Here is a 43,419-nt window from a genome sequence, read left to right as displayed (position 1 = left end):
CCTTTTTCAGGACGAGACATACATAGAATATCCCGGCAAGGATCGCTCCAACTGCATTGGTAATGAAAAGTAATTCGTATGATACCGAAGATAAGATTCCTCCTAAAGCCGGACCTATAGAAAAACCAAGATTAATCGCCATTCTGTTTAGGGAAAAAGCTCTTGTCAGATTCTCAGGTCTGGCATATTTTGTAATTGCCACAGAGTTTGCCGGACGGAAAGTCTCACTAATAATACTTTGCAAAAGAATAATTAGAGCCATTCCTTCTACTGAAGTAAAAATTGGGATCAGTAAAAAGAGCGGCGCACTAAGGAATAAACTGGTAGACTGTACCCGATATTCTCCAAACTTATCGGTAAAATATCCCCCAAGCCAGGAACCAATAACTGACCCTACACCATAAAAGCTCAGTACAATACCTGATTCTTTAATACTAAATTCTAACTGATCCGTCATATACACACCCAAGAAAGGCAGTACCATTGATCCGGATCTGTTGATTAGCATTACGATAGAAAGCATCCAGGCTTCCTTTGACAATCCCTTGAAAGAATCGGCATAAATACGGAGTAAACCCACTGTAATATGATTTTAGTGTTATCGGAAAAATTTAGGAATACTCAAATGTACGAATTAAAGGGCATTTGCAGGGAATGTTAATCATTAATAATATCAATTAACCAATCGACAGAATCTTCTGGTTTTTACCATTGAGTTCAAACTCCTCTCCAGCTTTCTTCTTAAGCATAGATTGCACCAGCGGAGCATTCGCAGAGACAGTTATAACAGGCTTCCCATTAACATTCAGTTTACCAAGGCTTTCTGATATATAAAAATTCCCCATAGAAGTCTCAACATAGGATCCTAAGCCTACAACAGCAGAAGCTTTTGTATTAATATTCTGTAAAACCTCTAACTGATTATTTACTTCCGATCGCTGGGATAAAAGTCTGTTGATTTCCTGCTGCAACATTTCACGGGAGGTTTCATATTTATCTCCCATACTGCTTTTTGTATCGTTATTAGATGCTCTGGTAGATACAATCAGTTCTTCAAGATGCTTTACTTTTTCCTGTGCCAGGGCTCTTACCTGCTCCAATAAATGTTCCTTATCCATAATCATTATTCACTCTTTTATTTTATTCCGAAAATATTTTTTTCGGGCATTTGTTGTTTTTCTTCTGTTATTTCAGCAAAAATATAATCAAAATGTGATTTAATATAATTAAAATGTTATTTTTAAGCCTGAAAAATAATAATAAACTTGTAAAAAATTAAACGTTGGAGAATTCAGACAAGAAAGAATTAAAACGCGGTTTACAAAATCGTCACATTCAGCTTATTGCTTTAGGTGGAGCAATAGGCACCGGGTTGTTCCTGGGGATAGGTCCTGCAGCAGTATTGGCAGGTCCTTCTGTAATTTTAGGTTATGCAATGGCTGGTTTCATTGCTTTTTTTATAATGCGTCAACTGGGAGAAATGGTTGTTCAGGAGCCTGTTTCGGGTAGCTTTAGCCATTTCGCATACAAATATTGGGGCCCTTTTGCCGGATTTGCTTCCGGTTGGAATTATTGGATGCTTTATATTTTAGTAAGTATGTCTGAGCTTACTGCTATAGGTGTTTATGTACAGTTCTGGTGGCCTGAAATTCCATTATGGGTATCCAGTTTATTTTTCTTCTTTGTTATTAATGCACTAAACCTGGCTTCTGTAAAAGTATACGGAGAGGCCGAGTTCTGGTTCTCTATTATAAAAGTTGTAGCTATTATTGCTATGATTTTATTCGGTAGTTATCTGCTTATTAGTGGTACTGGCGGAGAAAATGCAACGATAAGCAATCTGTGGAATAACGGCGGTTTCTTTCCTAAAGGCTGGATCAGTACTTCTTCGGGCGGTAGTTTCCAAGGATTATTAGCCGCTATGGCGCTTATTATGTTCTCTTTTGGTGGATTAGAACTTGTAGGGATAACAGCTGCTGAAGCTGAAAATCCGGAAAAGAATATACCTAAGGCAACCAATCAGGTAATCTACAGAATCCTTATTTTCTATGTGGGAGCATTAATTATTCTGTTTTCACTATCTCCATGGGCCAATATTACGGAAGGAAGTAGTCCTTTTGTAATGGTTTTTGAGAGGCTAAAAGGCTTTCAGTTTAATCTATTCGGGCATACTGTATATTTCACAAGTTTCATTGCAAATGTGCTGAATATTATTGTACTAACTGCTGCCTTGTCTGTATACAACAGTAGTGTATATAGTAACAGCCGTATGTTATTCGGACTTGCCGAGCAAGGTAACGCTCCTAAATTCTTATCCAAACTGAATAAAAACCACGTCCCGGTAATGGCAATATTAGTTTCTGCAATATTTGCAGCAGTTTGTATTATTATCAATAAGATTATTCCGGAAAAGGCACTTAGTATACTGATGTCCCTTGTCGTATCGTCACTGGTTATTAATTGGATTATGATCAGTTTTACGCATTTTAAATTCAAGCAGGCTCATAAAGGTGAAAAGACTAAGTTCCCTTCGTTCCTATATCCAATAACCAATTATATATGCTTATTATTTCTTTTCGGAATTTTAGTCATTATGTGGTTTACAGGGTTGAAAATTTCTGTAGAGCTTATCCCGATATGGGTAGCATTTTTATACATCTGCTACCTTCTGGTAAAGAAGAGTAAAAAATAAAATAGATCTTAAAGATATATATAAATCCGGAAGAATTTCTTTCGGATTTTTTTATGCTCAATATCCTTGTAACATTGATGAAATAATATTTTTAGTTGTAAATCTTATCTTGTACTATATAATAGTTGCAATGAGCCTATATCTGTCATCACAAATACGCATATAATTTCTTTGATACTTTTAATTGTTTTTAAAACATGGCATATTTTTTGAAAACTAACGATAAATTGAAAATTAAAACAATATATGCTTGAAATGATTTATTAATTTATTACACAGCATTGTTTAATTAAAATATTTTACAAAACAATAAATCGAATATAATTATATACAAGTATCATTTTACTAAATATATACTATAAAAACAATTAAAAAACACATTATGAAAAAACAATTTGCCTTAATTGCTGCAGGAATTTTATTGGTAGCGAACTCTTGTACTACTGCTACAAAAACGAATACTGATAACTCTTCTGCACAAACGACTACCGAAAATACTATTATTGGTAAAAAATGGAAATTGGTAGAACTATTTGGAAAGCCTGTAGCTGACCAAGTAAACGGTAAAGAAGCTTTCCTAAAATTATTGCAACAAGATAAAGCTTATTTATATCAAGCTTCTGGCGGATGCAACGGAATCAGAGGTACTTTTACAACAAACGCAACTTCTGTAATTCATTTTTCTCCGGGAGCATCAACAAAAATGGCATGCCCTGATATGAGTATTGAAACAGGAATAAGCAAAGTCTTAGAAACTGTTGATAATTACTCTCTCAATAAAGAAGGTAATATCCTTTCTCTTAATAAAGCACGTATGGCGCCATTAGCAAAATTTCAGGCTGTAGCAGAATAAGCATTTTAGAAAAATCTTTAATAAGTTATCCTTGTCAGAGTTCAAAATCACTGACAAGGATTTTTCTTTTATAATACAATTCTGGTCTCAATATTTATCTCTTCAGAAAAGACATCATCATGTGAAATTACCAATAGCGTTCCTTTGTAATCTCTAATAGCATTGGTTAGAATCTCGATATTCTGAATATCAAGATTGTTGGTAGGCTCATCCAGAATAATAATATCCGGAGCTTTTCCTGCAATTGACAAACATGCAAGCAATAGCCTCATCCTTTCACCACCACTTAATACACTACAGGATTTATCCCATGTTTCTTTCCTAAACAAAAAGCGATTGAGTATTGTTTTTACTTCGTGTTCGGGTAAAGGAAGCAGGTTAAATGATTCTGCTTGTTGAATTACATTCAATGAATGATCAATCATAGAATAATCCTGATCGATATATACAGAATAATAATCTGCCCTTTCTATAATACCTTCAGAAATTTGTAATCCTCCCAGAAGCAGTTTAATCAGCGTTGTTTTTCCCGACCCGTTTTCTCCGCTTATCAGAATCCTTTCTCCACTGGTAATAACAATATCCAAAGGCTTTTTCCAAATATTCTTATCATCGTAAGCAAAGTTAATCTGTTCTGCTTTTATCAGTGTCTTACCACGATGCAGGTTGGTTTGATCAAATCCTAATTTCATCTGGTCTGTAAGCGGGACGCCTCTTCGCAGTTGTTGAAGCTCCTGACTAAGATTGTCTATTTTATCCGAATGGGTATCTTTTATTTTCGCAGTACTATTTTCGGCATTATTTCGCAGGGTATTCATCATTATTTTGGCTACACCTGCTTTTTCCTGTTTCTTTTTCCCTTTTGCATCGAGTTTTTGCTGACGTTCCAAAATTTCCCGTTCAGTAGCTTTAGCTTTTTTCAGTGCATTTTCAGTATTCTTAATACTATTTTGCAATGCATTTTGCTGTATCTGTTTTTGCTCTTTGTAAAAATCGTAGTTACCACCATAAAGCATAATTTCCTTATGGCTTAGTTCTGCTGTTTTGGACAATAAGTTTAATAAGGTTCTGTCATGACTAACTACTAGAAGAGTTTTATTTGTATTCTCAATAAATTCATACAACTGTTCTCTGCTTTTTCTGTCCAGATGATTAGTAGGTTCATCCATCAGTATAATATCTGGCTGATGAACTTCTATGCCAGCAATTAAAACTTTTGTTTTCTGGCCTCCACTTAGCCTGCTCATAAGATCAGATGCTGTAAAATCAGACAAACCCCAATTTTCCATGGCCTGCCTGATTCTTTCTTCCAAATCCCAGTCATCATTCAGAACAGCCATATTTTCTTCGGTAACAGTACCATCCAAAATTTCTTTTAAAGCTGTAAGCTTTTCCTCAACTCCTAAAGCTGCTGCAATACTCTTCGTATCGAACTGCTCCAAAATTTGTGGAAGATAATAAACAGAACCTTCCGTTCTTATATCTCCTGCAATAGGAATTAATAATCCGGAGATTAGTTTCAACAAGGTAGATTTTCCGGAACCATTGTTTCCGACAATCGCAATTTGTTCGCCTTTATTAAGTATAAAATTAAGGTTCTCAAAAAGAATTTCCTTATCAGGATGCTGATAAGTAATATTTTGTAACGTAAGCATTATTTCTTTCTTAAAAAATGAATAAATAGAAATTAACCCTGACATCAGGATCAAAAAATTATGGAAAGAAATTTAATTCTACATGCTTACTATCTGAATTTTGAATTATAAAACAAATGTAGTAAAATATTTATAATCAGATCAATAATTATTTGGATAAAATAAATTATAAAGAAAGCCGATTCTTTTCCAACCTATTTATAAAAAAAGGTATCTTAGTAAATAATAAACATAAAGTTTTTTAAAAATAGATTATGAAAAAACATCTTACACTTCTAGCGGCAGGAATTTTATTATTTGCAAATTCTTGTAATACTGTTCAGAATACGAACAACAATAATACATCACAACAAAGTACAATGCCTGAAAATACAATTCTTGGAAAAAAATGGAAGTTAATTGAGCTAAATGGTAAACCTGTAGCGGATAAAGTTAACGGAAAAGAACCTTACCTGAAACTTATAAAACAGGAAAAAGACTATACTTATGAAGCTTCCGGCGGCTGTAATGGTATCGGTGGAAATCTTAAATTATCGGGCTTCAAAGTTCAGTTTGCTCAGGGAATGTCTACTATGATGGCTTGTGAAGATATGAGTATAGAACACGGGCTAAGCAAGGCTTTGGTAACTGCTGACAATTACACGGTAAGCAAGGAAGGCGATGTATTATCCATCAACAAAGGACGTATGGCTCCTTTAGCAAGATTTCGTGCTGTAGCAGAATAAGCAATTTTGATATATAAAATAAAAAACTCCCTTTCGGGAGTTTTTATTTACTTATTTTTTAAGCATTTTTCCAGGAAGATATCTTGTTCATATAACAAATGAAGAATATTTTCTTTTGCTACATAACCATGCGCTTCTTTAGGCAGTAATACCATTTTTACTGGAGCTCCCAGATTCTTTAGTGCCTGGAAATAACGTTCCGTCTGCACTGTAAATGTTCCCTGGTTGTTATCTGCTTCACCATGTACTAATAATAATGGCGTTTTCATTTTATCAGCATTCATGAAAGGTGACATTTTGGTATACACATCCGGTACATCCCAGTAGTTTCTTTGCTCACTCTGGAAACCAAACGGAGTAAGAGTTCTGTTATATGCACCACTTCTTGCAATACCACACGCAAAAAGATTAGAATGTGTTAAAAGATTAGCTGTCATAAATGCACCATAAGAGTGTCCGCCTACAGCTACTTTTTTACGGTCTATATAACCCAACTTGTCTACGGCATCAATCGCTGCCTGAGCATCTGCTACCAACTGTGGAATAAATGTATCATTAGGCTCTGTTTTCCCTTCACCAATAATAGGGAAAGATGCATCATCCAATACTGCATATCCTTTAGAAACCCAATAGATGAAAGACCCATAACTAGGGAAAGTGAAAGTATTTGCATTTTTAGTACTCATCCCTGCTGTTGCTTTGTCTTTATATTCGGCAGGATAAGCCCAGATCAGTAACGGAAGTTTTTCTTTTTTAGATTTCATATCGTAACCTGCCGGAAGATATAAATTCCCTGTAAGAGTAACGCCGTCATTACGTTTGTATGTAATAACTTCTTTGTGCACACCTTTCAGGCCTTCAAAAGGATTCTGAAAATTTGTTACAGGAGTGCTTTTATTGGTTTTGAAGTTTTTAATAAAGTAATTTGGATAATCTGTACTGGATTCATCCATTACCAGAATATCACCTTTTTTAGCATCTAGAACATCAAGAATTCTCTCTTTTACAGTTGTGGATTTAGAAGTATAAAGCCTGTTTGTTTTAAATGTTTTCAGATCCATTTCATTGATGAAAGGAAACTGTCCTTCTTTGGTAAAGCCATCTCCTATCCAATATGTTTTTCCGTCTTTAATTTCAACAACATTTCTGCCATATTGATTTCGTTCGGAAACAAGATTCCCCGGATTGCTGTATACATCCTGGAAATTTCTGTCTATAATAAGCTTAGAATCTCCCGTTTTTGGATTAATCCAGCTGGTTTTAGTACTTCTTGTATCATACCATCCTTCGGTAACAAAGGCATTATCAGCATTCCCCCAATCTATATCAGAAAATCTTTCTTTTGTTTTATATAATGCTTTAGGTTCTGCATTAAAAGGAGCATCCCATGTATAGATCTGGTCTCTGTATTCTGCTTTCTTCGACTGATCTCCGCCATCCAATGCTTCAACATAATATAAAGTAGCTGGCATGTCGCTTCTCCATGCTATATTTCTCTTACCTGTTCTTACAGAAGAGAACCCTTTAGGCATAATCTCATTTAAAGGCATTTCATTTACAACCTTTACCTGCTGACCATTCTTATCAAAAACAACAGTTTCGGAAGGAAAACGATTTAATGGAACAATATATGAAAACGGTTTTTTAATCGAAGAAATCATAATGTAGTTACCATCCGGCGAAAATGTCTTTGAAGCATACATTCCACTTTTTGCAAATCCGGATACATTACCATTCAGATCTACTTTGGCTAATTCCGAAGTTGCAAGATTTTCAAAATTAGTTTCATCTTTTGGCGTTTTTAACAAATCCTGGAATGTTGCATTCTGTGATACTTTTCCGGTACTGGTTGCTACAGTTGGTCCTGTTGGAATATCATTTTTATCACTCAATAGCGCAGGTCTGTTTGCCGGCAAAACATTAATTAAAAATGATTTTGAATCTTTGAACCAGATAAAAGGAGAACCTAAATTTGCATTCAGATTGTCAGATGTGATTTTTTTGGCTGTTGCAGTTGCCAGGTCTACTATCCAAAGTTCAACACCTTTTGATGTTGTATTTGTAAATGCCAGAGACTTTTCGTCTGGTGAAAATGAAAAATAAGCAAGGTTTGCATTCTGCGGAAGTCCCTTAACCTGAACTTCAGATTTTCCTTTCAGATTCTTTATTTTCAGATTATCAATATATGTTATCGTACTAGAGATATTAGTCAACGGATTTATTCTCAATCCTGCCAGCTTCACATCTTCCTCATAAAGATCCTTTAGGTTCTTATAAGTTGGACGATAGGTAAATACCATCCATTCTTTTTTGCTGTCCATCAATACAGATGGTGGTCTTGTGTAATCTGCCAGCTTAAGAATTTCGGCAGAAGGTTTTTGATAGCTGGTACTTTCCTGAGCATAGCTAAAACTCATTGCTGCTATTAAAAGCATTGTAAACTTTCTCTTCATATTAACATATTAACTTATAATTACGAAATTATGAATTAATAATTAGTTTACCTAAATTAAAAAGGCCCTTTATCAGGCCTTTTTATTACATCTTTTGTATATCTATTTTCATTTTACATCTTTCGATACCTTCTTTTGCTTTCTCAATGTATGAATTTTCATAAAGCGATAGTGCATATTCTTTGTACTTGTCAATCGCTTTTTCATATTGCCTGGTATCTTCATAATAATATGCCCACTCCCTTGCAAGATTACTTTTGTTAACGTCTTCAACAGATTCTGCTTTTGTCAGAATGTCCCGAAGATCATCATAGCGTTTTGCTTCTGATAAAAGGTAAGAATAGTTAAGATAAGAAGCTCCATATTCAGGAGTAAAATCTATAGCTAATTTATAATGCTTTTCGGCTTCTAAAGCATCATTTTCTTTATTTTTTAAAAGCCAGGCTATATGGTTATGGGCTTTACCATACTTAGGATCTTCCAGTAAAATATTATTGAGTACCGCTTTAGCCTCTTCGTTTAGATCCTGACTGATCAGGTCATCTGCACGGTCAAATTCTGAATCTAAATATTCGTTCATCTTTAAAATTCTTTATTTAAAGATAAATGAAATTCCTGACTTTATCTAGCGATAACCAAAATTTTTCAGGTCTCTGTCGTTTTTACGCCAGTCTTTTTTAACTTTTACGAAAAGATTAAGGTGAAGCTTCTTTCCAAAGAATTTTTCCAAATCCATTCTGGCTTCAGTCCCTACTTTCTTTATAGATTCTCCTTTATGTCCGATAAGAATTCCTTTTTGGGTATCTCTTTCTACGTAGATAATACTATCGATAAAAATCATTTCCCCTTTGTCTTTGAACAATTCTGTAACAACTTCTACAGAATACGGGATCTCTTTTTCGTAATTCAAAAGGATTTTCTCACGGATAGTCTCATTTACAAAAAATCTCTCGGACTTATCTGTAAACTGATCTTTATCGTAGTAAGCAGGACTTTCCGGTAATAAAGATTTTAATTTAGGAAGAATATACTCCGTATTATAAGCATTTAGTGCAGATATTGGCAATATCTCAGCTTTCGGAATTCTTTCGTGCCATAAGGCAACTGTTTCTTCAAGAACTTTCTGATCTGCCTTATCTACTTTATTGATAAGGATAAGTACCGGAACCGGTATTTTATTCAGCTTTTCGATAAGGAATTCTGAAGGTTGCGCTTTATCTGTAATATCTACGATGAAAAGGAAAACATCAGCATCCTGTAAACTCTCTTTGACAAATTCCATCATCTTTTCCTGTAATCCATATTTAGGGTCTAGTACCCCCGGAGTATCAGAAAAAACAATCTGTACATCGTCCTCGTTATAAATACCAAAAATACGATGTCTGGTTGTCTGTGCCTTTTGGGTAACAATAGCCAACTTCTCCCCCATTAACTGGTTAAGAAGCGTAGACTTGCCTGCATTGGGTTTCCCCACTATATTAACAAAACCTGCTCTGTGCATTATTTAATTTAAAATTGAAATATTAAAAGATTTAAGTTTTTAAATCTTTTGCAAAGTTAACAATAAATAAAAGAATGACTAGCTTATTCTTTAATAGCTTATAATGATTGATTGCTCAACAGCTATAAAGAAAAGGCTTACAATGAGATATAAATTTACTAATGTTTAAAAACTACCGGAAGAATTTCATTAACCAGCAAACCGTAGCGTTTCTGGTCTTCTACTGAGAATTTTTGAGAATATAGATTGATGTCAACATCAAACCCGGCTTTTTTAAGACGATCAAAATAATCCATTCCATACCAACGGACATGATCATACTGACCAAAATGCTTCTGGCGCTCTTTAGGATCTGTTATGCTAAAGTCTTCATAAGTATGCTCCAGACTGGTTCTCATAGGAACCTGTAAAATTCCCCAGCCACCTTTTCGCATTACACGGTATAATTCGGACATTGCTTTGGAATCTTCTATTATATGTTCTAAAACATGATTGCAAATAACAATATCATAAGATTCATCTTCAAAAGGGAGATCCAATACATCAGCCTTTACATCTACAATTGGAGAGAAAAGATCTGCAGAAGTATATTCCAGATTCTTTTGTTTTTTGAATTTTCTTAAAAACTCCTGTTCAGGAGCAATATGAAGTACTTTGTAATTTTTGGTAAAAAAATCGGTTTCACGTTCCAGATAAAGCCACATTTGGCGATGCCTTTCCAATGAAAGTGTACCGGGAGAGAGTGCATTTTCCCGTTGTTTCCCGTAACCATACGGAAGAAATTTACGATAAGATCTACCGTCTATAGGATCAGTAAATTTATCTCCCTTAAAAAAGGATATAATTAAAGGACGCGCCACAATGCTTAATCGAATAAGCATAGGGCGCGGTAATTTATTTAAAAGAAATTTTGCTACTTTCTTCATTTGTTAGAAATCCATCTGGAAAGCTTTTTCCTCATCGGATTTGATACCTAATGCATCGTAGATATACTGGAATGTAGATAATAAAACCGGTTTCCCATTTACTACAGCTACATCGTGCTCAAAGTGTGCAGAAGGCTTATTGTCCTGAGTTGTTACAGTCCAGCCATCGGAATGGAACTTTACTTTTTCCGTTCCCATATTGATCATAGGCTCGATAGCAATAACTAATCCGTCTTTAATTACTTTTCCGGAACCTTTTCTTCCATAGTTAGGCACCTGTGGTTCTTCGTGCATTTGTCTTCCAACACCATGTCCTACTAACTCGCGTACTACTCCATAACCGTGTTTTTCTGCATGTTCCTGAACTGCATAAGAAATATCTCCGATTCTCTTTCCACGGATACACTGAGCAATACCTTTATAAAGACTTTCTTTAGTGACCTGCAAAAGCTTTTTTGTTTCAGGAGAAACTTCTCCAACTTCAAAAGTATATGCATGATCTCCAACAAAGCCATTCATGTATGTTCCACAGTCTACAGAAATAATATCACCATCTCTCAATGGTTCATCTGTAGGGAAACCATGAACAACCTGCTCATTCGGAGACATACATAAAGAGTTTGGAAAGCCTCCATACCCAAGGAATGCAGGTTCTGCACCATGATCTTTAATATACTCGAATGCAAGTTTATCTAAATGTTTAGTTGTTACGCCAGGTTTAATTTCCTTGGCCAACATACCTAAAGTTTTTGAAACCAACTGAGCGCTTTCACGCATTAATTTGATTTCGTCTATTGTTTTTAACTGAATCATTTTTATTTAAATGTAGCAATCTACCCATGTAAAAATGTAACAATAATTGGTACATTGGTAAATCGTTATATTAGTACATTATATATGTTACCAGAAAAGACCTTTTTTCTTTTCTTTTTTCAGCTTTGAGTAAGCCAAAACTTCACCGCCAGCCACACGGAATTCAATTTTCTCTTTAATGATGTTATAAATTTCACCCCATCCCGGGAATCCGCCAAGGTTTCTGTCATCAATAAACAAATCCGCATCGATTTTACGACTATGAGTCTCTGAATCAAAAACTTCACCTTCAAAGCTGGAATTTACAGCATAAAATTCTAATCCGTTTTTTTTACAGAAATCCACAGCTTCCTGTAATGCTTTTCCGCTTCTGTATGTCCATAAAATCAAACGATAACCTTCTGATTGTAATTTCAGCAATGTTTCGAATGCAAAAATTTTAGCTGCCCCTATTCCAGGGTATGCATCGTCTACAATTGTTCCGTCAAAGTCTATCGCTAGTTTTTTATTTATCATCTGTATTAAAAATTTGAGTGCAAAGATACGAAAATATAGAACTTAATCCCGTCCCTTTATTAAACGAATTATCGCAAAATAAATAACATAAAGCCATCCTAATACACCATGGATAATTGCCCACAATATAGATTTATTTCTATCCCATGATATTACTACTGCTATAATAGCTCCTAAACCTAATCCGGAATTTGTTACAGTATCTCTGATATCAGAATTACTATCTGTAGTACCAGACTGCGCCAATAACAAATTGGAAAAAATTAACAATAGTACAACTACCTGTATATTCTTTTTCATATCAGTTTATCTATACAATTTTTTTCAGCATCCAGATATCGCATCCTGTATGTCCTGAGTTTCCTAATGGGGCAGACAACTGCTCGAATCCTTGCTTTTCGTAAATACTGATTGCTTTACCAAAAGCTGGCAAACTTTCAAGATAAATATGACTATACCCGAATTTTTCTGCCTGCTCATAGCATTTCTCCATAAACAATCTTCCGATTCCAGTTCCTCTGGCTTCTCCGGATATATAAAATTTCACCAATTCTACATGACCTTCCGGTAATCCTTCTGTAGGATAAAGCCCGCAGCTGCCTACAACTTTATCACCATCTTTAGCAACAAATAGTACAGAACCACTGGTATCAAACACTTTAGACAAATGATCTGTTGTAGGATCTACATACACAGTTCCTTCTGTGGGTGCTCCGTATTCATCAAAAACACCGCGGATCATAGATGCCAAAGCGCTATCATCCGCAGCTTGTATAGTTGTAATTATTATTTCTCTATTCATTTCTGAAATTAAGAAACAAGAATATCTCCAGTCATTTCTTCAGGAACATTTACGCCCATTACTTTAAGGATTGTAGGCGCTACATCACCCAATTTTCCATCTTTCACATTCCATGTATGATCTTTATCCATTACAATGAAAGGAACAAGATTGGTTGAATGCTGTGTATTAGGAGATCCATCCGGATTCACCATTACATCGGAGTTACCATGGTCTGCTAAAATAAATACTGCATATCCGTGGTTATAAGCTGTAGTAGCTACTTTTTCAATACATTTATCTACTGTTTCAGCAGCCTGAACAGCAGCCTGGAAAACACCTGTATGCCCTACCATATCGGTATTAGCAAAATTCAGGCAGATAAAATCAGCGCTTCCTTTTTCCAGTTCCGGAACGATAGCATTGGTAATATCATACGCCGACATTTCCGGTTTGAAGTCATAAGTAGGAACATCTTTAGGGCTTGGACACAAAATTCTTCTTTCACCTTTAAATTCCTCTTCACGCCCTCCTGAAAAGAAGAATGTAACATGTGGGTATTTTTCGGTTTCAGCAATACGAATCTGTGTTTTGTTGTTTTCTTCCAAGATTTGTCCCATAGTGTGCGTAATGATATTTTCATCATAAACTACTTTTACATTATGGAAAGTTTTATCGTAGTTGGTTAAAGTCACATAGTATAAAGGAAGCTTGTGCATTTCGTAGTCAGGGAAATCTTCCTGAGAAAGCGCCATTGTAATCTCACGGCCTCTATCTGTTCTGAAGTTGAAACAGAATACAACATCATTAGCTTCTATTTTAGCAACCTGCATTCCGTCCTGAGTACAGATAATCGGTTTCAGGAATTCATCTGTTATATCTTCTTCGTAAGATTTCTGAATAGCTCCTACCGGATTATTGGTTGCTAATCCAATACCATTTACCATAGCATCGTAAGCAATACGAACACGCTCCCAACGCTTATCACGGTCCATCGCATAATAACGGCCAACAATAGTTGCCAGTTTTCCGGTTTTAGCATCCATAAACTCTATAAGGTCCTGAATAAATCCTTTTCCGGAATGTGGATCGCAGTCGCGTCCATCTGTAAAAGCATGAACAAAAACATTTTCTAATCCATAATCATCTGCAGCTTCCAAAAGCCCTTTCAGGTGATTAACATGTGAATGTACTCCACCATCGGAAACTAATCCTATAAAGTGAATCTTCTTATGGTTATCTTTTGCATATTTAAAGGCAGCAAGAATTTCCGGTTCGTTCCCCAGTGTTTTGTTTTCCACTGCCATATTTAGCTTTACAAGATTCTGAAAAATTACACGTCCGGCTCCAAGATTCATGTGCCCTACTTCAGAATTCCCCATCTGTCCTGCCGGTAAGCCTACAGCCAAGCCACTAGCTTCTAGTTTGCTGTGAGGGTATTTTTGCAGACATGAATCAATAAATGGTGTATTGGCCTGCGCAATGGCAGAAACTTTGGGATCTAAACCTAACCCCCAGCCATCCAGGATGGCTAATATTGCTTTTTTAGACATTTCAGAATTATATTTAACTTAACAAATATACGAAACAATGCACTAAATAGTAAGGAATTTCACAGGTTTTATGTGGTAAATACTCTGAAAAATTGTAACTTTTCTTACTTTTGTTTATTAGTACTATAAAATAAAATGGATTTAAGAGATCAGTTAAAAAATCTTTTCCCTGAACATGAGGAGAAGGATTTCGAAATGCCTGAAGAAAAGTTTGAGCAAAAAGGTGCCCTTGTATGCAAATTTGAAAAGAAAGGACGCAATGGTAAACCTGTAACTTTAATTGAAGGCTTTGAAGGTGGTGATGCAGAACTGAAAGAAATTTCTAAAAAGATCAAAACGTCTCTTGGGATTGGAGGCTCCGAAAAAGACGGCGTTATCATTATCCAGGGAGACAACAGAGATAAGATTATGAAACTTCTACAGGAGATGGGCTACAAAACCAAACGTGTAGGCGGATAATATTTTTGAATACGAAGTTAGAAGTACGAAATTAGAAACACGGGGTAAGAAAATATAAAGTGCAGAAGTAAAAGACTGGAAATACAAAAAGTATTTTTTTATCTCCGAAATTCTTTTTAACTTCAATTCCTTTTTAAAATTGGAAATTATGATGAATAAACTAGCAGCATCCGAGCTGGTGCTGAATGAGGACGGAAGTGTATACCACCTGAATCTTCTTCCTGAAGATATCGCTGAAAAAATTATACTGGTTGGAGATCCTGACAGGGTTCCTAAAGTATCTCAATATTTTGACAAAATTGAAATCAAAAAAAATAAGCGTGAGTTTTATACCCACACCGGAACGCTGAGAGGTGAAAGAATTACGGTAATGTCTACAGGTATTGGTACCGAGAATATAGATATTGTAATGAATGAACTGGATGCTCTGGTAAATATAGACCTAAAGGAGAAGGAATTCAAAAAAGAACACAGTTCTTTAGAATTATTCCGTCTGGGGACTTGTGGTAGTGTAAATCCTGATGTAGAAGTAGACAACATGTTGGTAACAGAGAATGTTGTAGGATTAGATGGTCTTCTTCATTTTTATCAGGACTATCAGTTTGAAAACGAATTTTCTAAAAACTTTTTAGAGAAATTCCCTTATCAAAACATCAAGCCTCTACTTTATTTCTCTGATTGGGCTAAAAAAAGTGCACATTATTATCAGGATGCTAAATATATTGGTAATACAGCTACATTCCCGGGATTCTATGCACCTCAGGGAAGACAGCTAAGATTAAAAGCTTTGGATGACCAGTTCCTGGAAACACTTAATGATCTTGGTGTAACCAATTTTGAGATGGAAACATCTGCTATTTATGGATTATCCAAGCTATTAGGCCATAAGGCTATTACTGTTAACTGTGTTATTGCAAACAGACGTCGTGGAGAATTCTCCGCAGACCACAATGCATCTGAAAAGATGACAATTCAGTGGGTATTAGACAGAATTATTAAGTAATATTTTATTTATACAATATTATATGAAGCCTCTTACACGAACCATTACAGGATTAGTATTTTTAATTATTTTCCTTACGCTCTATTTTCAGGGCAGTGATAATACTTTATATAGTTTTCTGGAGGGCTTGTCCGTAGCCATAGGAATTATTTTTATGACACGCGGTTTATATGAGTTGTATAAAGCTAAAAATGTAAAATAAAAAAATCCCCGATTTGGGGATTTTTTTATTATCTTAGATTCACCTAAAACAGTGAATATGAAAACCTTTATCAAAGCATTGCCTGTATTCCTTATATTCTTTTCTATAGGAAGATTTATAAAATATGATTTCACATTTGATAGTATTGTAATTGCGACTGCAACAATCGGAGTTTTAGGAACTGTATTTTTGTTTTTTAGTGAAAGAAAAGATTCAAAAACAGAATAAACAAATGAATACTCCAATAAAGATTAGTCAGTTTTTCAAACTCCTTTTTTCCATTATCATTATGTATCTTGTTATAAGTGCAATACAATATCCTGATATTTTGGTCAACAGCTTTTTAAAAGGCTTCTAGCTATTTAACATAAAGCTTATTTTTTTAATAAATTTTCTGGAATTTTGTTCTCAACAAAATGGCCCTGATATTTTATTGATATCAGGACCAGGATTCTCTCAATACGAAAAATATATTCGTGAACTATCGTATTGCTCCTACTAAGTTACGTAGTCAAACTGAAAATAACTAAAGAAGCATAGTGATATATATTTCTGAAATATATCATAAGTAGTTTTTTTGTAATGCCTGTTTTTCAGGCTATCTTTAAGAAGGATTAATAAAAGGGCCCTTTATTATCTGTCAATTTATCGAAATTAAATTAAAGAAATAATTATGAAACAAAGAGTTCCCGTATCCCAAATTATGTCCAAAGAGCTCATCACTCTTAATCCGAATCAGTCGCTATATGAAGCTGAAAAGCTATTCAAAAAGAATAATATCAGGCATATTCCCGTTGTTGAAAACCTGAAACTATTAGGTATGCTCAGTTATTCTGACTTATTAAAGATAAGTTATGCAGATGTGGATGATTCGGATGAAGCAGAAGACACTTCTGTTTCCACAGTTGTTTACGATACGTTTAGCATTCCGCAGATTATGACCAAAGCTCCTTTAACGGTAAACACAGAGACTACAATTAAAGAGGTGGTTGAAATTTTAGCCCAGCAAAGCTTTCATTCAATTCCTGTGGTAGATCATGATGAAATAAAAGGAATTGTAACCACCACTGATATTTTAAATTACTTATTAGAGCAATACTAATACACCTGTAATAACTAAGAGGTTGTCCCAAATATAATATCGAGCCATATCGAAATACCTTTAATCTTTTAGGACAGCCTCTTATTAATAGTTTATTTTAATTATTCCTTACAAAACAGCTTTCTATATGGTCATCTATAACCCCGGTCGCCTGCAAATGGGAATAAACTACTGTGGAACCCAGAAATTTGAATCCTCTCTTTTTCAAATCTTTGCTGATAGCATCCGATAAAGGCGTTGTAGCAGGTGCTTCTGTGTGATGTTTCCAGGTGTTTATAATTCTTTCACCATTGGTATAAGTGGAGATATAATTATAGAAACTTCCAAATTCTTTCTGAAGTTCCATAAATAGTTTTGCGTTGCTTATAGCAGCTAATACTTTTAGTCTGTTTCTTACAATTCCTGTATCCTGAAGTAATTCATCAATTTTTTTCTCATCATACTTAGCGATCTTCTTATAGTCGAAATTGTCAAATGCTTTTCTAAAGCTTTCTCTTTTACGGAGAATGGTAATCCAACTCAACCCTGCCTGAAAGCTCTCAAGTATCAGAAATTCGAACATAGTAGCATCATCCGTTGCCAGCCGTCCCCATTCTTCATCATGATATTTCTGGTACAACTCGTCGGTTCCGCACCATGCACATCTTGTTTTTTCCATATTAAATTTATTTACCCAAAAATAAACATTTAGTATATCATTAGGAAAGTTTTAACGTTCGCTAACATCCTTTCGGAATGCTTATTGAAAGGATAGTAAGCATTAACCCCAAAATTCACTAACAATGAGTACTAATGAACAAAATGAAAATCTGGACAAAGCAAAACAGTTTGTAAATGATGCTGAAAATAATTTGAAAGATTTCACAAAACAAACACAAGACGCCATTGGCAATTTGTCGGATAAAGTAAAAAGCTACATCGATCAGAAAAAAAATGAAAATGAAGAACCAACGAAGGAAGGTTTCTTTGCTCATCTGAAACAACAGGTATCAGACGCTTGGGAAGACACCAAAGATGCAGCAGAAAATGCATGGGAAAGCACTAAAAACTTTGCAGATGATGCCTGGGACAAAACAAAGGATGCTGCCAATGATATCCAAGATAATATAAAAGGAAAATAGGCCCTAAACTGCCAATCATTTTTAATTATAATTTTACGGAGAAATGGCCTCAATATCTTGAGGCCATTTTTTTATGCTAAACGCTTTAATGATGCTATAAAGCTGTCAACTTCTGCTTCCGGTGTTGCCCATGAAGTAATGAGCCTTATTGCTGATTTTTCTTCATCTATTTTCTTCCAGACATAAAAATCAAATTCTTCAGCAAGCTTTTCAATCCAGGAATTTGGAATAATCGGAAATAGCTGATTGCTATAAGAATCTGTAAGAAAACTACAATGACAGGCTTCAAATGCCGCTTTTATTTTCATTGCTTTCTGATTCGCGGATTTTGCAAGATCAAAATAAAGATTATCTTTCATCAGTTCCATAAACTGAATACCAATCAGTCTTCCTTTGGCCAATAAAGCTCCTTTTTGCTTTACATGAAACCCAAAATCTTCCTTTAATTCCGGATTAGCAATAACAATAGCCTCTCCTATCAATGCTCCGTTTTTGGTTCCACCCAGATAAAATACATCTGCCAAACGTGCTATATCTTCCGGAGTTACATCAGTATCTACTACAGTCAGTGCATGACCAAGACGAGCTCCGTCTACAAATAAGTATAGGTTATTCTCTTTACAAAATCCAGACAAAGCTTCCAGTTCTTCAAGAGTATAATGTGTTCCTAATTCTGTTGTATTCGAAATATATAACATTTTAGGCTTTACAACATGTGGCTGATTGGTTACCGTATCCAGAACTTCTCTACAGGCCTCCGGAGAAAGTTTCCCATCTTCGGATCTTGCTGCATGAACTTTGTGTCCCGTAGCCTCTATAGCTCCTGCTTCGTTGGTAAATATATGTCCGGACTCTGCAGAGATAACAGACTGATGTGGCCGTAGCATTGAAGAAATCGTAAGAAGGTTTGCCTGTGTACCTCCGGAAACAAAATAAATATCTGCTTCCGGACTATTAAACCTTTCTTTAATCATATCTTTTGCCATGGCAGAATACTGATCGCCACCATAACCAATTTGTTGTTCTCTATTCGTCTCAACCAATGCCTTCAGAATATTTGCATGACATCCTTCTGCATAATCATTTTTAAAACTAAACCTATTCATTATCATTTATACCGTTTCAGTTATATCTTTTACGTTTCCTGTTCTCTTCAATACTCCCCAGCTTTGCAGCTCTCCTTTCAGTGCTTTTCTCAGTGATTTGAATAATACAATAAGCATTAACCAACGATAAATAATACGCTGTGGAATTAGCCATATAATCTTCATAAAGCTTGCTTTCTCCATAACAAGGGCAAAGCCCAGAGCCAGGGCATCAATAATAAGGAATAATAAGTAATAAATCCCTATTTTTTCTGCACTTCCTGTGAACAATCCTATCACCATCAACAGATCTGCCAAAGGAGAAAAGAAAGGTATAATATATTTGAAGACTAACATATCCGGTAAAGCTATCATTCCTAAGCCTTTAAACTTCGGATTAAAGAAAGCATCTTTATTCTTCCAGAAGGTTTGTAATACCCCGAATGTCCAACGGAAACGCTGTTTCATAAACTGTTTCAGTTTTTCAGGAGCTTCAGTATAGGCAATAGCTTCCGTTTCATTACTTACGAAATATCCTTTACGCAAAATCTTTATAGTAAGATCACAATCTTCAGCTAGTGTATCAGTACTGAATCCACCAACTTCTTCAATTGCTTGTTTCTTGAACAATCCTATTGCCCCCGGGACTACAGTAATTGCATTGAAAGCTTCGAATGCTCTTCTGTCAAAATTCTGACTGCCTATATATTCCGTAGATTGCCATTGAGTAATCAGATTGATCTCGTTTCCAACTTTTACATTACCCGCAACAGCGCCTACATTTTTATCGGCATTACGGTACATGTTTTCCATCATCAGACGTACTGCATTAGGCATAAGCTGGGTATCTGCATCTATACATACTACATAGTCCGATGTCGAACGGTCGATACCATAGTTAAGTGCAGAAGCTTTACCTCCGTTTGTTTTACTCAATAAAGTGATATTGGCATGCCCGTTAAAGGCTTCAAATGCTTTATTGAAGGTTTCATCCTTACTTCCGTCATCTATAAAAATAATATGGAAATTAGGATAATCACATTTCAATAAGTTTTTAAGTGATTTTACAATATTGACTTCCTCATTATATGCCGGTACAATAATATCGACCTGCGGAAATTCGGTTAATGCAATTTTAACCTGATGCTTTTCCTTTTGGTATGATCTGTAAGAATATACCATCAGCCATATAAAGCGAAGTGCACCCAACACCATAAAAACAATAAACATGGCAAAGAAAAGGTATCCCAAATAATATCCACCAATAGCAATAGCACTTGTAACCTGGAAAATATAATACCCTTTAGTTTTTGGCACTGGTGGCATTACCTGATCTTTCTTCATCCCTAGAAGGTTGGCTACTGTAGTAAACTTATAACCTTTTTTCTGAAAATATTCTATTATTCTTGGCAAAGCCTGTATTGTAGCTTCTCTTGGGCCACCGGCATCATGTAACAAAATAATATTACCATTCCCCTGACTTCTGATTACTCTGTTCACAATAGTATCTGCATTGAAGCCTTTTATTTCGCCTGCCTGCCAGTCTTCCGGGTCTATACTTTCCCCTACAGTAAGATAATTTCGCTCTCTGCTGTCTGCCACAGGAATTATTTCCTGTAATGTTTCGGGTTCACTATCTGCATTGAAAGGAGCCCGGAACAAAATTGTACTATGCCCGGTAATACTTTCTATCAGCAAACGGGTGGCATCCATTTCCATTTTACTCCGTTGCGGGCTTACTTCCGCCATATTCGGGTGTGTGAAAGTATGGTTGCCTATTTCATGTCCTTCACGATAAATACGTTTTACCAAAGGAATATTCTGTTCCGCCTGAATACCCAATATAAAAAATGTTGCCGGAATCTTATATTTAGACAGGATATCCAAAATCTTCGGTGTATATTCTGGATCTGGACCATCATCGAAAGTAAGAACCATTACCTTTTCATTATCTTTCGGTTTACCCCATTTTTTCACTACAAACATAGATGGCAGCTTCACATATTCCTCATCTGTGATCAGCATATGCTCTTTATCTACAACTGGTCTTATAAGTCCTGTATCCGGACGGGAAGCCACATCCAGAATTTCTCCTTCCCCCATATAATCTACATCGGAGCTGCTGGCAACATGTTGAAGTTTGTTAAAATCGAAATCCTGCATTCCTTTTTTGCTGACATCTTTCTTATAAAAACTCCACAATCTGTTATCTTCACTTCCCAATCTCCACAAAGCTGTTCCTCCAAGTCCATACTCGGCAGCAAATCTTAGTGTATTGAAATTGGTTACAGCATCGGTAAATTCCACATGGTGTAAAGTCCCCTGCTGGTCTTTATAATCATAACGCAGGTTGTAAGTATCCTTATCGAATACAACTTTTGAGTTTGTTTCCCGTGCTGTGGACAAAGCTTCCTGATAAGTAACGTCTGTTGCTGCTTTAGCTCCGGCTTTCCAGTCGTAACCGTAGCCAGCCAGTCCTAATACAATTTTTTCGGAAGGAATATTTTTAGCCACCTGATCTACTGCAGCTTCTATCCATTTTTGACTGGAAACCGGGCCTGGTTTGGTATCATTACTAAACTCGTCATAGGCCATCAGAAAAATATAATCATTGTAGCGGTTAAGCTGGTCATAATTATAATCTTCGTTGAATGGCATTACATCCTGAGTTACCAATAAACCTTCTTTATGAAACGCGTTATATAAATTTTTCTGAAAATTAATCAGTGGTTCATTCGTAGGTTCTGATAAATTCTCCAGGTCTATATTGATACCGCTAAAATCATTGACTTTTACATAATGCAAAAGATCTTTAATGAATTGATCCTGTTTCTTCTGATCAGTCAGAATAATATGAATTCCTCTCGGATCAAAATTACCTTTATAATTATTCGAAAGCATCGGTAAAACCTTAACTTTAGATGCCTTTATAAGGTTAAATCCCCGTTTGTCTATATCCAACTGAAGCTTTCCGTCGGGATGAATAAAAAACCATTCCGGAATAATCATGTTTAGCTTGTTGATACTTCTTCTGAGGGAAAAATAAGACTGTGCATCCCATGCAACATAATAAGCAGCACGAATAGGCGCAGCCATATTATAATTTATGGTTGCTGCTTTTAGTTTAGAATTATGAACTTTTAGTCCTTTTTTCTGGTGCTTTTTAATATATTCTCTGAATCCCTGATATTTACGAATGCTTTTGCTTTCATTCGCTGTTGTTTTACTCAGAAGTACATCCTGAGAGATCTTACCAGAAGTATTCAGATTCGGAATGCTAGGGATGAAGGCTTTTCTAAAAGCGATAAACAATATAATCCCTGAAAGGACTAAGATAAACACGAGAATACGGGAAGCCCATTTGAACCGTTTCCATCGTGTAGGACTGTTGGTCTGAAAAATTTGCATTTAATTAATAAGTAGTGTTACAAAGATACTTCACGAATAAATAAATATTATACCATTTTTTATAATACACGGAAAATTGTTACATAATTAACACTGCTTAAAAATAGATTAAAGCAAAGTCTGCAGCCGGCAGAATTGGTCTAATTATTTTTTTGGTTTAAATTTGGGGTATGAATTCTCTGACTAAAGAAAATTACTTGAAAGCCCTATTCCATTTAGCCAACAGCGAAAATGAAATATCGGTAAAAGACCTTAGCGACAATCTGGGGATACGTATGCCCAGTGTAAATAGTATGATGAAGAAATTTTCAACGGAAGGCTGGGTCATCTACGAAAGCTACAAACCTCTTATTCTCACGGAGAAAGGAAGGCGGAAAGCTGCTTTAATTGTAAGAAAGCATCGTCTTACAGAAATGTTTCTGGTAGAAAAGATGGGGTTCGGGTGGGAAGAAGTACACGATATTGCAGAAGAAATAGAACATATACAATCACCTGTTTTCTTCGATAAGATTGATGAAATTCTGAACTTTCCAAAAACAGATCCTCATGGCTCTCCTATTCCGGATAAGGAAGGAAATATCATTAAAAACAATTATTTCAAACTTAGTGAATGTAAAATTGGTGAATCTGTAGAATTTGTAGGACTAACAGCTTCTTCGGATGATTTTTTACGATTCCTGAATAACAAAAAATTGCCTTTGGGTACCTCTATCACAATTTTGGAAAATGAACCTTTCGATGGTAGTAAGCGTGTAAAATACGATGATCAGGAAGAAAGCTTCAGCCAGGTTGTTCTGGAAAAAATACTGGTGAAAAAGCAGTAAAAAATATTCACTATTTTTAAATGAACCTTGTCAAGGTTCATATTCAATATCGTATTAACCTTGACAAGGTTTTTATCAAAATAAAAAAAACTCCCAAAAGGGAGTTTTTTTTATTTTATAGCTCAAAAAATTGGTTATTTACCACCTTTTAGTTCTTTGGCTTTATCTTGCTTTCCTAAGCTGTTATAAACAGTTCTAAGAGTATCTACAACATCCGCTTCGTTAGGCGTTAAAGTATTTAGCTTCTCCAAGTATGGTAAAGCTTTTGTGAATCTTACTTTTCTTTCAGCAATGATTTTGTTAGCTTCATCAATTTTACCAGCTTTTCTCGCAACATTGTAAGCGTCTACAATTTTAGCATCAGCTTTACCGTTTAAGTAAAGGTTGAATACTAATCCTTGTAATGCAGGCACATAGTTAGGATCAATTTCTAAAGCTTTTTTAAATGAAGCTTCAGCATCAGCAACAGTTGCAGGATTGTTGGACTGGATAACGCCAAGATTAGACCAGTTTAATTTATCGCCCGGGTTCTTAGCTACCGCTTCTTTAATTGTTTGTTCAAGCTTAGAGCTATCACCTGTTCTTGAATAAGCAGATAATTTAAGATCATTCATCTTTGCATTATTCGGGAACTTAGCAAGACCTTTCTCAATAAGAGCTACAGCTTCGCTGTTCTTGTTGTCATCCAACATTAAAGCAACTGCAGTTTCATATAATTCTTCTTCTACACTTTTAGATGTTTCAGTTTTAAAATCTGCATAATCAGGAGATTTTTTCACTAATTCAAAAGAAGACTTATCCAGGTTTTCTCTCTGGTTAGTTTTCTTGTTAAGTGCCGAATAAGTTGTTTTGATACCTGTATATCCAGAATTGATAAGATCTTGATAAAGAGCAATAGATTCTGATTTTTTGTTTCCTAAAGCATAGCTGATTGCTGCATAATATTTGTAAATATCATCAGGCTGACCAGCTGCCTTTAAAAGGTCGTTTACCTGAAGGAATTTTTCAGCTGCGACCGCATAGTTTTTAGCATCATATTCTTTCTGGGCTTCACCACTTACTTTTTGTAATAAAGGGTTAACAGCTGCACCAACATTTCCTGCTAATGTAGGAGAATAAGTTTCTTCTTTCAATTGTAGTCCAGCTCCGTCTTTATCAGCTTCTGCTTTACCTACGAAATAAACTTTATTTTTATTGTTGTCTTTACCAGCAAATATTTTATTTGTCTTAAGATCAGAAATTTTAGCTAAAACTGCTGCCCCTTCAGATGTTTTGCCAGACTTTATTAAAGCTATACCTTTTGCATAATAGTATTGCTCTTGTACAGAAGGCTCCAACAAATACATTTTTCCCTGTAAAGCACTATCTGCAGCCGAAATCTGAGACAAAGCTTCAGCAGCATTACCTCCGTCTGCTGCTTTTACAGCGTTCTGAATTTCTTTTTTCTGTGCAAAAGCCAGTGAAACTGATACTAATGCTGCACTCAAAAGGATTTTTTTCATATTTCTATTATTAAACTTTTATTCTTCAATATTTTCTGTTCCGTCTTCCTTAAATAATTCTCCGGTAGTGGCATCATCAGAAGTATTCGGGATTACAGCGCTTTCATCACCTTCTTCCAATTCTTCTTCGTCCTCCACAGATTTATCTACTTCGATTTTAGCAATCGCAGCGATTGCATCATTACCTTTAAGGTTGATCAGACGAACCCCCTGAGTATTTCTACCCATTACACGCATTTCTTCAACGCTCATTCTAATAGCAACCCCGGATTTGTTAATAATCATAAGGTCATGTTCATTAGTAACGTTATTTATTGCAATTAATTGTCCTGTCTTATCAGTAATATTTAATGTAATAACACCTTTGCCACCTCTGTTAGTGATTCTGTAGTCTTCTACAGCTGTACGCTTACCATATCCGTTTTCAGAAACAACCAATACAGTTTCGTTTTCTTTATCACTAATAGCGATCATTCCGATTACTTCATCACTGTCTTCCATAGTAATACCTTTCACACCAATAGAAGTACGACCTACTGATCTTACTTTTTCTTCAGGGAAACGAATACACTTACCATTCTTAGTAGCAATCATAATTTCGGATGTCCCGTCAGTTAATCTTGCTCCTAGTAATTGATCGTCTTCACGGATTTCAATGGCATTAATACCATTTACACGAGGTCTGGAATATGCTTCTAATGAAGTTTTCTTGATGGTTCCGTTTTTAGTAATCATCACAACACTCATCTTCTCTACATACTCAGTATTTTTAAGATCATCCGTTCTTAGATAAGCTTTAATCTTATCATCCGGTTCTATATTGATAAGGTTCTGAATTGCTCTTCCCTTAGCTGTTTTAGATCCTTCCGGAATTTCGAATACTCTTAACCAGTAACATTTACCTTTTTCAGTAAAGAATAACATATACTGGTGGTTTGTAGCTGCTACAATATATTCAAGGAAGTCAGCATCTCTGGTAGTTGCACCACGATTACCAACACCTCCTCTGGACTGAACTTTATATTCGTTTACAGGCGTTCTCTTAATATAGCCAGCATGAGAAATAGTAAGAACAACTTGCTCATTCGGGATGAAGTCTTCAATATTCATTTCTCCCCCAGCATAGTCGATCTCTGTTCTTCTTTCGTCACCGTATTTATCTCTGATCTCGATTAATTCATTTTTAATGATCTCATATTGTAAAGCCGGAGTTGCAAGAATGTCTTCCAAACGCTTGATTAAGTTCATAATCTCTTCATATTCTTCACGGATCTTATCCAGCTCCATACCGGTTAGTCTTGCCAACCTTAAATCAAGTATCGCTTGCGCCTGAATATCAGAGAGTTCAAACTCTTCAATTAAACCTGTTTTTGCTTCCTGAGGATTTGCAGAATGACGGATGATTGAAATAGCTTTATCTAAAGCATCCTGAGTTCCGATAACCTTCATGAAACCTTCAAGGATGTGCGCTCTTTCTTTTGCTTTCTTCAATTCGTACTCCGTTCTGCGTATAATTACCTCATGACGGTGCTCTACGAAATGGTGAATAATCTCCTTCAGGTTAAGCTGTTGCGGACGGCCTGCCACCAATGCAATATTATTAACGCTGAAAGAAGTCTGAAGCGAGGTATATTTGTAAAGAAGGTTTAGTACAACATTCGGGATTGCATCCATTTTCAGTTCGTATACAATACGAAGACCTTTTCTGTCGGATTCATCACGAATCTCATAGATTCCCGGAATTTTCTCTTCTTTCACCAATTCTGCGGTTCTGGCAATCATTTCAGCTTTGTTTACCTGATACGGAATTTCGGATACAATAATTGCATCACGGTTACCGATTTGTTCAAAGCTTACTTTAGCACGAAGAACAATTCTTCCTCTTCCTGTATGGAAAGCATCTCTTACACCATCATAACCATAGATAATACCTCCGGTTGGGAAGTCTGGTGCAATAATATGCTGCATCAGATCATCTATCGTTATTTCGTTATTATCAATATAAGCGCAGATTGCGTTTATAGATTCTGTAAGATTGTGTGGTGCCATATTGGTAGCCATACCTACCGCAATACCGGAAGTACCATTCACTAAAAGAGCTGGTACTCTTGTAGGAAGCACCTTTGGCTCCTGTAAAGAGTCATCAAAGTTATTCTGAAAGTCAACTGTTTCCTTATCAAGATCAGAAAGTATCTCATCCGAAATCTTTTTAAGTCTTGCTTCAGTATAACGCATTGCTGCAGGCGGATCACCGTCCATGGAACCGTAGTTACCCTGTCCGTCTACCAATGGATAGCGCAGAGACCATGGCTGTGCCATACGCACCATAGCATCGTAAACCGAGCTATCACCATGCGGGTGGTACTTACCTAATACATCTCCAACAATTCTGGCAGACTTTAAGTATTTTCTGTTAGAAAAAACGCCTAAACCGTACATACCGTAAAGTACTCTTCTGTGTACAGGTTTCAGACCATCTCTTACATCCGGTAACGCTCTGGATACGATAACCGACATCGAATAATCGATGTAAGAGGATTTCATTTCATCAACAATGTTGATAGGAATTAGCTTTTCTCCTTCTGTATTCATTCTTTATATTTAAAATAAATCGGGAAAATCATACAAAAAACTGATTTTCACACTCCTGAAGTTCAGGATTTAAACAACGGGCTAATTTACGTTTTTTTTACCTAATATTGCCCCTGAAATAAAGCATATTTAATTTTAAAAATCATAAAATTTCTTAAAAATGAGTGTTCTTAGCGTTACTTTTCATGTTGAAAGTGCAGCCCAGTCGCAGTGGTATGATTTTCTGGAGCAGGAATTTCCGGCATTAGTAGAAAATCTGTATGATGTAGAAAAGTATATTTTCTCAGAAGTAGACAGCAATTATATCCAGGAGGGTAAAAATTACAATCTATTATTAATCTTTAATGATCATGAAATCAGAGGCGGATTCCTGTTGAATGAAATGCAAAATTTGAGTGAGATTATTCACCAAAAGTTCTCTCAGGAACAGGTGATCATCTTCATTACGGAACTTAATCCTATTACCAGAAGATTATAAATAAAAAAGAGCCGAAAGTTATCGAATTACTTCCGGCTCTTTTCAGTTTATTTTAAAGAATATTTTTCAGAATCTTTGAAAATAATTCTGATAGTATATATTTTTCGATTATGCTTCTATTTTAATACCTTTTATACAACACTAAGAAAAGCCATTGTATCTACATTATCTGCATAAACATCCAGTCCTGGTTTCTGAGCTTCACCAAAAGAAACTGATTCTAATCCTAATGCATCTTTAGCAACAATACACTGTATTTCCTCCTGATGCTCGCTAATAAAGTTCTTTACATCATCAAGACTTTTATACCGGCTAAAGTTGATTACTGAAAGCGGACTAAATAAATCTTCACCTTCACGAAGCATTACAAAATTATTATCCCAGAAAAGCTCCTGATTTAATAGATATACAGCTCTGTTATAATCATAATTATTGGCATATTTATTATGGTTAATAACATCTTTAAAATTCAGGAAATTTTCAAAAAGGCGCTCTAATTTAAAGTCTTCAGGAATAAAGAGTCGTGTAACGTTACGACATCCCAACCCGAAATAACGGAAAATATCCTCCGCCAATAACTGCAATTCTTCATCGGTCTCATCTCCATTTAAAACAGCTACTGATGTACGGTTCTTACGAATGATATTCTGATAATCTTTGAAATAAAATTCCAGATATCTTGCCGTATTATTACTTCCTGTAGCAATTACAGCCTCAAAATTTTCAAGTCTTTCTACAAATTCATATTCAACTCCTCCTTCTGTAGAATCATTCCATATTTTCATTAAAAACGGAATTAATAATCTGTCTTTGGAAGAAAGCTTTATCACCGGAATATGTCCGGATAATACAACACACATTACATCGTGAAACCCTACTAAGGGCAGGTTACCAGCTAAGATAAGCCCTACTCTTTTTGAAGTATCCGAAAATAGGTATTTATCTGTCCAACTGCTGATTGCGGTTTCATTAAGAACTTCTGCTAAACTTTCCAAAGCATATCTCAGACTATCCTGAGTAAACCATGGATTTTCTATTTCTGATCTTAACAATAATCCCTGAAATTCCTCTTCCAAAGATGTATAATTGTCATTATTTTTTATTAAGAACTCTTTCAAAAAACTTCCTAAACCTCCTAACCCCCGAATTTTAGCTTCCTTATTCATAATCTGGTGAAAAATTTTTATCTTTGTGCAAATTTAACAAAAATTAAAGAGCAATGGCCATTAAAATAACGGATGAATGTATTAACTGTGGAGCTTGTGAGCCTGAATGCCCTAACACTGCGATATATGAAGGAGCTGTAGACTGGAAAGCTGCAGACGGAACCAACCTGAAAGGAACCGTAACGATGACATCGGGTCTGACTATAGACGCTAATGCCCCACAAGAACCTGTTAGTGATGATGTATACTTCATTGTAACAGATAAATGTACTGAATGTAAAGGTTTTCATGAAGAGCCTCAATGTGCTGCTGTATGTCCTGTAGACTGCTGTGTACCAGATGAAGATCATGTAGAAACTGAAGAAGAGCTTCTTGAGAAAAAGGCTTTTTTACACGGAGAATAAAAATACCGCTCACTAATTGTGAGCGTTTTTTTTCAATAAATACTTTATAAAAACAATATAACACCAAATTTAGTAATGAAGAAACATAATTTTAGCGCCGGTCCTTGTATTCTGCCTCAGGAAGTTTTCCAGAAAGCTTCAGAAGCTATTTTAGATTTTAACGGAATGGGGCTTTCCCTTCTGGAAATCTCACACAGAAGCAAAGAGTTTGTTGCCGTAATGGATGAAGCGCGTGCTATTGTAAAAAGATTAATGAAGTTGGGAGATGACTATGATGTTCTCTTTCTTCAGGGTGGTGCAAGCCTTCAATTTGCAATGGTTCCTTTCAACCTTATGAAAACAGATGGTAAAGCTGCATATCTGGATACCGGAACATGGGCTGCAGGAGCTATTAAAGAAGCTAAAAAACTAGGTACAGTAGATATCGTTGGCTCTTCTAAAGATCAGAATTATTCATTTATTCCTAAAGATTATACTGTAGGATCCGAATACAACTATTTCCACTGTACATCCAACAATACAATCTATGGAACTCAAATGAAAGAGTTTCCTAAAACAGATACTTTAATGGTCTGCGATATGTCTTCCGATATATTCAGCAGAGTATTGGATTTCTCACAATTCGATTTAATTTACGCCGGAGCACAGAAAAATATGGGTCCGGCCGGAGCAACATTAGTTATTATAAAAAAAGATATTCTGGGAAAAACGGGGAGAGATATTCCTTCTTACTTAAACTATCAGCTGCATATTGATAAAGAAAGTATGTACAATACACCACCTGTATTTGCTGTTTATACATCACTTCTTACACTTCAGTATCTGGAGCAGCATGGTGGTATAGAAGCAGCCGAAGTACGCAATGAAGCAAAAGCTAAATTATTATATGATGAGATCGACAGAAATCCTTTATTCGAAGGTTATTCTGTAAAAGAGGACCGTTCATTAATGAATGTTTCCTTCAAACTTACTGACGAATCTAAAAAAGAAGCTTTCGATACAGCATGGAAAGCAGCTGGTATAAGTGGTCTTAACGGACACAGGAGTCTTGGCGGATACCGTGCAAGTCTTTACAATGCTCTTCCAATCGAGAGTGTACAGGTACTAGTAGACATTATGAAGTCTATTAGCTAATTGATTTGAAAATTAACAAACTTAAAAATCTGTAAATTTTTAAATCTGTAAATTTGTATCTTATATGAAGGTATTAGCTAACGATGGTATTTCGGAATCGGGGGAAAAAGCGTTAAAAGAAGCAGGAATTAATCTGCTGGACAATCGTGTCTCATCCGGACATCTCGCACAGTTTATCAATGATAACGGAGTGGATGTTCTTCTTGTAAGATCCGCAACCAAAGTAACAAAAGAACTGATAGATGCCTGTCCTACACTAAGAATTGTAGGACGAGGAGGTATTGGCATGGACAATATTGATGTGGAATATGCAAGAGAGAAAGACATCTATGTATTCAATACTCCCCTTGCCTCTTTACGTTCTGTTGCCGAACTTGTTTTTGCTCATTTCTTTTCTTTGGCCAGAAACCTGCATGAGTCGAACAGACTGATGCCACTGGAGGGAGAAACTAAATTCAATGAACTTAAGAAATCCTTTGCTAAAGCTTTTGAGCTAAAAGGAAAAACTCTTGGGGTAATTGGTATGGGTAAAATTGGAATGGAAGTAGCTAAAATTGGAATTTCTTTGGGAATGAAAGTTTTATGTTATAACAGAACCCCTAAAACAGAAGAAGTGGCACTACACTTTTTCGATGGACAAAAGATGAAATTCAGCTTAACTTCTGTTTCCCTTGATGAAGTAATTACACAATCTGATTTTATCAGTATCAATACAGCAAAAACGCTTCACTATATTCTGGATTCTGAGGAATTCAGCAGAATGAAAGACGGTGTATTCATTGTGAATGCTGCCAGAGGTGGTGTACTTAATGAGGTTACCTTACTGGACTTTATCGAAGAAGGAAAAATAGCTGGTGCCGCACTGGACGTTTTTGAAAACGAACCTAATCCCGAACTTCCTTTATTAATGAATCCTGCTTTATCATTAAGCCCACACATTGGTGGCAACACAATTGATGCACAGGAGAAAATTGGAATGGAATTAGCAGAACAACTAATTAAACTTAAACTACAATAGAAAGAAATGCCTTTATTTAAACCCTTTCGAGGCATAAGACCTCACCATGATTTGGTTGAAACATTTACAACAGCATCTATAGATAACTTCACAGAAGAAGAGTTACATCTGAAGGCTAGTGTGGACGATTCATATGTCCAGATGTTAAAGCCTTTTGTATGCAGCAAATCAAAAGATGTAGACCGTAACCTAAGAAAGGTCAGAACCAATTTTGAAGAACTGTTTCAGGATAAAAAACTGTCTCAGGACAACGCTGCATTTTATCTTTACGAGCAGATAATGCCGGACAAAACGGTTTACCGTGGTCTTTTGGGATTAACATCTGTTGAGGATTTCTGGAACGGAAAAATAAAAAAACACGAAGCAACCATAACGCAGAGAAAGGAAAAGTTTGCCCACTACCTGGATAAAGTAAAAATTCAGGCTGAACCTGTATTGCTTACCTATCCTTCTAATTCCAAAATAGAGGTATTGATGAATCTGGAAGAGAAAAATGTTCCGGTTGCTAACTTTACAGACAAGAACGGAGTTCGTCACAAACTATGGAGAATTGATAACCGTCTGAAACTTCAACAGTATAAGGAAGTAATTGAACAAATTGATTCCTTTTACATCGCCGATGGTCATCACAGAATTGGTTCTGCAGCACTCAATGCTAAAAATCATCTTAATAAAGGTAAAAAACATACCGGACAGGAAGGCTTTAATTATGTTTACAGCTATATTGTCTCCAACCAATCTATTAAAATCCACGATTATAACCGTCTGATAAAAGACCTGAACGGTTTATCTACAGAACAATTTTTAAAATCTTTAGAGAAATTTTTTGTTATTCATGAGAAAGGAGATATTCCTTATTATCCTTCTCAAAAATATCACCTGAGCATGTATGTAGATGGTAAATTCTACAGTCTTCATATCAAACATGATCTTAGAAATAAAACCGGCGGATTGGAGGATCTTGACCACTACTTCCTGGAACGAAATGTTATTAAGGAAGTCTTGGGTATGGAAACCAAACTAAGTGACAAAATAGGCTTCTCTAAAGGTAATTCTACAGTAGAAGGTATTGCAGAAATTAAAGAACTGGTAGACAATGGTGAATACGCTGTAGGATTTGCAATTCATCCATTACCATTCTCAGACTTGGTGAAAATATCAGATCTTAAACAAAAAATGCCACCAAAATGTACCTATATAGAACCAAAACTGCTTACTGCATTGGTAATGTATGACATGAAATAATATTTTTTCCTGCAAAAATTCCTTAAATTTGATTTACTCAAAACTTGACAGGAATTGCAATGAAAAAACTAATGCTTATTCCACTCATTGCGAGTGGATTTTTTTTCGCCCAACAAAAGGACGATTCACTGGTATTCTCTAAAATATCAGGACAGATTTTAAACCAAGGAGAGGCTTATGAAGAGCTAAGGTACCTTAGTAAAAATATTGGCCACAGACTAAGTGGCTCAGCAGCTTACGAAAAAGCAACACAATGGGCCTTTAATCAATTGAAACAAGCCGGAGCAGATAAAGTATGGCTTCAGCCTGTAAAAGTTCCGGTATGGGTAAGAGGTAAAGAATCTCTTCATATAAAAACAGCTAATGGGCAGTGGCAGTCTGTCAATATGCTTTCTCTTGGAAACTCAGAAGGTACTAATGGTAAAGATTTAACAGGTGATATAATTCTGGTAAAAACTATTGAAGAGTTTAATGCATTGCCAGAAAGTACTGTAAAAGGTAAAATTGTATTTTTCAACAATTCCTTTAATCAATCTTATATAACTACATTCCTTGGATATCGTGATGCAGGAATATACAGGAGAGCAACAGCTTCGATGGTTGCAAAAAAAGGCGGAAAAGCCGTAATCATCAGATCTTTGTCCTCCGCTACAGACGACGCCCCACATACAGGAGCGATGAAGTATGAAGATGGAATAGAAAAAATACCAGCCATCGCTATTGGACCTAAAGGAGCTGAGAATCTTGCTAAGTTATTACAATCACAAAAAGTAACCGCTAAACTTAATTCCAACTGTGGGATGAAGGAAGAGGTAATGAGTAATTCTGTAATTGGAGAAATTACTGGTAAAAAAGATCAGAAAGTTATTGTTGTAGGTGGACATCTGGATTCCTGGGACGTTGGCGAAGGTGCACAGGATGATGGTGCCGGAATTGTACAGTCTATAGAAGTTCTCAGAACCTTTAAAAAACTAGGACTTAACAATAACCATACAATACGTGCAGTATTATTTGCCAATGAAGAAAACGGAACACGTGGCGGTCTAAAATATGCAGAGGAGAATGGTGCTAAGGAGAAACATATCTTTGCACTTGAAAGCGATGCCGGAGGCTACTCACCTATTGGCTTCTTTATGGATGTGAAGCCAGAGCAAAAAACTGATGTTAAAAACTGGATGAAATTATTTGCACCTTATAATGTTCATAATATTGCCGATTCAGAAGGAGGTACCGATATTGCACCATTAAAAAAATATGGGGTATCTACTGCTGGTTTAATGCCTGATTCACAAAGATATTTTGACCTGCACCACTCTGCGTCTGACACCTTCGAGGCTGTAAACCGAAGAGAGCTTCTACTAGGTGCCAGTGTTATGACTCAGTTGATATATATGGTTGACAAATACTGGGAATAATGCGTAAACCTTCTCTATATAAAAGTTTTGGTAATGCTTTCAAAGGAATTTTATTCTTACTAAAAAATGAAAGAAATTTTCAGATTGAAGTATTGGGTCTTCTGGTTAACCTGTTTTTTATTGTGTATCTAAAATTAGAAAGACTGGAAATAGCACTTATACTGATGGCTTCATTCTTCGTTCTGGTTACCGAAGCTCTAAATACATGTGTAGAGAAAATCTGTGATTTTGTTCACCCAGAATACAATAAGAATATAGGTATCATAAAAGATATAGCCGCCGGAGCTGTTGTAGTAGCAGTTCTTGCGGCTATTTTAACAGGCATTTACATTTATCTGCCTTATATAATAGATTTTGTATCCTGATAGAATAAGCTTTCTGCAAAGGTATCCTGTGCAGAGATGTAACCAATATCAAATATTTCCTGAGTCCGTTGCTTTTTTGTCTCAAATCTCCCGTAAGTACTTAATTTGTTCAATGGAATAAACCAGTCACATAACTCAAACTTATGATGTTCTGATCTGTAAAGTAATATTTCCAAAGCACGTTCAGTAACCGAGCGGATACTCTTGATTTTATTCTGATTCAGCTTTTCCATAGGAGAAAGGTATACTCCTATCATTTTCTCTACCTTATTGTTTAATAAATCTGCGGGGAAATTATTAATAATACCTCCGTCACAATAAATTTCCTCATTAATACTATAAGGAGTGGCAACTCCCGGAATTGCTGCAGAAGAAATAATAGCATCTATTACCTCAGTATCTTCATCAAACACATGCAAAGTTCCTGTTCCCAGGTCTGTAGCTGTAAGTAATAATGGAATTCTGCTTTCCTTTATTTTTGAATTTCCGAAGATCGGTTCCAGGTAAATTCTGAAAATATCTGAACTTACGATGCCCGGCTTGTTAAATACCAGATGCTTCCAGTTGAAGAAATGGACAGATTGGAAAAAAGCCAGAATATCTTCCGGTGACTTTCCATATGCATATAATGCTCCAACCAATGCGCCTGCCGATGTACCGGAAATAACATCTACTTTTATTTGCTTCTCTTCCAGAAACTTCAGCACTCCTGCATGTGCAATGCCTTTAGTTCCGCCTCCTGAAAGAACGAGCCCTGTTCTGTACTCCATTTAATAATTTTGTGTTGTAAAATTTGGTTTATAAAATTATAAAATCCACAGCAGTTGCTGTGGATTTTAATTATTTTTCACATAATATTTATATTACGTTTATATTATATGTGAATTACTTCTCCATAAGCAGCTGCTACCGCTTCCATTATCGCTTCAGATAATGTTGGGTGCGGGTGGATAGATTTAATAATCTCATGACCTGTAGTTTCTAATCTTCTTGCTACAACAGCTTCAGCTACCAATTCAGTAACACCTGTACCAATCATATGACAACCTAACCATTCACCATATTTCGCATCGAAAATTACTTTTATGAAACCATCAGTATCACCATTTGCCGTAGCTTTACCACTAGCTGAGAACGGGAACTTACCTACTTTTATTTCGTAGCCTTTTTCTTTAGCTTGTTTTTCTGTTAAACCAACTGATGCAATTTCAGGAAGACAGTAAGTACAACCAGGAATATTACCATAGTCGATTTTATCTACATGCATTCCTTTAATTTTCTCTACACAAGTAATACCTTCAGCAGATGCTACGTGAGCTAGTGCCTGGGTAGGGATAATATCTCCGATTGCATAGTAACCCGGTACATTTGTCTGATACCATTCGTTTACTAAAACTCTTCCTTTATCTGTTTTAATACCAACTTCTTCAAGTCCGATATTTTCAAGATTTGCCTGAATACCTACTGCAGAAAGTACAACATCTGCTTCAAGGATAACTTCACCTTTAGCCGTTTTTACTTTAGCTTTTACACCCTCTCCTGTTGTATCTACGCTTTCAACAGAAGAATTTGTCATTACCTCGATTCCTGCTTTTTTCAATGATTTCTCTAAGTGCTTAGATACTTCTTCATCTTCTAAAGGAACGATGTTTGGTAAGAATTCTACTACAGTAACTTTAGTTCCCAGACTTGAATAGAAATAAGCGAACTCAACACCAATAGCTCCAGAACCTACTACAATCATAGATTTTGGTTGCTCTGGTAGGCTAAGTGCCTGACGGTAACCGATTACTTTTTTACCATCCTGAGGAAGGTTTGGCAATTCACGGGAACGTGCACCAGTTGCTAAAATAATATTCTGACCTGCATAAGTTTGCTTTTTACCTTCAGCATCTGTAACTTCTACTTTCTTGCCAGGTAATACTTTTGCCGTACCTAAGATTACATCGATTTTATTTTTCTTCATCAAGAATTCGATACCCTTGCTCATTTTGTTAGCAACGCCACGGCTTCTCTGGATGATGTTCGGGAATTCAAAACTAGGCTCTACTTTATTAAGACCATATTCTTCAGCATGTTCTATATATTTGAAAACCTGTGCAGACTTCAATAAAGCTTTTGTTGGAATACAACCCCAGTTAAGGCAGATACCACCAAGATTCTCTTTCTCTATAATTGCAGTTTTGAAACCCAATTGGGAAGCTCTGATTGCAGTAACATAACCACCAGGTCCACTTCCTATAACAATAATATCGTAATTCATTGGAAAAAATTTTATTGCGAATTTACGAAAAAGATTGTGAAAAAAATAGCGAAACTAAAAACGAACAAATGAGAATAAACAGCTTATTACAGATTTTGCAAAAAGAGAATATACCCTAGAGCGGGCAATACTTTATGTCTCAATTCAATAGTTAATAAAAAAGCCTGTTTCAGTTATTGAAACAGGCTTTTATAAGGAATTTACAATTTTATCTTTTTGCTTCCAATAGTTGCATGAACTGGTCTAATTTAGGAAGAACGATAATTTCTGTCCTTCTGTTTTCAGATTTGCCCATCGGCGTATTGTTATCAGTTTTAGGAACGTATTCTGAGCGTCCTCCGGCTGTCATTCTGGATGGGTTAACTCCGAATTTAGTCTGAAGCATTCTTACAACTGAAGTTGCACGCAATGCAGACAAATCCCAGTTATCTCTGATTAATGCATTCGGCTTCATTGGATCTGTATCAGTATGTCCTTCAACCATCACATCATAGTCACTATAATCATTGATTACACGCGCCACTTTCTCTAATACAGTCTCGGCTGTAGGTAAAATCTCGTAGCTACCAGATTTATATAGCATTTTATCAGATAATGAAATGAATACAACACCTTTCTGGACTTTAATATCGATATCCTGATCATTGATATTATCAAGAGATCTCTTCAGTTTGTTGGATATTGCAATATTCAGAGAGTCTTGCTTAGATCTTGCATCCTGTAATCTCTTGATATAATCCTGAGATTCTTTGATCTGTCCAATCAGCTTCTCTATATTCATAGACCCTTTGTTGCTGTTGGTTGCACAATCTTTTAGACTTTCCTGTAAGATACTATTTTGGTTTTTAAGCAAATTAATTTGCTCTTCCAATGAAGAAACTCTTACTTTCTGACTTTGAATAAGGCTTTCTTTCTGCCCTGAATCACTGAGACACTTCTGATAATCTGTTTGTAATGCTTCTAACTTTTTCTGAGTTCCGCATGAAGTTAATGCTAACCCTAAACCACCTGCTAAAACAAATTTCAATACATTATTCATAATAAAATATTTTATTAAATCTCTGGATATTTTGCTGGATTAGATTCACGCACAAGTGCGTAAATTTTCTCCACTACATCATCTGCCGAAGGCTTAGAGAAATAATCTCCGTCTGAAGCATATGCTGGTCTGTGATCCTGCGCAGCAATAGTTAATGGTTCTGAATCCAGATATCTGAAGGCTTTTTGTTTTTCCAGAACTTGCTGGAGAATAAAGGCTGTTGCACCTCCCTGTACATCTTCATCTACTACTACCAAACGGTTTGTCCTTTTCACACTTTCCAGAATATCTTCAGATATATCAAACGGCATCAATGATTGAATATCTATTACTTCAATATTCACGCCAAGTTTTTCTAATTCTGCAGCAGCTTCCATTACAATTCTCCATGTAGAACCGTAAGTTACTACTGTAGCGTCAGTTCCATCTTTTGTAATTTCTACTTTTCCTACTGGTACAGTGAACTCTCCTAAATTGTTTGGTAGTTTTTCTTTCAGACGATATCCGTTCAGAGTTTCAATAATCAAAGAAGGTTCATCCGACTGCAACATCGTATTATAAAACCCTGCAGCTTTGGTAAGGTTTCTTGGTACTAACACATGAATTCCTTTTACCAAATTCAGAATTCCTGCCATTGGCGATCCAGAATGCCAGATTCCTTCTAAACGGTGTCCTCTTGTACGTACAATAACCGGAGCTTTTTGGCCTCCTTTTGTACGGTAATGTACTGTTGCCAGATCATCACTCATTCCCTGAATACAGTAAAGCAGATAATCAAGATACTGAATCTCTGCTACAGGACGAAGTCCTCTCATAGCAAGACCAATGCCCTGCCCTAATATTGTAGCTTCACGAATACCTGTATCGGCAACACGATCTGCTCCGTATTTTTCCTGAAGTCCTTCCAATCCCTGGTTTACATCTCCAATATTTCCACTGTCTTCACCAAAAATTAGGAATTCAGGATATTTTGCTAATATTTTATCAAAGTTATCTCTTATCACAACTCTTCCGTCCACCATTTCAGCATCATCTGCATAAGTTGGTTTAACTTCCGGAACGTTTACAGCCTGCCATTCTGATTCACTGTACAGATGAGATGAATAATTATCTCTTTCTACAGCTGTTAATTCATTTAATATATTTTTTACAGCCTGACGTTCTGCAGAATTTTCACCTCTTGTTACCCATAGAGATCTTCTTAGTAAATGGAAAACTTCTTTTTTAGCAATAGTAATAAGTGATTTGAATTTTTCTATTTCCTCATTTACCCCTGTAGAATTTGCAGATACAGCAGCTAATTTTTCTACTGCTGGTAATGCTTTATCCTTTAAAGAAACAATTGTTCCCTGATATATATCCCATGCTTTCTTCTGTGCATCTTTAGCTTCTTTCTTAGCTTCTTTGTCGATAAGATCTAATTCTTCTTCAGAAGCCAGTATCATTGTTCCTTCTTCACCTTCAATTTCATAGTTCAGAATCCACTCACGGAATTTTTTCAGCCCATCATGCTCCTGCTCCCATTGCAATCTTTCCGGAGATTTATAACGTTCATGAGAACCTGATGTAGAGTGCCCTTGTGGCTGTGTAACTTCAATAACGTGTATAATTACCGGTACTCTTTCTACTCTTGCAAAATGCTCTGCTTTAGTATATGCGTCCTGTAATGCAGGATAATCCCAAGCTTTCACCTGAATAAGCTCGAAACCTTGATTTTCCCCTTCTTTTCTCTGGAATCCTGACAGCATTTCTGTCATATCCTCTTTTGCTCTCTGGTTTTTAGTTGGCACTGAGATTCCGTAACCATCATCCCAGATAGACATAATCATAGGAACCTGTAATGCTCCTGCAGCATTAATAGTTTCCCAGAAATGACCTTCAGCTGTGGAGGCATCTCCAATGGTACCAAAAGCAACTTCGTTTCCTTCCTTAGAAAATTTTTCCGATCCCGGATAAGTATGATTTTTATAATAATTAGAAGCCTGAGCAAGTCCTAATAAACGAGGCATCTGCCCTGCTGTAGTAGAAATATCCGAGCTAATGTTTTTCATTTTGGTTAGATCCTTCCAGCTACCATCTTCATTTAAAGATCTTGTAGCAAAGTGGCCATTCATTTGTCTCCCCGCAGATGCCGGATCTCTTTCCACATCTGTATCTGCATATAAAGAAGCAAAGAAGCTTTCTGGTGTTAATGCATGAATTGCCATCGCAAAAGTCTGATCACGGTAGTACCCCGATCTGAAGTCTCCGTCTCTGAATACCCTGGACATTGCTAGCTGAGGAAGCTCTTTTCCGTCTCCGAAAATCCCAAACTTGGCTTTTCCGGTTAATACCTCTCTCCTCCCTAAAAGGCTCATTTCTCTTGAAACTCTGCCTAGTTTGTAATCCGCAAGTATTTGTTTTTTGAAATCTTCAAAAGTAACCTGTGATGTTTCAATATCTGTAACTTCCATTGTAAAGCATTTTTACAAATATAAGAATTTAGTATTTATTTATTTATCATAAAATTTATTAAAAAACTCCCTCGTAATGCTTATTTACATAAATTAGTTAAAAAAAACGACAGCTTTAGTAATGAAAAGAAAATCACCACATATTCTTAACACATCCTCAAATCTTTTGGGGTTTTGTTTAGTAATTATTACTTCATTAAAAGTCGCAAAACTGTCCAAAGGCACCTATTTGGATGATTTTGCAGCAGTTGCAAGTTTGCTTTTAATGGCTAGTTGCATCCTATCTTTTCTTGCCATACGTACAGAATCAGAGAAAAAAGCTTATAAATTCGAACGGATTGCTGACTTATTTTTTATTATTGCATTAACTGCATTAGCTATTTCAGTTATTATTATTGTTTTCCTAGATTTGATTAATTAATCCTGATATTTATTCAAAAAGAAGTAGTTTTACTCTTATTATTTTAAAAGTTATGAATGAGAATATTACTTTAAACTTTAGGGGAATGATACAATGTCAGTACCGACTGTCTATATTTTTCATCATATTGTCAATATTTCTTATCCCTACAATATTCATGACTATTGTTATTAGCTATCAGCTAAACAAAATACCCAGAGCTGTAGGTATTATGATAATGGGTATTAGTGCAATTATTGTTTTCTTTATTATTTCTTTTCTTTTCAAAAAGCTTCTCGCCAGTAATTTTAGGATTCATTTTGAAGATAAACAGATTGTTATCTCATCTAAAAATATTAATCGTGCAGTGCTTTATGAAAATATTGAAAAACTGGAAATAAGAAATAATACCGATTATTCTTATCTGCTGTTTTTAGAGAAGGATGGCAAAAAAACTAAAATATTTGTGGGGATGGCAAATCTCGGTATGAAAACAAGTACAATTCTTACACCTGCTGATCAGTTAGATCCTTTCTTTGGAAAACCAAATTTTGAAAAAAAAGCTTATTTCAAAAAAAATATGGAATATATTCTCTATACAGCTTTTTCTTAACTAATCCACCCGAGACACTCTGCTTTATAACAAGCTTCAAAAGAATTATTTACATGAAGCTTTTCCAGAATATTCTGACGATGACGGTTAACAGTATGCAGACTTATAGATAATTCAGCAGCAATTTCTTTGCTCAGCTTACCGTTTTTTATAAATGTCAGAATCTCTTTTTCCCGTTCCGACAAAATATTATCTAATTCGGGTTTACTGGTTTTCACAATTTCCCCGGTAGCAGTATTTACAATCATTCCTTCATAAGAGTTTTGTCCGGGATATGATGAAAAGCTGTAAAGGCATAACACTAAACCTATACTTCCATTAAGTGTACTGTTAATGTAGAATATACGATGCCAGACTGACAAATAATTTCCCTGAGAAGCTTTCATCCGTACAGTACTGGAAACATGATAATCTCTTCTGTGATCCTTCGCAATGCCTTTCAAAAAATGAAAAAAGTACAGCTCCATTCGGTATTTTTCAGTAAGGTCATTCGGATGAATTCTCTCCAGTACATCTTTTTCCCATATAGAAGCTATTTCCGAATTTTCTTTTGTAAATCCTAATATGGCAGCCATACTTCCATAATAGATATAACTTTTATCTGATACAACATCACTGAGTACAGCAATTGCATTTTCTGTTTGTATATATGCCTTTGCAATTTCCTGACCTGCTAATAATTGGGCTTCCGGATTGTTTTCATTACCAAAGTTCTGCTGAAGCAGCTGTTCATTTAAAGTAGTACCTATATTATCTTCCATAAAATGGCTATTAATCAGTATTGCTACCTATGTTGGTGTATTATAGCTTTGCGAAAATAATCAATTAAGCTAAAAACAACATCAATATGCGAAAACTATTATTGTTTATGATTGGCAGCATAACGCTACAACAGGTTTCTGCCCAAAAAATAGAAAAGCTTCAGTGGTTTAATGAACCTGAAAAATGGGAGATTAAAAATAATAGCCTTCAGATGTTCGTAACTCCGCAAAGCGATTACTGGCGAATATCTCATTATGGATTTACGGTAGACGATGCTCCTTTCTACTATGGAATTTATGGCGGTGAATTTGAAGTAAAAGTGAAAATTACAGGAGACTACAAAGAAAGATTTGATCAAGCCGGATTAATGCTGCGCATTGATAAAGAAAATTACATAAAAACCGGTATTGAGTTTGTGGATGGCAAATACAACATCAGTAGTGTTGTCACACATAAAACAAGCGACTGGAGTATGATTAGTCTGGATAAAAGTCTTTCGTATATCTGGATAAAAGCTGTAAGAAGGCTGGATGCTGTAGAAATTTATTATTCTTTTGATGATAAAAGCTACCAGCTAATGCGTAATGCCTATCTACAGGACAATACTCCGGTTATGGTTGGCTTAATGGGCGCCAGTCCGGATGGTAAAGGGTTCCTTGCAAAATTTGAAAACTTTAGTGTAAAGCATCTTCCGGATCAGAGAAGATTAAAATGGTTAAAGGAAAATCAGGAATAATTATATTATTCTTTTTTCATACAATAAATAAGGGGAAGAGGTCTTTAAAAGATCTCTTTTTCTTATAAAGCCTTGTCAAGATAGAACCTTACCAAGGCTAATAAATTATTTGATCTAATTCAATAATAGATTATCAAAATACTCTTCGACTACGCTCAGAGT

At 35.7% G+C, this 43,419-nt stretch carries 43 protein-coding genes; 20 read left to right on the top strand and 23 right to left on the bottom strand.

Going from position 1 to position 43,419, the window contains the following annotated elements:
* On the bottom strand, nucleotides 1-523 hold a 523-nt coding region (locus tag BAZ10_RS01795), incomplete at its 3' end, for an MFS transporter (RefSeq protein WP_131828781.1).
* 154 nt (nucleotides 524-677) lie between these two features.
* On the bottom strand, nucleotides 678-1,118 hold the full coding sequence (locus tag BAZ10_RS01790) for a hypothetical protein (protein WP_078770578.1): 441 nt from the start codon (nucleotides 1,116-1,118) through the stop codon (nucleotides 678-680).
* A gap of 164 nt (nucleotides 1,119-1,282) precedes the next feature.
* Between BAZ10_RS01790 and BAZ10_RS01785 the strand changes: the two genes are divergently transcribed.
* Together BAZ10_RS01785 and BAZ10_RS01780 are read left to right on the top strand one after the other, a co-directional pair.
* Nucleotides 1,283-2,692, top strand: coding sequence for an amino acid permease (locus tag BAZ10_RS01785; RefSeq protein WP_078770575.1), 1,410 nt, complete (start codon nucleotides 1,283-1,285; stop codon nucleotides 2,690-2,692).
* A 382-nt stretch (nucleotides 2,693-3,074) separates the two neighbouring features.
* Nucleotides 3,075-3,545 (top strand): META domain-containing protein, encoded by a 471-nt coding sequence (locus BAZ10_RS01780; RefSeq protein ID WP_078770574.1) that lies wholly within the window; start codon nucleotides 3,075-3,077, stop codon nucleotides 3,543-3,545.
* 68 nt (nucleotides 3,546-3,613) lie between these two features.
* Here the strand turns inward: BAZ10_RS01780 and BAZ10_RS01775 are convergent, their stop codons facing one another.
* Nucleotides 3,614-5,200: an ABC-F family ATP-binding cassette domain-containing protein gene (locus BAZ10_RS01775; RefSeq protein ID WP_078770577.1), complete on the bottom strand. Its 1,587-nt coding sequence runs from the start codon at nucleotides 5,198-5,200 to the stop codon at nucleotides 3,614-3,616.
* Nucleotides 5,201-5,454: 254 nt separating this feature from the next.
* Between BAZ10_RS01775 and BAZ10_RS01770 the strand changes: the two genes are divergently transcribed.
* Complete coding sequence (locus BAZ10_RS01770; protein WP_078770573.1) at nucleotides 5,455-5,925, top strand: META domain-containing protein; 471 nt, start codon at nucleotides 5,455-5,457, stop codon at nucleotides 5,923-5,925.
* A gap of 47 nt (nucleotides 5,926-5,972) precedes the next feature.
* Here the strand turns inward: BAZ10_RS01770 and BAZ10_RS01765 are convergent, their stop codons facing one another.
* From BAZ10_RS01765 to gpmI, 9 genes are all read right to left on the bottom strand, one after another.
* Nucleotides 5,973-8,378: an alpha/beta hydrolase family protein gene (locus BAZ10_RS01765; RefSeq protein WP_078770572.1), complete on the bottom strand. Its 2,406-nt coding sequence runs from the start codon at nucleotides 8,376-8,378 to the stop codon at nucleotides 5,973-5,975.
* Nucleotides 8,379-8,463: 85 nt separating this feature from the next.
* Entirely contained in the window at nucleotides 8,464-8,958 is a 495-nt protein-coding gene (locus BAZ10_RS01760; protein WP_078770571.1) for a hypothetical protein, read from the bottom strand.
* Nucleotides 8,959-9,003: 45 nt separating this feature from the next.
* Entirely contained in the window at nucleotides 9,004-9,879 is an 876-nt protein-coding gene (gene era / locus BAZ10_RS01755) for a GTPase Era (protein WP_059322521.1), read from the bottom strand.
* 158 nt (nucleotides 9,880-10,037) lie between these two features.
* A complete protein-coding gene (locus BAZ10_RS01750; protein WP_078770570.1) occupies nucleotides 10,038-10,805 on the bottom strand; it encodes a class I SAM-dependent methyltransferase in 768 nt (255 codons plus the stop codon).
* Between the two features lie 3 nt (nucleotides 10,806-10,808).
* Nucleotides 10,809-11,618, bottom strand: a complete 810-nt coding sequence (gene map / locus BAZ10_RS01745; RefSeq protein ID WP_034867721.1) for a type I methionyl aminopeptidase — start codon at nucleotides 11,616-11,618, stop codon at nucleotides 10,809-10,811.
* A gap of 87 nt (nucleotides 11,619-11,705) precedes the next feature.
* Nucleotides 11,706-12,134 (bottom strand): BT0820 family HAD-type phosphatase, encoded by a 429-nt coding sequence (locus tag BAZ10_RS01740; RefSeq protein WP_078770569.1) that lies wholly within the window; start codon nucleotides 12,132-12,134, stop codon nucleotides 11,706-11,708.
* A 42-nt stretch (nucleotides 12,135-12,176) separates the two neighbouring features.
* Nucleotides 12,177-12,434: a hypothetical protein gene (locus BAZ10_RS01735; RefSeq protein ID WP_078770568.1), complete on the bottom strand. Its 258-nt coding sequence runs from the start codon at nucleotides 12,432-12,434 to the stop codon at nucleotides 12,177-12,179.
* Between the two features lie 10 nt (nucleotides 12,435-12,444).
* Nucleotides 12,445-12,936 (bottom strand): GNAT family N-acetyltransferase, encoded by a 492-nt coding sequence (locus tag BAZ10_RS01730; RefSeq protein WP_078770567.1) that lies wholly within the window; start codon nucleotides 12,934-12,936, stop codon nucleotides 12,445-12,447.
* Nucleotides 12,937-12,944: 8 nt separating this feature from the next.
* Complete coding sequence (gene gpmI, locus BAZ10_RS01725; protein WP_078770566.1) at nucleotides 12,945-14,468, bottom strand: 2,3-bisphosphoglycerate-independent phosphoglycerate mutase; 1,524 nt, start codon at nucleotides 14,466-14,468, stop codon at nucleotides 12,945-12,947.
* A 135-nt stretch (nucleotides 14,469-14,603) separates the two neighbouring features.
* On the opposite strand from gpmI, the gene BAZ10_RS01720 reads away from it, so the two are divergent.
* From BAZ10_RS01720 to BAZ10_RS01705, 5 genes are all read left to right on the top strand, one after another.
* Nucleotides 14,604-14,927, top strand: coding sequence for a translation initiation factor (locus BAZ10_RS01720; RefSeq protein ID WP_059322528.1), 324 nt, complete (start codon nucleotides 14,604-14,606; stop codon nucleotides 14,925-14,927).
* A gap of 148 nt (nucleotides 14,928-15,075) precedes the next feature.
* Nucleotides 15,076-15,930: a nucleoside phosphorylase gene (locus BAZ10_RS01715; RefSeq protein ID WP_078770565.1), complete on the top strand. Its 855-nt coding sequence runs from the start codon at nucleotides 15,076-15,078 to the stop codon at nucleotides 15,928-15,930.
* Nucleotides 15,931-15,952: 22 nt separating this feature from the next.
* Nucleotides 15,953-16,132: a hypothetical protein gene (locus tag BAZ10_RS01710; RefSeq protein WP_059322530.1), complete on the top strand. Its 180-nt coding sequence runs from the start codon at nucleotides 15,953-15,955 to the stop codon at nucleotides 16,130-16,132.
* Between the two features lie 57 nt (nucleotides 16,133-16,189).
* A complete protein-coding gene (locus BAZ10_RS18920) occupies nucleotides 16,190-16,360 on the top strand; it encodes a hypothetical protein (protein WP_155604374.1) in 171 nt (56 codons plus the stop codon).
* A gap of 445 nt (nucleotides 16,361-16,805) precedes the next feature.
* On the top strand, nucleotides 16,806-17,234 hold the full coding sequence (locus BAZ10_RS01705) for a CBS domain-containing protein (RefSeq protein WP_078770564.1): 429 nt from the start codon (nucleotides 16,806-16,808) through the stop codon (nucleotides 17,232-17,234).
* Between the two features lie 97 nt (nucleotides 17,235-17,331).
* Here BAZ10_RS01705 and BAZ10_RS01700 read toward each other — a convergent pair whose 3' ends face one another.
* A complete protein-coding gene (locus BAZ10_RS01700) occupies nucleotides 17,332-17,892 on the bottom strand; it encodes a DNA-3-methyladenine glycosylase I (protein WP_078770563.1) in 561 nt (186 codons plus the stop codon).
* Nucleotides 17,893-18,016: 124 nt separating this feature from the next.
* Between BAZ10_RS01700 and BAZ10_RS01695 the strand changes: the two genes are divergently transcribed.
* Complete coding sequence (locus BAZ10_RS01695) at nucleotides 18,017-18,355, top strand: hypothetical protein (protein WP_045179271.1); 339 nt, start codon at nucleotides 18,017-18,019, stop codon at nucleotides 18,353-18,355.
* 71 nt (nucleotides 18,356-18,426) lie between these two features.
* Here the strand turns inward: BAZ10_RS01695 and BAZ10_RS01690 are convergent, their stop codons facing one another.
* Both BAZ10_RS01690 and BAZ10_RS01685 read right to left on the bottom strand, forming a co-directional pair.
* Complete coding sequence (locus BAZ10_RS01690) at nucleotides 18,427-19,461, bottom strand: threonine aldolase family protein (RefSeq protein ID WP_078770562.1); 1,035 nt, start codon at nucleotides 19,459-19,461, stop codon at nucleotides 18,427-18,429.
* Between the two features lie 6 nt (nucleotides 19,462-19,467).
* Entirely contained in the window at nucleotides 19,468-22,848 is a 3,381-nt protein-coding gene (locus tag BAZ10_RS01685) for a polysaccharide deacetylase family protein (RefSeq protein ID WP_078770561.1), read from the bottom strand.
* 170 nt (nucleotides 22,849-23,018) lie between these two features.
* Here BAZ10_RS01685 and BAZ10_RS01680 point away from each other — a divergent pair, with 170 nt between their 5' ends.
* Nucleotides 23,019-23,672, top strand: a complete 654-nt coding sequence (locus BAZ10_RS01680; RefSeq protein WP_078770560.1) for a metal-dependent transcriptional regulator — start codon at nucleotides 23,019-23,021, stop codon at nucleotides 23,670-23,672.
* 134 nt (nucleotides 23,673-23,806) lie between these two features.
* On the opposite strand, the gene BAZ10_RS01675 is transcribed toward BAZ10_RS01680, so the two are convergent.
* Together BAZ10_RS01675 and gyrA are read right to left on the bottom strand one after the other, a co-directional pair.
* Nucleotides 23,807-25,174: a tetratricopeptide repeat protein gene (locus tag BAZ10_RS01675; RefSeq protein WP_078770559.1), complete on the bottom strand. Its 1,368-nt coding sequence runs from the start codon at nucleotides 25,172-25,174 to the stop codon at nucleotides 23,807-23,809.
* Nucleotides 25,175-25,192: 18 nt separating this feature from the next.
* The gene (gene gyrA / locus BAZ10_RS01670) at nucleotides 25,193-27,766 is read right to left on the bottom strand and encodes a DNA gyrase subunit A (protein ID WP_078770558.1); all 2,574 of its coding nucleotides are present in this window, start codon (nucleotides 27,764-27,766) and stop codon (nucleotides 25,193-25,195) included.
* Nucleotides 27,767-27,926: 160 nt separating this feature from the next.
* Between gyrA and BAZ10_RS01665 the strand changes: the two genes are divergently transcribed.
* The gene (locus BAZ10_RS01665) at nucleotides 27,927-28,244 is read left to right on the top strand and encodes a DUF4286 family protein (protein ID WP_078770557.1); all 318 of its coding nucleotides are present in this window, start codon (nucleotides 27,927-27,929) and stop codon (nucleotides 28,242-28,244) included.
* Between the two features lie 131 nt (nucleotides 28,245-28,375).
* On the opposite strand, the gene BAZ10_RS01660 is transcribed toward BAZ10_RS01665, so the two are convergent.
* The gene (locus BAZ10_RS01660) at nucleotides 28,376-29,410 is read right to left on the bottom strand and encodes an acyl-CoA reductase (RefSeq protein WP_078770556.1); all 1,035 of its coding nucleotides are present in this window, start codon (nucleotides 29,408-29,410) and stop codon (nucleotides 28,376-28,378) included.
* A 53-nt stretch (nucleotides 29,411-29,463) separates the two neighbouring features.
* On the opposite strand from BAZ10_RS01660, the gene BAZ10_RS01655 reads away from it, so the two are divergent.
* The 6 genes from BAZ10_RS01655 to BAZ10_RS01630 all read left to right on the top strand — a co-directional run bounded on the left by BAZ10_RS01655 (nucleotide 29,464) and on the right by BAZ10_RS01630 (nucleotide 34,991).
* Nucleotides 29,464-29,814 carry a 4Fe-4S binding protein gene (locus tag BAZ10_RS01655; protein ID WP_009088212.1) on the top strand — a complete coding sequence of 117 codons (351 nt, stop codon included), beginning with the start codon at nucleotides 29,464-29,466 and terminating at the stop codon, nucleotides 29,812-29,814.
* 75 nt (nucleotides 29,815-29,889) lie between these two features.
* A complete protein-coding gene (gene serC / locus BAZ10_RS01650) occupies nucleotides 29,890-30,948 on the top strand; it encodes a 3-phosphoserine/phosphohydroxythreonine transaminase (RefSeq protein ID WP_078770555.1) in 1,059 nt (352 codons plus the stop codon).
* Between the two features lie 64 nt (nucleotides 30,949-31,012).
* Complete coding sequence (locus BAZ10_RS01645) at nucleotides 31,013-31,966, top strand: D-2-hydroxyacid dehydrogenase (RefSeq protein WP_078770554.1); 954 nt, start codon at nucleotides 31,013-31,015, stop codon at nucleotides 31,964-31,966.
* 6 nt (nucleotides 31,967-31,972) lie between these two features.
* A complete protein-coding gene (locus BAZ10_RS01640) occupies nucleotides 31,973-33,211 on the top strand; it encodes a DUF1015 domain-containing protein (protein ID WP_078770553.1) in 1,239 nt (412 codons plus the stop codon).
* A gap of 59 nt (nucleotides 33,212-33,270) precedes the next feature.
* A complete protein-coding gene (locus BAZ10_RS01635; RefSeq protein ID WP_245803717.1) occupies nucleotides 33,271-34,626 on the top strand; it encodes a M20/M25/M40 family metallo-hydrolase in 1,356 nt (451 codons plus the stop codon).
* Entirely contained in the window at nucleotides 34,626-34,991 is a 366-nt protein-coding gene (locus tag BAZ10_RS01630; RefSeq protein WP_078770552.1) for a diacylglycerol kinase, read from the top strand. The genes BAZ10_RS01635 and BAZ10_RS01630 overlap by 1 nt, the downstream gene beginning before the upstream one ends.
* Here the strand turns inward: BAZ10_RS01630 and BAZ10_RS01625 are convergent.
* The 4 genes from BAZ10_RS01625 to BAZ10_RS01610 form a co-directional block, all read right to left on the bottom strand.
* Nucleotides 34,967-35,761 carry a patatin-like phospholipase family protein gene (locus tag BAZ10_RS01625; protein WP_078770551.1) on the bottom strand — a complete coding sequence of 265 codons (795 nt, stop codon included), beginning with the start codon at nucleotides 35,759-35,761 and terminating at the stop codon, nucleotides 34,967-34,969. The genes BAZ10_RS01630 and BAZ10_RS01625 overlap by 25 nt on opposite strands.
* A gap of 104 nt (nucleotides 35,762-35,865) precedes the next feature.
* Nucleotides 35,866-37,254: a dihydrolipoyl dehydrogenase gene (gene lpdA, locus BAZ10_RS01620; RefSeq protein ID WP_078770550.1), complete on the bottom strand. Its 1,389-nt coding sequence runs from the start codon at nucleotides 37,252-37,254 to the stop codon at nucleotides 35,866-35,868.
* Nucleotides 37,255-37,462: 208 nt separating this feature from the next.
* Nucleotides 37,463-38,293, bottom strand: coding sequence for an OmpA family protein (locus tag BAZ10_RS01615; RefSeq protein ID WP_078770549.1), 831 nt, complete (start codon nucleotides 38,291-38,293; stop codon nucleotides 37,463-37,465).
* A 14-nt stretch (nucleotides 38,294-38,307) separates the two neighbouring features.
* Entirely contained in the window at nucleotides 38,308-40,746 is a 2,439-nt protein-coding gene (locus tag BAZ10_RS01610; protein ID WP_078770548.1) for an alpha-ketoacid dehydrogenase subunit alpha/beta, read from the bottom strand.
* Between the two features lie 121 nt (nucleotides 40,747-40,867).
* On the opposite strand from BAZ10_RS01610, the gene BAZ10_RS01605 reads away from it, so the two are divergent.
* Together BAZ10_RS01605 and BAZ10_RS01600 are read left to right on the top strand one after the other, a co-directional pair.
* Entirely contained in the window at nucleotides 40,868-41,167 is a 300-nt protein-coding gene (locus BAZ10_RS01605) for a hypothetical protein (RefSeq protein ID WP_078770547.1), read from the top strand.
* An 85-nt stretch (nucleotides 41,168-41,252) separates the two neighbouring features.
* Nucleotides 41,253-41,759 carry a hypothetical protein gene (locus tag BAZ10_RS01600; RefSeq protein ID WP_245803716.1) on the top strand — a complete coding sequence of 169 codons (507 nt, stop codon included), beginning with the start codon at nucleotides 41,253-41,255 and terminating at the stop codon, nucleotides 41,757-41,759.
* Here the strand turns inward: BAZ10_RS01600 and BAZ10_RS01595 are convergent.
* Nucleotides 41,756-42,520 (bottom strand): response regulator transcription factor, encoded by a 765-nt coding sequence (locus tag BAZ10_RS01595; RefSeq protein ID WP_078770545.1) that lies wholly within the window; start codon nucleotides 42,518-42,520, stop codon nucleotides 41,756-41,758. The two genes, BAZ10_RS01600 and BAZ10_RS01595, sit on opposite strands and share 4 nt — an antisense overlap.
* Nucleotides 42,521-42,606: 86 nt before the next feature.
* Here BAZ10_RS01595 and BAZ10_RS01590 point away from each other — a divergent pair, with 86 nt between their 5' ends.
* Nucleotides 42,607-43,257 carry a DUF1349 domain-containing protein gene (locus tag BAZ10_RS01590; RefSeq protein ID WP_078770544.1) on the top strand — a complete coding sequence of 217 codons (651 nt, stop codon included), beginning with the start codon at nucleotides 42,607-42,609 and terminating at the stop codon, nucleotides 43,255-43,257.
* Nucleotides 43,258-43,419 lie beyond the last annotated feature (162 nt).

Source organism: Elizabethkingia occulta (genome assembly GCF_002023715.1).
Taxonomy (GTDB): domain Bacteria; phylum Bacteroidota; class Bacteroidia; order Flavobacteriales; family Weeksellaceae; genus Elizabethkingia; species Elizabethkingia occulta.
The sequence above is the reverse complement of the archived record's forward strand: the minus strand, read 5'-3'. Positions and strand labels throughout refer to the sequence as shown.

Bases quoted from the DNA above. Each gene is read 5' to 3' on its own strand.
- BAZ10_RS01790 (WP_078770578.1), bottom strand. From the start codon at position 1,118: ATGGATAAGGAACATTTATTGGAGCAGGTAAGAGCCCTGGCACAGGAA.
- BAZ10_RS01780 (WP_078770574.1), top strand. From the start codon at position 3,075: ATGAAAAAACAATTTGCCTTAATTGCTGCAGGAATTTTATTGGTAGCG.
- BAZ10_RS01775 (WP_078770577.1), bottom strand. From the start codon at position 5,200: ATGCTTACGTTACAAAATATTACTTATCAGCATCCTGATAAGGAAATT.
- BAZ10_RS01770 (WP_078770573.1), top strand. From the start codon at position 5,455: ATGAAAAAACATCTTACACTTCTAGCGGCAGGAATTTTATTATTTGCA.
- BAZ10_RS01765 (WP_078770572.1), bottom strand. From the start codon at position 8,378: ATGAAGAGAAAGTTTACAATGCTTTTAATAGCAGCAATGAGTTTTAGC.
- BAZ10_RS01760 (WP_078770571.1), bottom strand. From the start codon at position 8,958: ATGAACGAATATTTAGATTCAGAATTTGACCGTGCAGATGACCTGATC.
- era (WP_059322521.1), bottom strand. From the start codon at position 9,879: ATGCACAGAGCAGGTTTTGTTAATATAGTGGGGAAACCCAATGCAGGC.
- BAZ10_RS01750 (WP_078770570.1), bottom strand. From the start codon at position 10,805: ATGAAGAAAGTAGCAAAATTTCTTTTAAATAAATTACCGCGCCCTATG.
- map (WP_034867721.1), bottom strand. From the start codon at position 11,618: ATGATTCAGTTAAAAACAATAGACGAAATCAAATTAATGCGTGAAAGC.
- BAZ10_RS01740 (WP_078770569.1), bottom strand. From the start codon at position 12,134: ATGATAAATAAAAAACTAGCGATAGACTTTGACGGAACAATTGTAGAC.
- BAZ10_RS01735 (WP_078770568.1), bottom strand. From the start codon at position 12,434: ATGAAAAAGAATATACAGGTAGTTGTACTATTGTTAATTTTTTCCAAT.
- BAZ10_RS01730 (WP_078770567.1), bottom strand. From the start codon at position 12,936: ATGAATAGAGAAATAATAATTACAACTATACAAGCTGCGGATGATAGC.
- gpmI (WP_078770566.1), bottom strand. From the start codon at position 14,468: ATGTCTAAAAAAGCAATATTAGCCATCCTGGATGGCTGGGGGTTAGGT.
- BAZ10_RS01720 (WP_059322528.1), top strand. From the start codon at position 14,604: ATGGATTTAAGAGATCAGTTAAAAAATCTTTTCCCTGAACATGAGGAG.
- BAZ10_RS01715 (WP_078770565.1), top strand. From the start codon at position 15,076: ATGATGAATAAACTAGCAGCATCCGAGCTGGTGCTGAATGAGGACGGA.
- BAZ10_RS01710 (WP_059322530.1), top strand. From the start codon at position 15,953: ATGAAGCCTCTTACACGAACCATTACAGGATTAGTATTTTTAATTATT.
- BAZ10_RS18920 (WP_155604374.1), top strand. From the start codon at position 16,190: ATGAAAACCTTTATCAAAGCATTGCCTGTATTCCTTATATTCTTTTCT.
- BAZ10_RS01705 (WP_078770564.1), top strand. From the start codon at position 16,806: ATGAAACAAAGAGTTCCCGTATCCCAAATTATGTCCAAAGAGCTCATC.
- BAZ10_RS01700 (WP_078770563.1), bottom strand. From the start codon at position 17,892: ATGGAAAAAACAAGATGTGCATGGTGCGGAACCGACGAGTTGTACCAG.
- BAZ10_RS01695 (WP_045179271.1), top strand. From the start codon at position 18,017: ATGAGTACTAATGAACAAAATGAAAATCTGGACAAAGCAAAACAGTTT.
- BAZ10_RS01690 (WP_078770562.1), bottom strand. From the start codon at position 19,461: ATGAATAGGTTTAGTTTTAAAAATGATTATGCAGAAGGATGTCATGCA.
- BAZ10_RS01685 (WP_078770561.1), bottom strand. From the start codon at position 22,848: ATGCAAATTTTTCAGACCAACAGTCCTACACGATGGAAACGGTTCAAA.
- BAZ10_RS01680 (WP_078770560.1), top strand. From the start codon at position 23,019: ATGAATTCTCTGACTAAAGAAAATTACTTGAAAGCCCTATTCCATTTA.
- BAZ10_RS01675 (WP_078770559.1), bottom strand. From the start codon at position 25,174: ATGAAAAAAATCCTTTTGAGTGCAGCATTAGTATCAGTTTCACTGGCT.
- gyrA (WP_078770558.1), bottom strand. From the start codon at position 27,766: ATGAATACAGAAGGAGAAAAGCTAATTCCTATCAACATTGTTGATGAA.
- BAZ10_RS01665 (WP_078770557.1), top strand. From the start codon at position 27,927: ATGAGTGTTCTTAGCGTTACTTTTCATGTTGAAAGTGCAGCCCAGTCG.
- BAZ10_RS01660 (WP_078770556.1), bottom strand. From the start codon at position 29,410: ATGAATAAGGAAGCTAAAATTCGGGGGTTAGGAGGTTTAGGAAGTTTT.
- BAZ10_RS01655 (WP_009088212.1), top strand. From the start codon at position 29,464: ATGGCCATTAAAATAACGGATGAATGTATTAACTGTGGAGCTTGTGAG.
- serC (WP_078770555.1), top strand. From the start codon at position 29,890: ATGAAGAAACATAATTTTAGCGCCGGTCCTTGTATTCTGCCTCAGGAA.
- BAZ10_RS01645 (WP_078770554.1), top strand. From the start codon at position 31,013: ATGAAGGTATTAGCTAACGATGGTATTTCGGAATCGGGGGAAAAAGCG.
- BAZ10_RS01640 (WP_078770553.1), top strand. From the start codon at position 31,973: ATGCCTTTATTTAAACCCTTTCGAGGCATAAGACCTCACCATGATTTG.
- BAZ10_RS01635 (WP_245803717.1), top strand. From the start codon at position 33,271: ATGAAAAAACTAATGCTTATTCCACTCATTGCGAGTGGATTTTTTTTC.
- BAZ10_RS01630 (WP_078770552.1), top strand. From the start codon at position 34,626: ATGCGTAAACCTTCTCTATATAAAAGTTTTGGTAATGCTTTCAAAGGA.
- BAZ10_RS01625 (WP_078770551.1), bottom strand. From the start codon at position 35,761: ATGGAGTACAGAACAGGGCTCGTTCTTTCAGGAGGCGGAACTAAAGGC.
- lpdA (WP_078770550.1), bottom strand. From the start codon at position 37,254: ATGAATTACGATATTATTGTTATAGGAAGTGGACCTGGTGGTTATGTT.
- BAZ10_RS01615 (WP_078770549.1), bottom strand. From the start codon at position 38,293: ATGAATAATGTATTGAAATTTGTTTTAGCAGGTGGTTTAGGGTTAGCA.
- BAZ10_RS01610 (WP_078770548.1), bottom strand. From the start codon at position 40,746: ATGGAAGTTACAGATATTGAAACATCACAGGTTACTTTTGAAGATTTC.
- BAZ10_RS01605 (WP_078770547.1), top strand. From the start codon at position 40,868: ATGAAAAGAAAATCACCACATATTCTTAACACATCCTCAAATCTTTTG.
- BAZ10_RS01600 (WP_245803716.1), top strand. From the start codon at position 41,253: ATGATACAATGTCAGTACCGACTGTCTATATTTTTCATCATATTGTCA.
- BAZ10_RS01595 (WP_078770545.1), bottom strand. From the start codon at position 42,520: ATGGAAGATAATATAGGTACTACTTTAAATGAACAGCTGCTTCAGCAG.
- BAZ10_RS01590 (WP_078770544.1), top strand. From the start codon at position 42,607: ATGCGAAAACTATTATTGTTTATGATTGGCAGCATAACGCTACAACAG.